Annotated in this window: 41 protein-coding genes, 1 tRNA gene and 4 pseudogenes; 23 read left to right on the top strand and 23 right to left on the bottom strand. The window is 67.1% G+C overall.

Annotated features, from left to right (window positions below; genetic code table 11):
* From A5704_RS20165 to A5704_RS20150, 4 genes are all read left to right on the top strand, one after another.
* Positions 1–1245 (top strand): SDR family NAD(P)-dependent oxidoreductase (locus tag A5704_RS20165; RefSeq protein ID WP_156737716.1); only part of this gene is annotated, 1245 nt, incomplete at its 5' end.
* Entirely contained in the window at positions 1236–2699 is a 1464-nt protein-coding gene (locus A5704_RS20160; RefSeq protein WP_231969188.1) for an acyltransferase, read from the top strand. The genes A5704_RS20165 and A5704_RS20160, both read left to right, overlap by 10 nt.
* A 17-nt stretch (positions 2700–2716) precedes the next feature.
* Complete coding sequence (locus tag A5704_RS20155) at positions 2717–3970, top strand: glycosyltransferase (protein WP_067756284.1); 1254 nt, start codon at positions 2717–2719, stop codon at positions 3968–3970.
* A complete protein-coding gene (locus A5704_RS20150; protein WP_067756276.1) occupies positions 3970–4671 on the top strand; it encodes a GAP family protein in 702 nt (233 codons plus the stop codon). Before A5704_RS20155 ends, A5704_RS20150 begins: the two co-directional genes overlap by 1 nt.
* Positions 4672–4685: 14 nt before the next feature.
* Here A5704_RS20150 and A5704_RS20145 read toward each other — a convergent pair whose 3' ends face one another.
* Positions 4686–5732 (bottom strand): rhamnan synthesis F family protein, encoded by a 1047-nt coding sequence (locus tag A5704_RS20145; protein WP_067756273.1) that lies wholly within the window; start codon positions 5730–5732, stop codon positions 4686–4688.
* A 26-nt stretch (positions 5733–5758) separates the two neighbouring features.
* Positions 5759–7507: an AMP-binding protein gene (locus tag A5704_RS20140; protein ID WP_067779097.1), complete on the bottom strand. Its 1749-nt coding sequence runs from the start codon at positions 7505–7507 to the stop codon at positions 5759–5761.
* Positions 7508–7568: 61 nt separating this feature from the next.
* Here A5704_RS20140 and A5704_RS20135 point away from each other — a divergent pair, with 61 nt between their 5' ends.
* Together A5704_RS20135 and A5704_RS20130 are read left to right on the top strand one after the other, a co-directional pair.
* Positions 7569–8393 (top strand): phthiotriol/phenolphthiotriol dimycocerosates methyltransferase, encoded by an 825-nt coding sequence (locus A5704_RS20135; RefSeq protein ID WP_369807430.1) that lies wholly within the window; start codon positions 7569–7571, stop codon positions 8391–8393.
* Between the two features lie 128 nt (positions 8394–8521).
* The gene (locus A5704_RS20130; protein WP_067756263.1) at positions 8522–11695 is read left to right on the top strand and encodes an adenylate/guanylate cyclase domain-containing protein; all 3174 of its coding nucleotides are present in this window, start codon (positions 8522–8524) and stop codon (positions 11693–11695) included.
* Positions 11696–11707: 12 nt separating this feature from the next.
* Here the strand turns inward: A5704_RS20130 and cwsA are convergent, their stop codons facing one another.
* A complete protein-coding gene (gene cwsA / locus A5704_RS20125; RefSeq protein WP_067756260.1) occupies positions 11708–12142 on the bottom strand; it encodes a cell wall synthesis protein CwsA in 435 nt (144 codons plus the stop codon).
* A 164-nt stretch (positions 12143–12306) separates the two neighbouring features.
* On the opposite strand from cwsA, the gene A5704_RS20120 reads away from it, so the two are divergent.
* Positions 12307–12855, top strand: a complete 549-nt coding sequence (locus tag A5704_RS20120) for a peptidylprolyl isomerase (protein WP_067756256.1) — start codon at positions 12307–12309, stop codon at positions 12853–12855.
* 21 nt (positions 12856–12876) lie between these two features.
* On the opposite strand, the gene A5704_RS20115 is transcribed toward A5704_RS20120, so the two are convergent.
* Together A5704_RS20115 and crgA are read right to left on the bottom strand one after the other, a co-directional pair.
* A complete protein-coding gene (locus A5704_RS20115; protein WP_067756360.1) occupies positions 12877–13302 on the bottom strand; it encodes a PH domain-containing protein in 426 nt (141 codons plus the stop codon).
* A gap of 155 nt (positions 13303–13457) precedes the next feature.
* Positions 13458–13739 carry a cell division protein CrgA gene (gene crgA / locus A5704_RS20110; RefSeq protein ID WP_067756253.1) on the bottom strand — a complete coding sequence of 94 codons (282 nt, stop codon included), beginning with the start codon at positions 13737–13739 and terminating at the stop codon, positions 13458–13460.
* A 118-nt stretch (positions 13740–13857) separates the two neighbouring features.
* Here crgA and A5704_RS20105 point away from each other — a divergent pair, with 118 nt between their 5' ends.
* Positions 13858–14601 carry a DUF881 domain-containing protein gene (locus tag A5704_RS20105; RefSeq protein WP_067756250.1) on the top strand — a complete coding sequence of 248 codons (744 nt, stop codon included), beginning with the start codon at positions 13858–13860 and terminating at the stop codon, positions 14599–14601.
* A gap of 26 nt (positions 14602–14627) precedes the next feature.
* Positions 14628–15314 (top strand): aminodeoxychorismate/anthranilate synthase component II, encoded by a 687-nt coding sequence (locus tag A5704_RS20100; RefSeq protein ID WP_067756248.1) that lies wholly within the window; start codon positions 14628–14630, stop codon positions 15312–15314.
* On the opposite strand, the gene pknB is transcribed toward A5704_RS20100, so the two are convergent.
* The 7 genes from pknB to A5704_RS20065 form a co-directional block, all read right to left on the bottom strand.
* Positions 15292–17166: a Stk1 family PASTA domain-containing Ser/Thr kinase gene (gene pknB, locus A5704_RS20095; protein ID WP_067890664.1), complete on the bottom strand. Its 1875-nt coding sequence runs from the start codon at positions 17164–17166 to the stop codon at positions 15292–15294. The genes A5704_RS20100 and pknB overlap by 23 nt on opposite strands.
* A complete protein-coding gene (locus A5704_RS20090) occupies positions 17163–18491 on the bottom strand; it encodes a serine/threonine-protein kinase (protein ID WP_067890662.1) in 1329 nt (442 codons plus the stop codon). The genes pknB and A5704_RS20090 overlap by 4 nt, the downstream gene beginning before the upstream one ends.
* On the bottom strand, positions 18488–19966 hold the full coding sequence (gene pbpA, locus A5704_RS20085; RefSeq protein WP_067779087.1) for a D,D-transpeptidase PbpA: 1479 nt from the start codon (positions 19964–19966) through the stop codon (positions 18488–18490). Before pbpA ends, A5704_RS20090 begins: the two co-directional genes overlap by 4 nt.
* On the bottom strand, positions 19963–21372 hold the full coding sequence (locus A5704_RS20080; protein ID WP_067756239.1) for an FtsW/RodA/SpoVE family cell cycle protein: 1410 nt from the start codon (positions 21370–21372) through the stop codon (positions 19963–19965). The genes pbpA and A5704_RS20080 overlap by 4 nt, the downstream gene beginning before the upstream one ends.
* Positions 21369–22886 (bottom strand): PP2C family serine/threonine-protein phosphatase, encoded by a 1518-nt coding sequence (locus A5704_RS20075; protein ID WP_067779084.1) that lies wholly within the window; start codon positions 22884–22886, stop codon positions 21369–21371. The genes A5704_RS20080 and A5704_RS20075 overlap by 4 nt, the downstream gene beginning before the upstream one ends.
* Positions 22883–23350: an FHA domain-containing protein gene (locus tag A5704_RS20070; protein WP_046183038.1), complete on the bottom strand. Its 468-nt coding sequence runs from the start codon at positions 23348–23350 to the stop codon at positions 22883–22885. The genes A5704_RS20075 and A5704_RS20070 overlap by 4 nt, the downstream gene beginning before the upstream one ends.
* 135 nt (positions 23351–23485) lie before the next feature.
* Positions 23486–25153, bottom strand: a complete 1668-nt coding sequence (locus tag A5704_RS20065; protein WP_067756233.1) for a DUF3662 and FHA domain-containing protein — start codon at positions 25151–25153, stop codon at positions 23486–23488.
* Positions 25154–25395: 242 nt separating this feature from the next.
* Here A5704_RS20065 and A5704_RS20060 point away from each other — a divergent pair.
* The 4 genes from A5704_RS20060 to A5704_RS28485 all read left to right on the top strand — a co-directional run bounded on the left by A5704_RS20060 (position 25396) and on the right by A5704_RS28485 (position 28537).
* Positions 25396–25478, top strand: a tRNA-Leu gene (locus tag A5704_RS20060).
* A gap of 211 nt (positions 25479–25689) precedes the next feature.
* Positions 25690–27573: a hypothetical protein gene (locus A5704_RS20055; protein WP_067890660.1), complete on the top strand. Its 1884-nt coding sequence runs from the start codon at positions 25690–25692 to the stop codon at positions 27571–27573.
* 1 nt (position 27574) lies between these two features.
* Positions 27575–27997: a hypothetical protein gene (locus A5704_RS27885; RefSeq protein ID WP_082954913.1), complete on the top strand. Its 423-nt coding sequence runs from the start codon at positions 27575–27577 to the stop codon at positions 27995–27997.
* Between the two features lie 18 nt (positions 27998–28015).
* A complete protein-coding gene (locus tag A5704_RS28485) occupies positions 28016–28537 on the top strand; it encodes a hypothetical protein (RefSeq protein ID WP_156737715.1) in 522 nt (173 codons plus the stop codon).
* Between the two features lie 49 nt (positions 28538–28586).
* On the opposite strand, the gene A5704_RS20050 is transcribed toward A5704_RS28485, so the two are convergent.
* The 4 genes from A5704_RS20050 to A5704_RS20035 form a co-directional block, all read right to left on the bottom strand.
* Positions 28587–28916 carry a GNAT family N-acetyltransferase gene (locus A5704_RS20050; RefSeq protein WP_067756226.1) on the bottom strand — a complete coding sequence of 110 codons (330 nt, stop codon included), beginning with the start codon at positions 28914–28916 and terminating at the stop codon, positions 28587–28589.
* Positions 28903–29886, bottom strand: coding sequence for a pirin family protein (locus tag A5704_RS20045; protein ID WP_067890657.1), 984 nt, complete (start codon positions 29884–29886; stop codon positions 28903–28905). The genes A5704_RS20050 and A5704_RS20045 overlap by 14 nt, the downstream gene beginning before the upstream one ends.
* Positions 29887–29913: 27 nt before the next feature.
* Positions 29914–31296, bottom strand: coding sequence for an acyl-CoA dehydrogenase family protein (locus A5704_RS20040; RefSeq protein ID WP_067756220.1), 1383 nt, complete (start codon positions 31294–31296; stop codon positions 29914–29916).
* A gap of 90 nt (positions 31297–31386) precedes the next feature.
* Positions 31387–31803 carry a WhiB family transcriptional regulator gene (locus A5704_RS20035; RefSeq protein ID WP_067756218.1) on the bottom strand — a complete coding sequence of 139 codons (417 nt, stop codon included), beginning with the start codon at positions 31801–31803 and terminating at the stop codon, positions 31387–31389.
* Between the two features lie 144 nt (positions 31804–31947).
* On the opposite strand from A5704_RS20035, the gene A5704_RS20030 reads away from it, so the two are divergent.
* The 6 genes from A5704_RS20030 (at position 31948) to A5704_RS20005 (ending at position 36098) form a co-directional block, all read left to right on the top strand.
* Positions 31948–32718, top strand: a complete 771-nt coding sequence (locus A5704_RS20030; RefSeq protein WP_067756216.1) for a helix-turn-helix domain-containing protein — start codon at positions 31948–31950, stop codon at positions 32716–32718.
* The gene (locus A5704_RS20025; protein ID WP_067890655.1) at positions 32715–33530 is read left to right on the top strand and encodes a C40 family peptidase; all 816 of its coding nucleotides are present in this window, start codon (positions 32715–32717) and stop codon (positions 33528–33530) included. The genes A5704_RS20030 and A5704_RS20025 overlap by 4 nt, the downstream gene beginning before the upstream one ends.
* A 16-nt stretch (positions 33531–33546) precedes the next feature.
* Complete coding sequence (locus A5704_RS20020; RefSeq protein WP_067756208.1) at positions 33547–33909, top strand: DUF4226 domain-containing protein; 363 nt, start codon at positions 33547–33549, stop codon at positions 33907–33909.
* Between the two features lie 144 nt (positions 33910–34053).
* Complete coding sequence (locus A5704_RS20015; RefSeq protein WP_067890652.1) at positions 34054–35421, top strand: DUF4226 domain-containing protein; 1368 nt, start codon at positions 34054–34056, stop codon at positions 35419–35421.
* Between the two features lie 51 nt (positions 35422–35472).
* Positions 35473–35790, top strand: coding sequence for an ESX-1 secretion-associated protein (locus A5704_RS20010; protein ID WP_067756202.1), 318 nt, complete (start codon positions 35473–35475; stop codon positions 35788–35790).
* On the top strand, positions 35787–36098 hold the full coding sequence (locus A5704_RS20005; RefSeq protein ID WP_067279683.1) for a DUF2694 family protein: 312 nt from the start codon (positions 35787–35789) through the stop codon (positions 36096–36098). The genes A5704_RS20010 and A5704_RS20005 overlap by 4 nt, the downstream gene beginning before the upstream one ends.
* 14 nt (positions 36099–36112) lie before the next feature.
* Here the strand turns inward: A5704_RS20005 and A5704_RS28880 are convergent, their stop codons facing one another.
* On the bottom strand, positions 36113–36256 hold the full coding sequence (locus A5704_RS28880) for a hypothetical protein (protein WP_167374087.1): 144 nt from the start codon (positions 36254–36256) through the stop codon (positions 36113–36115).
* An 82-nt stretch (positions 36257–36338) separates the two neighbouring features.
* Between A5704_RS28880 and A5704_RS29845 the strand changes: the two are divergent.
* From A5704_RS29845 to A5704_RS19995, 3 genes and pseudogenes are all read left to right on the top strand, one after another.
* Positions 36339–36678, top strand: a pseudogene (locus A5704_RS29845) (hypothetical protein); the annotation flags it as partial.
* Positions 36666–38294 (top strand): DUF5631 domain-containing protein, encoded by a 1629-nt coding sequence (locus A5704_RS20000; RefSeq protein WP_369828479.1) that lies wholly within the window; start codon positions 36666–36668, stop codon positions 38292–38294. The pseudogene A5704_RS29845 and the gene A5704_RS20000, both read left to right, overlap by 13 nt.
* A 70-nt stretch (positions 38295–38364) precedes the next feature.
* Positions 38365–38685 (top strand): DUF2710 family protein, encoded by a 321-nt coding sequence (locus A5704_RS19995; protein WP_369807431.1) that lies wholly within the window; start codon positions 38365–38367, stop codon positions 38683–38685.
* Between the two features lie 62 nt (positions 38686–38747).
* Here the strand turns inward: A5704_RS19995 and A5704_RS19990 are convergent, their stop codons facing one another.
* Both A5704_RS19990 and A5704_RS19985 read right to left on the bottom strand, forming a co-directional pair.
* Positions 38748–39521 (bottom strand): TIGR03084 family metal-binding protein, encoded by a 774-nt coding sequence (locus A5704_RS19990; RefSeq protein ID WP_067890670.1) that lies wholly within the window; start codon positions 39519–39521, stop codon positions 38748–38750.
* A complete protein-coding gene (locus A5704_RS19985) occupies positions 39521–40840 on the bottom strand; it encodes an MFS transporter (protein ID WP_067756199.1) in 1320 nt (439 codons plus the stop codon). Before A5704_RS19985 ends, A5704_RS19990 begins: the two co-directional genes overlap by 1 nt.
* Positions 40841–40980: 140 nt before the next feature.
* Between A5704_RS19985 and A5704_RS19980 the strand changes: the two genes are divergently transcribed.
* Positions 40981–41589 carry a YqgE/AlgH family protein gene (locus A5704_RS19980; protein WP_156670136.1) on the top strand — a complete coding sequence of 203 codons (609 nt, stop codon included), beginning with the start codon at positions 40981–40983 and terminating at the stop codon, positions 41587–41589.
* Positions 41590–41624: 35 nt separating this feature from the next.
* On the opposite strand, the gene A5704_RS19975 is transcribed toward A5704_RS19980, so the two are convergent.
* The 4 genes and pseudogenes from A5704_RS19975 to A5704_RS29840 all read right to left on the bottom strand — a co-directional run.
* Complete coding sequence (locus tag A5704_RS19975; RefSeq protein WP_067756197.1) at positions 41625–41966, bottom strand: hypothetical protein; 342 nt, start codon at positions 41964–41966, stop codon at positions 41625–41627.
* A 65-nt stretch (positions 41967–42031) separates the two neighbouring features.
* Positions 42032–42928 (bottom strand): annotated as a pseudogene (locus A5704_RS29640) (LpqN/LpqT family lipoprotein); the annotation flags it as partial.
* Positions 42903–43316 (bottom strand): annotated as a pseudogene (locus tag A5704_RS19965) (class I tRNA ligase family protein); the annotation flags it as partial. The pseudogenes A5704_RS19965 and A5704_RS29640, both read right to left, overlap by 26 nt.
* Before the next feature lie 309 nt (positions 43317–43625).
* Positions 43626–43698: pseudogene (locus A5704_RS29840) on the bottom strand (hypothetical protein); the annotation flags it as partial.

Genomic DNA, 43698 nt, shown 5'->3' with positions numbered 1-43698 from the left:
GATGCCGCCGCGGCCCTCCGAGCGAAAAGCGAGGCCGAGCACACGGGCAGGGTCCTCCTCGATGTGCCGCAGACCGGTCACACCAACGTCGTCGTACCACCCGGTCAAGCCCGGACCTTCCGGAACGACGGCTCCTACATCATTACCGGTGGCCTGGGCGGCATCGGGCTCTTCCTCGCCGAAAGGATGGCCGCGGCCGGCTGCGGCCGCATCGTACTGAGCTCCCGGTCGCGGCCGGATGCCAAGGCGTTGGAAACGATCGAACTCATCCGGGCGATGGGCACCGACATCGAGGTGGAGTGCGGCGACATCGCCGAGGACGGCACGGCTACGCGTTTGGTGAGGGCGGCGACTGCCACCGGTCTGCCGTTGCGGGGGGTGTTGCACGCCGCCGCGGTGTTCGAGAACGCGATGCTCGCCACCACGAGCGACGAGCTCGTCGACCGCAACTGGGCTCCGAAGGTGTTCGGGGCGTGGAACTTACACCAGGCGACGGCCCACCTCCACCTGGACTGGTTCTGCGTGTTCTCCTCGGCGGTGGGTCTTGTGGGCTCGCCCGGACAAACGGCGTACGCCGCGGCTAACAGCTGGCTGGACGCGTTCGCGCGGTGGCGCCGCGCCCGCGGCCTTCCAGCCACCGCGATCGGCTGGGCATTGTGGGCAGAGGTCGGTCGCGCCGCCGAGGTCAGGTCGGAGACCGGCGAAGAGGTGACTCCCGGGCAGGACGGCGAAGGCACCGCGATTGCGCACTGGCGGGACACGGCCTTCACCGCCGAGGAGGGCGCCTACGCGTTTCAGGCGCTCTTGCGCCACGACCGGCCGTACGCCGGTTATGCGAAGTTGACGGGTACACCGTGGTTCGCCGCATACGCACAGCGCAGCAGGTTCGCCGAGTTATTTCGCTCCAGAAGCCAAAGCCCCAAGGGGGCAGGCGAATTGGTGGCCGAGTTGCACGCGCTACCGCGCGAGGACTGGCCGGCCCGGCTCCGGCGCATGGTTTCCGACGCGGTCAGCCTGATTCTCAGGCGAACCATAGACCCGGATCACCCACTGTCCGAGTATGGCCTCGACTCAATGGGCAACCTGGAGCTACGGACCCGTATCGAGGCGGAAACAGGGGTCCGCGTCACCACCAACGACATCACCACGATCCGCGGTTTGGCCGGGCTGCTGTGTGAGACTCTCTCCGCCACCGCCGATCTCGACGCCGGAGCAAACGTGCCGAAGGGGGCAGGGTGTTCGTAGGTGCAGGGCCGGCGCGCGGGCTGTTCGTGGGAACCGTTCATGACTGGATGCCGGAGGCGGGCAGAATCGTGTCCTGGCAAGCAGCTCCGGCCTCCCTCGAGAAAGCCCGGCACGCGCCGGCAAGCGATGTGCCGCTGAGCGCCATGCAGGAGGCGCACCTGCGCGGCTTTTCGCGATACGCCGCCCGGGGCCTAGACTATGCCCGGCTGGTCATCGGGTGCGGCGACGAACCGGGCCGGTGCGACGTCCGCGCGATGAATTACGTCATCAATGCACACCTGCGCCGGCACAAGACGTATCACAGTTGGTTCGCGTACGAAGACGCGGAACGCATTGTGCGCCACACCATCCAAGATCCCGCCGATATCGAGTTCGTTCCGATCCGGCATGACGCGATGACACCCAACGAGTGGCGCCAGTTCGTGCTGTCCACCCCGGACCCGGTGCAATGGGACTGCTTCAGGTTCGGCATCATCCAGCGCGCGGACCACTTCAGCTTCTTTGCGATCGTCGACCACGTGCACTGCGATCCGACGATCATCTCGGGGCTGTACACGGAAATCTTGATGAACTACCGGGTCCTGATCACCGGCGGCGCGCTCGTCGCCTCCCCCCCGCCCGCCAGCCACGACGACTTCTGCGTGCGCGAGAAGCAACACCTGGCCGGCCTGACGTCCGCTTCCCCCGAGGTGCGGAAATGGATCGAATTCGCCGAACGGAATGGCGGAACGCTCCCGGACTTCCCGCTTCCCCTCGGTGACTTGTCGGTGTCCTCCGGTGGTGACCTCATGGTCGAACGGCTGATGGACCAGGAACAGACCGCGGCTTTCGAATCACTCTGCATCCGGGCGGCCGCGCGCATCAGCGGGGGGTTGTTCGCCTGCGTTGCTCTCGCGCAATACGAGCTAACTGGTGCGACAACGTATTACGGCCTCGCACCCATCGACAAACGCAGAACCCTGGCGGAATTCTCGACCATGGGCTGGTTCACCGGCGTGGTCCCGTTCACCGTCCCCGTCGACCCGACATCGTTTGCAGAGACCGCGCGTGCCGCGCAGGCATCCTTCGACTCGAATCTGGATCTCGCGAATGTGTCGTTCAACGACGTGCTGAAGTTGGCGCCCTGGCTCAGACCGTGGGGGCCGAATTGCACCATGGTCAACTACATGGATGCCGGCCTGCCGCCGTTCTCTGCCACCGTCTCCTCCCACATGAAGAACGCGAATCTCAAAATCTACTGCGATCCAAGGGATCCGGCGCACCTGTACATCTCGGTGATCCGTCTCTTCGATGCGGTATCGATATGGGTGAATTTCCCCAACAACCCGGTGGCCAGGGACTCCGTCATCCGATTTCTGAACGCGTTGCAAGGCGTGTTCAAGCGAGTCTTGGAAGGCCCCGGCTCGAATGCGCCGACCAAAACCACGGACCTCGCCTACGCGGACGACGACTGACGGAGCCGGTAGCAGCGATGAAGGTTGTCTTGGCCGCCCACGGAACTCGCGGTGACGTCGAGCCCTGCGCCGCCGCCGGCCTCGAGCTGATGCGGCGCGGGCACGAAGTGCGTATGGCGGTGCCGCCCAACCTGATCGGCCTCGTGGAGGCCGCCGGGCTGCCTGCGGTCGCCTACGGGCCGGATTCGCAGGAGCAGGTGAACGCGCTCGCGGACTTCCACCACCGCGCCTTCAAGCCGCAGAATCCGCTCAGCTTGGTCCGCTCGGGCAGGGAGCTCTTCATCGAGGGCTGGGCGCAGATGGGCACGACGCTGACTTCGGTGGCGGACGGCGCAGACCTGCTGGTAACCGGCCAGACCTACCACGGGGTCGTCGCCAATGTGGCTGAGTACTACGACATCCCAGTGGCGACACTGCACCACATGCCGATCTGCGTCAATGGCCAGCTGGCCCTTCCGTCGGTACCATCGCCGGCCCCCCTGGTCCGCACCGCGTTGAGGACGGCGTGGTGGCTGTACTGGCGCATCACCAAGGAGGTCGACGACGAGCAACGCCGTCAACTGGGCCTTCCGCGGGCCGCCGCCCCGGCGGCGAAGCGAATGGCGCATCGCGGATCGCTCGAAATCCAGGCCTACGACCGAGCCTGTTTTCCGGGCCTGGCGAAGGAATGGGATGGCCGGCGCCCGTTCGTCGGTGCGCTCACGATGGATCTACCGACCTGTGACGACGGTGAGGCGGCCGCCTGGGCTACCGCTGGAACGCCCCCCGTCTACTTCGGGTTTGGCAGCACACCGGTCCGATCCCCTGCCGACACGATCGCCATGATCGCCGCCGCCTGCACGCAGCTTGGCGAACGGGCCTTGGTCTATTCGGGCGAGGGCGCCCCACACCGTACTTCACAATCCGACCGAATAAAGCTCGTCGGCCCGCTGAATTACGCGGCCACGCTTCCACTCTGCCGCGCCATGGTCCACCACGGTGGCGGGGGCACCACGGCCGCCGGCCTGCGAGCCGGAATCCCGATGCTGATCCTCTGGGATGTGGCCGAGCAGCCGCTGTGGGCCGCGCAGGTCAGCCGGATGCGAGTTGGCCGCGCCCAGCGGTTGGTGAGCACCACCGTGGAGTCACTCGCCCGGCATCTCCGCGAGATCCTCGCGCCGCACTACGCCGGCCGAGCCCGTGAATTCGCCGCCCAGATGACCAAGCCCGCCGAAAGTGTCACCGCGGCAGCGGATCTCTTGGAGAAGGTCGCCGTCGGGGAGCGTGCTTGATGATGTGGGGAACGGTGCTGCCGATCGCAGTTTGGCTGTCGCTGGACCCGACGCGACTGGTCATCGGCGGAATCTTGATGTCACGCCCCCGGCCCCGGCACAACCTCCTCGCCTACTGGTGGGGCGGCCTCACAGCGGGCGTAGCCCCGGGCGTCGGCGCCTTCGTACTCCTGCGGGATTCGCCAGCGACGGTTATGGAAGACGCGAGGTCCACGGTCGTGCGCTTCACGGGCGGGTACTTCCAAATCGCGATCGGCGTGCTTGCCCTGGCGATCGCGACCGGAGTGTGGGCGTACCGCGGCGCCCCACCGTCCCGAGCCCCGCAGCCGCCCCGACCGACCGCGGCCGCCCGGCTGACGGCCCGCGTCCGCCGCGCGTTGCAAGGCGGGAACCCGTGGGTGGCGTTTGGGATTGGACTGGTGACGACCATGCCACTCGCCGATTATCTCGTGGTGCTCACCATCATTGTCTCCTCGAGAGCAGCGATCGGCGCTCAGCTCGGCGCGGTCGTGATCTTCACGATCGTGGTCCTCGTCCTGGTAGAGGTCCCCCTCGTCAGCTATCTTCTCGCGCCGGCGCAGACCCAGCTGGCGATGGTGCAGCTGCAAAGGTGGTTTGCCATTCACCGTCGCCGGCTTCTGATCGCCGCACCCGCTCTCGCCGGGATCATGCTGGTGGCCTCGGGCGTAAGCAGCCTCTGAGCGGTCGATGTCGTTCAGTTCGAACCGCGCGGCCCTCGCCGAGCAGATCCCATGCGCCCGTTCATCCGCCCGGCGCCGGGCCGGGCGTAGCCGCTCATCAGGGACGGCGCTCTCCGGCCGAGCCTGTCCACGTTCGACTGGATGAGCTGGAAGGGATAGTCGGTGTGTCGCTCGATGACGTCGCGCAGGTCCGCCATGGACGCGTGCCACGGCATGTCGTAGCGGGCCAGGTTCGCCTTGAGGAACGGAAACCGGAAGTCCTTGATGAGGCCATCCCAAAAGTGCAGGGTGCCGTTGTTGCGAGCAGAGCGTCTGGTGGCCCACGGGCGGGCCGATGGGCGGCCGTAGGTGAGTTCGATGGCGGCGGCGGAGACGAACGGGTTGAGGCTGAGTCCGGCTCCACGGGCGCGGGCGGATATGCCGATCTCGTATCGCCAGATGACCATCCCCTTGTGGACCACGTACTGGAAGCCATCCCAGAAGTCTTCGAGGAACGTGCGGGTGTGCGAGTCGAGATCCCAGACGAGAAAGAAAGATTGGAGATGCGGAACCAATTGGGTGTTCTCGACAGCGCCGTACATGTCGGCGCCGTGAAACGAACTCCACATGTCTTCCAGGGGAAAGAGCGGACCGAAGACGCTGTCGTTGGCGACCAGAAACCGGTCGAATTGATTGAGCGACCACCCGTGGTGCGTGAGAATGCACCACGCGAGGTGCCACGAGCCGAAATCGTAGGAAAGCGTTCGGCGGGTGTAGATGCCATCACAGAGGGAGCGGATGGAAGCCACCGACTCCGGTGTGAGAGTGGGCGAGCCGGAGACGAAGACGATGGCCGCGCCCTGCTCCCGCAAGGCTTTCAGGTAATAGGCGACGTACGGATCGACGACGCCCTGCGGGTCAAAGTGCGCAAACAGAGCAAGCGTGCGGCGGCCGGGTGGAGGATCCGGCGGAAGCTCCAGGTGGGTTTCGCATAGGAAGCGGAAAGCGTTGCCGCTGCGGCGGTAACGCGCCGCGGCCGAAGCGCGCTCGCTTTCGGTGCGCAGCATCTCCGAGAATTTCATCACGTCCCCGTGGCGTCCGTGAGTGCTCAGTCGGCGTGAACGGCCGGCCCTCGGCGCTGCGCATCCAACCGGGCGAACTGATTCTGTCGATACCGCTCGACACAGGCCGCCCGACGGACCTTGCCGCTGGTGGTGATGGGGATCGAACCGGGCGCTACCACAACGAGATCGGCGATGCTCAACCCGTGGACGGTGGATATCGCGGAAGTGACCTTGCGCCGGACGAGATCGAAAGCCTCCTGGCCGGAATCGTCGCGGCTCTTCAACTCGATGATGGCGACGAGTTTCTCCGTGCCCTCGTCCGGAACGGCGATGGCTGCACAACGCCCCGGCGCGATGCTTTGGATCGTTGCCTCGAGGTCGTCGGGAGAGTGGTTGCGTCCGTACACGATCAATAGATCCTTGATCCGGCCGATGATGAACAGTTCGCCGTCGGCGAAGAAGCCCATGTCACCGGTACGCAGCCACGGTCCCTCCGGCGTGCCGGCCGACGGATCGACAAGCGTTGCGCCGAACGTCGTTTCAGACGCTTGTGGGTTCTGCCAGTAGCCGGAAGCGACGTTGTCGCCTTGCACCCAGATTTCGCCGGTTATTCCGGCCGGACATTCGATTCTCGTCTCCGGATCTACGATGCGCACGAGGGGTGAGCGCGCCGCGCCGTAACTAATCAGTGCTGTACCGCCCCCGCCCGCACACCGCTTCGCGCGGCCGGCGGTCAGTTCTTCGGAGTCGAAATGCGCGACTCGTGGTGATTGACCCGCCTCGCGGGTGGCGATGTACAACGTCGCCTCCGCCATTCCGTATGAGGGCCGCAACACCCGGTCCTGGAGGCCGAAGGTGGCGAATCGCTCGGTGAAGCGCCGCAGCGTCGCGGGCTGGACTCGCTCACTGCCGTTGAGGATGCTGAGCACGTTGCCGAGATCAAGCCCTGCCAGGTCGTCGTCGGAGGCCTTTCTTGCGGCTAGTTCGAAGGCGAAGTTGGGTCCTGCCGAAAGTGCGTGACTGTTGCCGGCCAGCAGTTGAATCCACCGGGCCGGCCGCTGCAGGAACGCCACTGGAGTCGTGAGTACGGTGTGGAATCCCGTGAGCACCGGAAAGATGATTCCGAGATGCAACCCCATGTCGTGGTAGAAGGGCAGCCAGGACACCACGGTGGTGTCCGGTGGCGCAACGCCGCCGTGGTCGCCGAAGAAGGCGGCGTTGATCTGCTCGAAATTGGCCAGGATGTTCCTGTCGGAGACCATCACTCCGACGGGGGTGCGCGTCGACCCGGACGTGTATTGCAGATAGACGGTGTCGATCCCGCTGCCGACCCGGCCGCGCGGCCCGGCCCTCGAGCCCGAAGCCAGCGAATCAACCGCGACGATCGACGGAACGGATCTCCCGGCCCCCGACTCGACGTACCGGGCGGCATCGCCTGCGGCGGACGATACCGTGAGAACGACGGAGGGTGCGGTGTCTTTCAGTACGGCGGCGACGCGTTCGTCGCTGGCCCCACCGAGTGGAACCGCAATCAGCCCTGCCTGTAATGCCGCAAGGAACGCGGCGATGTAGTCGAGCCCGTGCGGCGCCAGGATCACAGCGCGGTCGCCCGGCGATCCGTGAATCCTCAACTCCTGTGCGACGTCAAGCACTCGCCGGTAGAGCTGTGACCATGTCACGCTCTCGGCAATTCCGTTGCGATCGCGCTCGTAATCCATAAACGTGAACGCTGTCCGATTGGGCTGCAGACTGGCGCGTTCGCGCAGCAGTGTCGGAATGGGACACTTAAGCATGGGCGTCAGGTTACCCGGGCCATTAACACTGCGTCGGCTTTGGGCTCGAGACGATGGGCAGTTGCAACGTACGCCTATAGAAAACGTCATCAGCCGGCTGAACGGCACGCCAATCTTGGTGGCGCTGTTGGATTTGCGCTTCAAATACGGGTACCGGTTCCTCAGCCGTCTCCTCACAAGAGATGACGTCCTATTCCTCAATTACGGGTACGAGGAGGATCCGCCGATGGCCCTGCCGCTGGCGGCCTCCGACGAGCCCGACCGGTTCCCCATCCAGCTCTATCACCGCACCGCGACCCAGGTGGATCTCACCGGCAAGGATGTGCTGGAAGTCAGTTGCGGCCACGGCGGTGGGGCCTCGTATCTGATGCGGACGCTGCACCCGGCGTCTTACACGGGCCTGGATCTCAATACGGTCGGCATAGCGTTCTGCCAAAAGAGGCACCGTCTGCCCGGCCTGAACTTCGTGCAGGGTAACGCCGAAAGCCTGCCCTTTCCCGAGGGGTCCTTCGACGCGGTGATCAATGTCGAAGCCGCGATCAATTACCGCGACGTGCGCCGGTTCTTCGCCGAAGTGAAACGCGTGCTGCGGCCGGGAGGGCATTTCCTGTACGCGGATATCCGCTACGCCGACGAGATCGCCTCCTGGGAAGCGGACCTCGCCGGCATCGCGATGCGCCGGATTTCAGCGACAACGATCAACGCGGAAGTCATGCGCGGGCTCGAGCAGAATCGGTTGTTCGACCAGATCACCCGGCGTCTGCCCAGCGTCCCATTCGTACGCGGCATCGCCGAGGACTATGCAGGGGGGCGCGGTTCGCTGATCTACCGGCGTCTGGAGAACGGCGAGGCTTCGTACCGGTTGTTCTGCTTTGCCAAGGACTGATCCGTCCGGGTCTTGAGACTTCGCGTCGGCGTCACCCCGTGTGAAGCCAACACTCCCTCGCGCCGTGCCCGACGGCCTATTCTTTGATCACCACAGCAAACGCAGGGGGCCGGATTGGCGGAGGTCGGATGACGGCCGTAGCGGCGTGCCACGCGTGTGGCACCGAGCTTCTCGAGAATGCGCGGTTCTGTCACGGGTGTGGTTCGCCGGTTGCCCAGCCCGCCGCGCATGCGGAGTACAAGCAGGTGTCGGTGCTGTTCGCCGACGTGGTGCACTCCATGGACATCGCCGCGGCCGTCGGTGCGGAGCGGTTGCGAGAAATCATGGCCGAGCTTGTCGACCGCTGCACCGACGTCGTGCAGCACTACCGGGGCACCCTGGACAACTTCACCGGTGACGGAATCATGGCGGTGTTCGGGGCGCCCGTAGCAATGGAGGACCACGCGGTTCGCGCCTGTCTGGCGGCCTTGGGGGTTCAGGAGGAGATCAAGGGGCTGGCGGGCGAGGTCCGACAGCGCGACGGTGTGGACCTGCAGTTGCGGGTGGGACTGAACTCCGGTCAGGTGATAGCGGGCGAAATCGGGTCCGGTCCGTTCCGCTACACCGCGATCGGCGAGCAAGTCGGGATGGCCCAACGGATGGAGTCTGTGGCACCGCCGGGTGGGGTGATGCTCAGCGAGTCGACCGCCCGGCTCGTCCAACACGCCACCGAGCTAGGCGATCCCGAGGAGGTGCGCTTCAAGGGCAGCGACGGCCCGGTGCTGGCCCGGCGTCTGCTGCGCATGACGGACGGGCACCGCCGAACCGGCCTGCCCCAAGGCGCATTGGTAGGGCGTGACCTCGAAGTGACAACGGCCGCAGGGCTTTTAGACCGATCGATGAGCGGGCGGGGATGTGTGGTCTGCGTTGCCGGGCCGCCGGGTATCGGCAAGACGCGACTCGCTGACGAAGTTGTCGCGATGGCCAGCCGGCGCGGTGTCGAAGTGTCCTCGGTGTACTGCGAGTCGCACACCAGCGATGTCCCCTTCCTGGTCGCGGCAGGACTGTTGCGCGAAGCCGCCCGGATCACCGAGCTCGACGACGAGGCGGCGCGAGCACAGGTGCGCGCGGGCCTCCCCGACGCCTCCGACGAGGACGTGCTGCTGCTCTATGACCTGATGGGCATTCGAGACCCCGAGACGCCGCCTCCCACGATCCATCCCGACGCGCGGCGGCGTCGGCTGACCGCATTGATCAACTCCCTGTCGCTGAACCGCACCCAACCGGTCCTCTACGTCATCGAGGACGCGCACTGGATCGATGAGGTCAGCGACTCGATGCTGGCCGAGTTCCTCACCGTCATCCCCCAGACGCCGTCGATGGTCCTGATCACCTATCGCCCCGACTATCACGGCGCTTTGGCGAGAGTCCCTGGCACCCAAACGATCTCGCTCGCCCCTTTGAGTGATTCGGAAACCGCTGCGCTGCTCGACGAGTTGTTGGGCTCGGATCCGTCGGTCTCCGGAATCAAAGCGCTCGTCGCCGAACGGGCCGGCGGGAACCCGTTTTATGCGCAGGAGATGATTCACGAGCTCGCCGAGCGCGGCGTGCTCGAGGGCGAGCGCGGCGAATTCACCTGCAGCACAGACGTGGCCGACGTCACCGTACCGGCCAGCCTGCAGGCAACCATCGCGGCGCGGATCGATCGGTTGGATCCGGATGCCAAGCAGACGCTGAACGCCGCCGCGGTGATCGGGTCGCGGTTCACCCCCGAGTTACTCGCTGCGGTGGGCAACGCCCCTGCCCTCGACGCACTGCTCAGCGCCGCGCTGATCGATCAGGTCCGGTTCACCCCGGGTGCCGAGTTCGCCTTCCGCCACCCGCTGATACGGGCGGTGGCCTATGAATCACAACTGAAATCCGATCGCGCGGAGATGCACGGGCGGCTCGCCGCCGCTATCGAGGCCCGCGAGCCGGAATCGGCCGACCAGAATGCCGCGCTGATCGCCGAACATCTGGAAGCCGCGGGTGACCTGCGGGGTGCCTACGGCTGGCACATGCGCGCGGCCAAGTGGGCGACGTACCGCGATATCGCCGCGGCGCGTCTGAGTTGGGAGAGCGCCACGACGATCGCCGACGCATTGACTGCCGATGACCCGGACCTGGCGGCCATGTGCATTGCTCCTCGCACCATGTTGTGCGGGATCGCCTGGCGGTTGCACGTCAACAACGTCGGCGACCGGTTCGACGAGTTGCGCAAGTTGTGCAGCGCCGCGGGCGACAAGCCGTCGCTGGCCATCGCGATGGCGGGGCTGGTCGTGGACCACGCCTTCCAGGACAGGGTGGGCGAGGCGTCACGGCTGGCCTCCGAAGCCATCGCCCTGATCGAGTCCATCGGCGATCCGACCCTGACCGTGGGGCTGTCCTTCACGCCGATCCGCGCGAAGATGGCAAGCGGCGAGTGGTCAGAGATGCTGCGTTTGTCCCAGCGGGTGATCGACCTGGCCGACGGCGATCCCGCGAAGGGCAATTTTCTTTTCGGGTCGCCCCTGGCGCTTGCCTACGCGCAGCGGGCGACCGCCCGCTACGCGCTGGGCCTTGCCGGCTGGCGAGACGATCAGCGGCGGGGCCTGGCGGTGGCCCACGGCGCCGACTCGCTGTCCTACGTCACGGTCGTCAGCTACGTGTACACGGCCGCGGTACCGGCCGGCGCGCTGCGGCCGGACGATTCCGTCGTCCGCGAGATCCAGGACGCGCTGGCGATCGCCGAACGGTCCGGCGACAACCTCCAGGTGGGTGTGGCATGGCTGACCTTAGGCCTTGCGCTGCTGCACCGCGATACGGATGCCGACCGGGATCGCGGGCAGCGGCTGTTGTTGGGGGTTCGCGACGTGTTCGTGCGCGGGGGCCACTTCTTGTGCGATCTACCGATGATCGATGTCTACGTGGCGCGTCAGGCGGCGCGCCGCGGGGAGCATGACGAAGCGATACCGCTGATGTCCGCCGCGGTCGACCACCTCGCCCGCGGGGGGCAGCTGCTGTCCTGGGGCATTCTGGCGACGGGGGTACTGGTGGAGACATTGCTGGACCGGGGAAGCGACCGTGACGTCGCCGACGCCGAGGCGGCAATCGAGCGGTTAGCCGCCGCACCGGCCGATGAGGGCCTGGCGATACGTGAAATCTGGCTGTACCGGATGCGCGCCCTCATGGCGCGGGCGCGAGGCGAGTCGGACGCCTACGCGTGTTTCCGAGATCGCTACCGCGACATGGCGAGGACGCTTGGCTTCGTAGGACACGCCGACTGGGCCGAGGCGATGCGGTAGGGCCGACCGCCGTCAGGGGCGCGGCTGCACGTCGACGCTGGGCGGGCGGGACTGCGGCTCTTGGGGCTTGGCGCGAACCGAGCGCCGCACCAGGCTGAACGCGACTGCGCCGCCGGCGAGGACCACAACGGCCGCTCCCGCGAACACCAACGGGCGCCTGGCCCGATGCTGTGCGCGCCGCGCGTCCTGCAGCGCCTGAGGCAGGTTCGAAACGACCTCCTGCGCGGCGGCCAGCTCCTGCGCAAGGGTTTCCTGGGCAGCGGCGAGTTCCTTGGCGAGGCGCCCCTCTTGATATTTGCGACGAATCTGCGCCGCGGTCGACTGCGCTGACTGGGCGCTCAGGCCGACGATCCCCCGGGTGACGTCCACCGGGCCCAGCGTCGAGTAGGTCAGCCCGCGAGCGAGTCGCTCGCGCGGGGTCAGCCGGGATTCCGCCTTCGCGCTCATCTGCCGCCTTTCTGCGCCGCCGGGCAAGCCCGTCGCGGGACCGGCTCGTGGGTACTCGAACAGACTGCCAGCATAGGGATGCCGGCGGAACTGTTCTGCGCGCGCCGCCTTTTCGGTCGTCGCCCGGCTCGGGGTGACACCGGGTGCGGGCATCCCGGCGCGGAGTGGCAGACTCTCATGCCGTGACCAACAGCCCCTTTCAGACCGCTACCGCCACGCTGCACACCAACCGCGGCGACATCAAAGTCGCTCTGTTCGGAAACCACGCACCCAAGACCGTCGCCAACTTCGTTGGCCTGGCCCAGGGCACCAAGGAGTACTCGACCCAGAACGCCTCGGGTGGCTCCTCCGGTCCGTTCTACGATGGCGCGGTCTTTCACCGGGTGATTCAGGGCTTCATGATCCAGGGCGGCGACCCGACCGGAACGGGTCGCGGCGGCCCGGGCTACAAGTTCGCCGACGAGTTCCACCCCGAACTGCAATTCGACAAGCCGTACCTGCTGGCGATGGCGAACGCGGGTCCGGGCACCAACGGCTCCCAGTTCTTCATCACGGTCGGCAAGACCCCGCACCTGAACCGCCGGCACACCATCTTCGGCGAAGTCACCGACCCGGAGTCGCAGCGGGTTGTCGAGGCGATCTCGACGACGTCCACCGACAGTAACGACCGCCCCACCGAGCCGGTCGTCATCGAGTCGATCACGATCTCCTAAGCCCGGCCCTTCCCGGTCCGCTCAACGCGGGTTTCGGCCCGCGTAACCGGCGGCCGTCAGCGCGTCGAGCACCTCGAGCGGGTCCGTCCCGAGGTCCCACCGAGAGAAGAGCACCAGGCTGTCGTCGGCCGTCTCGACCTCGAGCAGCCGCACCTTGCGTGCGTAGCGGCGGAACTCGGTGATCCGGATGATCTTGATGTCGGACGGCCGTAATAACTGCGTCCGGAACCATCCCCGGAGCGCCAAGCCGTCGGCGGTAATTGCCAGCTTGGGCCGCGCGCGCCACGTCGCGCCCGCAAACAAGATCAGACCCACCGCGGCAATCCCCGTCAGAATGCGCCCCGGCGCGTCTGTGACCACGGTCACAGACGCGATAGCCATCAGCAGCCCGGCAAGGCCACAACCAGCAATTCCGGGGACACGCGGCTCCCATTGTGTTTGCTGCATGCGCCGCTCAGGCCCTCCCACCACGGCCTATGGAGTTATCCACAGACGCTATCAACAGTGGGGATAAATCACACGCGTGTGATTGGGTGGCGGCAATGTTGCTGGCGCAGTAACGAGGCAACCCAAAAATGAATTCATTCGGCCGCTGGTCGTGCTCAGTGCCAGCGCATCGTCAGCAACAAACCGGTGATCATGAAAGCGAACGCGATGGCGTAGTTCCACGGCCCCAGTTGTGCCATCCAGTTGAGCGCGGCGGGCGCCTGACTCCCGACGGCCGCCAGCTGGAAGACCATCAGCCAGACCAATCCGATCAGCATGAGACCGACGAACAAGGCGACGAACCACACGCTCGACGGCCCGACCTTCACCTTCACCGGCGTGCGGCTGACCGCGCTGACGGTGAAGTCATTCTTCTTGCGGACCTTGGACTTGGGCATGATTACCTCAACAAGACGGTGAGCGGGACGGGGTGCAACGATAACGACCGCAGCTGCACGCACAGCTTGGCTACGAGACTAACCCACCTGGCACGGCGACCAGGAAATTGGAGAGCAGATGAGCGACGGAGGCCGGTCACCCTGGCGCTTCGGCGTCCCGGTGGTGTGCCTGCTGGCCGGATTGCTCCTGGCTGCCACGCACGGGGTGTCCGGCGGCGCCGAGATCCGCCGCAGCGACGCGCCCCGGTTGGTCGACCTGGTCCGGGAGGCCCAGGCCTCGGTGAATCACCTGAACGCCCAGCGCGACGAGCTGGCCGGCAAGATCGACGCCGCGCACGGCCGGTCCTCGGATCGGGCGTTGGCGGCAATGCTGCGCCGCTCGGCCGAGCTGGCCGCCGAGGCGGGGATGAACCCGGTGCACGGCCCGGGGCTGACCGTCACCCTGGAGGACGCGCCGCGCGACGCCAACGGCCGCTTCCCGCGGGATGCGTCCCCCGACGACCTGGTGGTGCATCAGCAGGACATCGAGGCGGTGCTCAACGCCTTGTGGAGCGCCGGCGCCGAGGCGATCCAGATGCAGGACCAGCGCATCATCGCCACCTCGGTGCCCCGCTGCGTCGGCAACACGCTGCTGCTCAACGGCCGGACCTACAGCCCGCCCTACACGATCACCGCGATCGGCAACGCGGCCACCATGCAGGCCGCCCTGGCCGCCGCTCCCCTGGTCACCCTGTACCGCCAGTACGTGGTCCGATTCGGGCTGGGCTACCGCGAAGAGGTCAAACCGGACGTGCAGATCGTCGGCCACACCGAGCCCGATCGGCTGCATTTCGCGCAGCCCATGGGAACCATCGGCTACTGATTTCGGCCGGACGGTAACCTGGCACGGTGCGGATCCTGGTCGTCGACAACTACGACAGCTTCGTGTTCAACCTGGTGCAGTACCTCGGCCAGCTGGGCGTCGAGGCCGAGGTGTGGCGCAACGACGACGCCAGACTCTCCGACGAGGCCGCCATCGCCCAGCGGTTCGACGGTGTGCTGCTCAGCCCCGGCCCGGGCACCCCGGAACGCGCGGGTGCGTCCATCGGACTGGTGAACGCGTGCGCCGCGGAGCGCACCCCGCTACTCGGAGTCTGCCTCGGCCACCAAGCCATCGGCGTCGCCTTCGGCGCGACCGTGGACCGGGCCCCCGAACTGCTGCACGGCAAGACCAGCAGCGTCTTTCACACCAACGCCGGTGTGCTGCAAGGACTTCCAGATCCCTTCACGGCGACCCGCTACCACTCGCTGACCATACTTCCGGAGTCGCTTCCGCCGGTGCTGGAGGTGACGGCCCGTACCCGCGGCGGCGTCATCATGGGTGTGCGCCACCGGGAGTTGCCGATCCACGGGGTCCAGTTCCATCCCGAGTCGATCCTGACCGAGGGCGGCCACCGCATGCTGGCCAACTGGCTGGCCTACTGCGGATGGGCCCGCAACGACACGCTGGTGCGCCGGCTCGAGAACGAGGTCCGGGCGGCGGTGCAGCCCTATCTCCCGGCCGATCCCGCGGCTACTGGCCGAACTTCAGCGTGATGATCCCGTCCCGGTTGCAGCCGGTGCCGGCCGGCGGGTTCTGATAGACCACCCGGTGCGACTGGGAGCCGCCCGCGTCGACGTCCGGGCCCTTGTCCAGCACGCCGGTCCAGCCCAGCGCCCGTAACCGCGGCTCGGCGTCCGTCCAGAACATGCCGCTCAGGTCGGGCATCACGAACTGGTTGCCCTTGGACACCTGCAGTTCGATCACCGAATCCACCGGAACTGTCTGACCTTTGGGCGGATTGGTGCCGATCACCTCGCCGGCGGGACGGGTGCTGTCCACCTGTGCCTGGGTGACCTTGGTGAAGCCATAGACCGTGAGGTTCTTCTGTGCGACGTCGACGGTCTGACCGGCGACGTCCGGCACCTGCTTGGTCTCGGGGCCGGAGCCGACGATGACGGTGATCACGTTGGTGATCGCGGACGTCTGGTTGGCCGGCGGGTTGGTGCCGATCACCTTGCCCAGCAACTCGGGACTCGACGGAGAATTGGCCTGCTTGAATTTGCTGAATCCCGCGGCTTTGAGCTTGCTGACCGCGTCGGAGTAGCTCAGCGAGGAGACATCGGGCACCTCGCGCTGCTCGGGACCCGTCGAAACGTTGATCGTGATCTCGTCGCCGGCGCCGACCGACGCGTTCGCGCCGGGATCGGTGCTGATGACATGGTCGGGCGGGATCGTAGAGTCGGGCTTCTGCAAGGTACGCGTTTTGAAGCCGCGATTCTGCAGCGCGGCAATCGCGTCGGCGGACACTTGGCCCCGCATGTCGGGGACCTGGACATCGCGGGTGGTGCCGCCGAAGGTGTTGAAGGCGATGACGACGACGATCGTCAGCACCGCCAGCGCGGCGACCGCGACGATCCACCGGCCGACCCCCCCGCCGTCGCCGTCGTCGACGCGTCGAAGGGGTTGCCGGGGCAGCGGATCGGTGCGCGGCCCGGGCTGGTTGGCGCCGGAGGCGATCAGGCCGCTGCGGTCGGCGTCGGTGAGCACCTTGGGCGCCTCGGGCGGTTCGCCGTTGTGCACCCGCACCAGGTCTGCGCGCATCTCGGCCGCGGTCTGGTAGCGGTTGTCCGGGTTCTTGGCCAACGCCTTGAGCACGACCGCGTCGAGGTCGGCAGAGATGCCCTCGTGCCGCTGCGACGGCGGAATCGGGTCCTCGCGCACGTGCTGGTACGCGACCGCGACGGGCGAGTCCCCGGTGAAAGGCGGTTCGCCGGTGAGGATTTCGTAGAGCACACAGCCCAGCGAGTAGACGTCGGACCGGGCATCGACGCTGTCGCCGCGGGCCTGTTCGGGCGAGAGGTACTGCGCCGTCCCGATCACCGCCGCGGTCTGGGTGACGCTGTTGCCGCTGTCCGCGATCGCCCGCGCGATGCCGAAGTCCATCACCTTGACCGCGTTGGTGTTGCTGATCATGATGTTGGCCGGCTTGACGTCGCGGTGGATGATGCCGTTTTGGTGGCTGAAGTTCAGCGCCTGGCACGCGTCGGCAATGATCTCGATCGCCCGGCGAGGGGGTAACGGGCCGTCGGTGTGCACGATGTCGCGCAGGGTGACGCCGTCGACGTACTCCATGACGATGTAGGGCAGCGGACCCGTCGGGGTCTCCGCCTCGCCGGTGTCGTACACCGCGACGATGGACGGGTGGTTGAGCGCGGCGGCGTTCTGGGCCTCGCGACGGAACCGGAGATAGAAGCTGGGATCGCGGGCCAGGTCGGCGCGCAGCACTTTGACCGCTACATCGCGGTGTAACCGGACGTCGCGGGCCAGGTGAACCTCGGACATACCCCCGAAGCCGAGGATTTCGCCCAGTTCATAGCGGTCAGACAGGTGCTGAGGGGTGGTCATCGTGGTATCTCGTGTCGGGCCGGTGACGCGCTGGGCGTCAGTGGTTCAACCCGCCCGTATTCGGCCGGCCCTCGTTGCAGTCCAGAATTACCTATCGTCCCGCGATCCGTCCAATTCAGCCGCAGCACGGGGCCGGACGCGGCACCGCTCGGGGTGTTGGTGGCCGGCGGCGCCGGCGGAGTCCCGGTGTCGGTGACCGTCGGCGGCGGCGGTGCCTGCTGGGTATCGGCGCGGGAATTGATGACGATGAGCACCGCGATGATGATCGCCAGCGCCCCCAGCACTCCGGCGGCCCACAACAACGCGCGCTGGCCCGACGAGAAGGTGCGCCGGGCCGGGGGTGGCCGATGGCCCCCGGTGGCGGGCCGGGATCGGCGCGGCGCCGCGGCCCGGGTGCTGGACACAGCGGCCGCCCTGGTGGTCGGGCTCGACGGAATGGCCGCCGGCGACGCCCGCCCGGGCGGGGGCGACTGGCTGGGGCGCGGCGCCCGGCGGCCGGCCCGCACCGCCGCAACGGCGTCGGCGAACGGCCCGCCGCTGCGGTAGCGCATCGCCGGGTTCTTGACCAGCGTGATCTCGATCAGCTCGCGCACGTTGGGCGGCAGCTCCGCGGGCAGCGGCGGCGGGGGCTCCTTGATGTGCTTCATCGCCACTGTCAGGGCACCGTCACCGGTGAACGGCCGCTTCCCCGAGACGACCTCGTAGCCGACGACTCCCAGCGAGTACACGTCGCTGGCGGGAGTCGCGTCATGACCCAGGGCCTGCTCGGGGGCGATGTACTGGGCGGTTCCCATCACCATCCCCGTCTGCGTGACGGGCGCCGCGTCGACGGCCTTGGCGATACCGAAGTCGGTGATCTTCACCTGGCCCGTCGGCGTGATCAGGATGTTTCCCGGCTTGACGTCGCGGTGCACCAGACCGGCCGCGTGCGCGACCTGCAGCGCACGACCGGTCTGTTCGAGCATGTCCAGCGCGTGCCGCAACGACAGCCGGCCGGTGCGCTTGAGCACCGAGTTCAGCGGCTCGCCGTTGACCAGCTCCATCACCAGGTAGGCGGTGCGGCCCTCCCCGTCCAGCTGGCTCTCGCCATAGTCGTGGACCTGGGCGATGCCGGGGTGGTTGAGCATCGCGGTGGTGCGCGCCTCGGCGCGGAACCGCTCGATGAATTCCGGATCCTGGGAGAACTCCTGCTTGAGCACCTTGACCGCCACGCGCCGGCCGAGCCGACTGTCCACCGCCTCCCACACTTGGCCCATGCCGCCGGTGGCGATCAGGCGCTGCAGGCGGTATCTGCCAGACAGCGTCACACCAACTCGCGGGCTCATGGTCCTCCCTGTAGCGCGGCTTGGATCACAGCCCGTCCGATCGGCGCGGCGAGTGCACCTCCCGTCGCGGACAGGCGGTCGCCGCCATTCTCCACCAACACTGCCACGGCGACTCTCGGCGTCTGCGCGGGCGCGAAGGCGATGTACCACGCGTGCGGCGGCGTATTACGCGGATCGGTGCCATGCTCTGCGGTACCAGTCTTCGATGCGATCTGCACGCCGGGAATGGCCCCTTTCTGCTGTGCGACCTTCTCGGCGCCGACCATCAGCTCTGTTAGCTTAGCGGCGACCTGGGGCGACACCGCGCGGCGCTGCTGATAGGGAACGGTGGTGCTGATGTTGGCCAAATCGGGCCCTTTGAGGCTGTCGATCAGGTAAGGCTGCAGCTGTACCCCGCCGTTCGCGATGGTCGCGGCGATCTCGGCGTTCTCCAGCGGTGTCAGCGCGACATCCTTCTGGCCGATGCTGGACATGCCCAGGGCGGCGGCGTCCGGGATGATTCCGACGGTCGATTCGGCGACCTGCAGCGGGATGACGCTCGGCGTGGAGTCCAGGCCGAACGCGCGCGCCATGCTGCGCAACGCGTCGGCGCCGGTGTGCATGCCGAGTTGCACGAAGGCGGTGTTGCACGACAGGGCGAACGCTTGCTTGAGCGACACCGTGGCCTCGCTGCCGCAGGGCTGGCCGCCATAGTTCTCCAACGTCGCGGTGCTGTCGGGCAGAGCGATTGACGGAGCGGCGGTGAGCTGTTCGGCGTCGGTCGCCCCGGCCTCAAGCGCCGCCGCGGTGGTGACGACTTTGAAAGTGGAACCGGGCGGATAGGTCTCCGAGATGGCGCGGTTGGTCAGCGGGTTGTCGGGGTCGTCGCGCAGCCGCTGCCATGCTTGCGCCTGCACTTGAGGATCGTGCGACGCGAGCAGGTTGGGGTCATACGACGGCGATGACACCATGGCCAGGATCTTGCCGGTGGACGGTTCGAGGGCGACCACGGCGCCCTTGCACGGCGGCCCGCCGCAGCCCTGCTGCATTGCGTCCCACCCCGCTTGCTGGACCCGCGGCCGGATTGTGGTGTCGACGTTGCCGCCCCGGGGGTCGCGGCCGGTGAAGAAATCGGCCAGGCGGCGGCCGAACAGCCGCTCGTCGGATCCGTTCAGCAGCGCATCCTCGGCGCGCTCCAAGCCGGTGCTCGAATAACGCAGGGAGTAGAAGCCGGTGATCGGCGCGTACACCGACGGGTTGGGATACACCCGCAGGAAGCGGAACCGGCTGTCGGTGGCCACCGAGTAGGCCAGCAGTTGGCCGCCGGCGATGATCTGCCCGCGTTGGCGCGAGTACTCGTCCAGCAGCACGCGCTGATTGCGCGGGTCGGCGCGCAGCGAGTCGGCGGCGAACACCTGCGTCATGGTGGCGTTGAGCAGCAACAGAACGATCAACGCCATGACGGTGACCGAGATGCGGCGCAGAGAGGTGTTCATACCTTCTCGATCACCTCGGTCTTGGCCGCCGCGATCGGGGAATCCTTGCGGTCGCGTCCGCGCAGGGGGTGGCGGGCGCTGTTGGAGATGCGAGCCAGGATCGCCAGCAGTATGTAGTTCGCCAGGAGCGACGATCCGCCGTAGGACATCCACGGTGTGGTCAGGCCCGTCAGCGGGATGAGTTGGGTGACGCCGCCGACGACGATGAACAGCTGGATGGCCAGGGTGGAGGCGAGGCCCGCGGCCAGTAACTTGCCGAAGCTGTCTCGCGTCGCGATCGCGGTGCGCATGCCGCGGATGATGACGATGGTGTAGAGCATCAAGATGCTGGCGAGCCCGACGAGCCCGAGCTCTTCACCGAATGCGGCGATGATGAAGTCGGTCGACGCGGCCGGCACGGTGTCCGGCTGACCGTTGCCGAGCCCGGTGCCGAAGATTCCACCCGTGGCGAAGCTGAACAGCGACTGCACGATCTGGTAGCCGTTGCCGTCGGGGTCGGAAAACGGGTCCCACCACATCTGCACGCGGACCCGGACGTGGGCGAAGATGAAGTAGGCGATGACGCTGCCCACTGCGAACAGCACCAGGCCGATCAGCACCCAGCTGATCCGTTGCGTCGCAAGGTAAACCACCACCAGGAACGACGCGTAAAGCAACAACGAGGTGCCGAGGTCCTTCTCGAAGACCATCACACCGATCGAGGCCACCCAGGCGCCCAGCAGCGGCGCGAGGTCTCGCGGGCGCGGCAGGGTTAGACCCATGAAATGCTTTCCTACGCTGGTGAATAGCCCCCGCTTGGCGATCAACACGGCGGAAAAGAAGATCAGCAACAGGATTTTGGAGAATTCGGCGGGCTGAATGGAAAAGCCGGGGAGGCGGATCCAGATCTTTGCGCCGTTCTGTTCGGACAGCGAAGCCGGCAGCAGCGCGGGAATCACCAACAGCACCAGGCCGGTGATGCCGCATATATAGCCGTAGCGAGCCAACTGTCGATGGTCTTTGAGAAACGTGACCACGAGCGCGAACGTGACCACGCCGACCACCGTCCACATCAACTGCTGGGTGGCGCTGGGATGATTGCGGCCGCTTGTCTGGCTGTTGACGAGGTCGAGCCGATGGATCATCACTAGCCCAAGTCCATTGAGCAGAGCCACAATTGGCAACAGCAGCGGATCGGTATATGGGGCGAACCGTCTGATGGCCAGGTGCGCGGAGCCGAACACGAGCAGGAATATCAGCCCGTAGCTGATGACGTTCCAGCGCAAGACACGGTCCTGGTTTGCCTCGACGATCAATAACGCCGCGACGGTGATCGCTGCGGCGAAGCACAGCAGCAGCAGCTCGGCGTTGCGACGGGTGGGCAGCGGAGGCGTGACCGCGACGGGCGGCTGGAGTTGGGTCGTCATGCCACCGTCCGGCAGTCGATGCCCGGTTGAAGTGGAGGCGCTGGAAGCGCGGTGACCGTCTGAGATGTGGTCGTGGGGCCCGCCTGCGACGAGGGCGCGGGGCCGCTTGTGGCACTGGTAGGAGCTGGGGTGCTGGAGCCGGGAGGGGCGGTGGTCGGTGGCGTGGTCGGTGCTGGAGATGTCGCGACACTGGACTCGGGGGTGCCGCTCCCGGGGGCCGGCTGCCCCGGCGGTGACGTGGCGCGCGGGGACGGGCAGGTGGGCAGCAGGTATTCGGCGAGCAGTTGACGCAGCTGTGACTCGGCTTGATCCAGGCTGCCGCCCGGCAGTCCGGTCTGAACCTGGACCTGGCCGGGACGGCGCAAGTCCCGCAACGTCATCAGCTGACAGTTCGAGTGGTCGGATTGGCCGTAGCTGATCAGGGAGAGTTCGTTGCGCGCGGTCAGGCAGCCCACCAGGTACGGCTGCTGCAGGGGCACGCCGAGCAAGGACCCTTGGATTCCGCGGACGATCGAAACTTTGCCGTCGTACTCGGTGACGTAATAGTTGCGCTGAATCACCCACCATCCGATGGCCAGTCCGGAAAGGGCGAACAGCACCGCCAGCGTCACCACGAAGAACATCCGCCGACGGGGCCACCGCGGCCGGCTCGGCGTTTCCGGTTGCGGCGCAACCCGTTTCGCTGCCTCTTCGCGCGGTCTGATCGCCGAGGCGCGGCCCGCGGAGGTGTTGGGCAACGTCATCTGGTCGTCGTCCCCGGAAACAGCTCCAGCCAGGATCGGCTGGGTCTGGCCGTAGTCGTAGTCGACGACGTCGGCCACCACCACGGTCACGTTGTCCGGCCCGCCGCCGCGCAGCGCCAACTCGATGAGGCGGTAGGCGGCTTCGGCGACGTCGGGAATCTGCAGCGCCTCGAGGATGGTCTCGTCGCTTACCGGGTCGCTGAGCCCGTCGGAGCAGAGCAGGTAGCGGTCACCGGCGCGCGCCTCGCGCATGGTCAACGTGGGCTCGACCTCATGACCGGTCAGCGCGCGCATGATCAGCGACCGCTGCGGGTGGCTGTGCGCCTCTTCCCGGGTGATCCGCCCTTCGTCGACCAGGGTTTGGACGAACGTGTCGTCCTTGGTGATCTGCGTCAGTTCGCCGTCACGCAGCAGATAGCCGCGCGAGTCGCCGATGTGCACCAACCCGATTCGGTCGCCCGCGAACAATATTGCGGTGAGCGTGGTGCCCATCCCCTCGAGCTCGGGCTCGGCCTCCACTTGCGCCGCGATGGCCGCGTTGCCCGAGCGCACCGCGGCGTCGAGCTTGGCCAGCAGGTCGCCGCCGGGCTCATCGTCGTCGAGGTGGGCCAGTGCGGCGATCACCAACTGGGAGGCCACCTCGCCGGCGGCGTGACCGCCCATCCCGTCGGCCAGCGCGAGGAGCCGCGCGCCGGCGTATACGGAGTCTTCGTTGTTGGAGCGCACCAGGCCGCGGTCGCTGCGCGCGGCATATCGCAGGACCAGGGTCACGGGCGCAACTCGATCGCCGTTTTGCCGATCCGAATCGGCGTCCCTATCGGAACTCGTACCGCAGTCGTCACCTTTGCCCTGTCAAGGTAAGTGCCGTTGGTCGATCCTAGATCCTCGACGTACCATTCCGAACCGCGCTGCGATAGGCGGGCGTGCCGCGTCGAGGCGTAATCGTCGGTCAGCACGAGCGTCGAGTCGTCAGCTCTTCCGATCAACACCGGCTGCCCGCTGAGTGTGATGCGCGCCCCCGCCAACGCGCCCTCGGTGACCACCAGGTAGCGCGCCGCGTGCCTGCGTTGCCGCGAGGGCAGCAGGGTGCTGCGCAGCGCCAAGCCGCGGCGCACCATGACGGCCCCGGTGGGCGCGTAGATATCGGTCCGCAGAATTCGCAACACGGACCAGATGAATACCCATAACAACATTAGAAATCCGGCGCGCGTCAGCTGCAGTACGAGTCCCTGCATCTGGCGTCCTTTCCGTCCTGGCCCCGAAATCCAGCGTCCCCCTGGCGCCCGTGACCCCGAGCACATCGGCAACGTCACGATACTTGGACGGCGGTCGACGCGGGGCGAAGCACGGCAGCGTTGAGCCCAGCGGGTTTAGTGGATCCGGACGATGATCTCCGAATGACCCAGGCGGATCACGTCGCCGTCCGCCAACTGCCATTCCTGAACCGGCGCGTTGTTGACGGTGGTGCCGTTGGTGGAGTTCAAGTCCGACAGGAGCGCCACCTGCCCGTCCCAGCGGATCTCGAGGTGACGCCGGGAGACGCCGGTGTCGGGCAACCGGAACTGCGCGTCTTGTCCACGGCCCACGATGTTGGAACCCTCACGCAGCTGGTAGGTGCGGCCGCTGCCGTCGTCGAGCTGCAGGGTGACCGTCGTTCCGGCCGCGCCGTAACCGCCGGCGCCGTAAGCGCCGTAACCGCCGGCCTGCTGGCCGTAGTCCGCCGGCTGCCCGTAGTCGGCGGGCTGGCCGTACTCGCTCGGCTGGGCGTACTCGGCTTGCTGGCCGTACTCGTAGTCGCGGTGGGCGGTCTCGGGGTATCCGCCGGCCTGACCGGGGTATCCCCCGGCCGGCACGTTCTCGGCATACTGCGTGTAGTCGCCGGCCCCGTACTCCTGCCGGCCGTAGCCGCCGCCCTGTTGGTAGCCCTGCTCGTAGCCGCCGCCTTGCTCATAGCCGGCGCCTTGCTCATAGCCGGCGCCCTGCTCCGGATAGGCCTGCCGCTGCTCGGGCGGAGCGTAGCCCTCGTCTTGGCGGGCCGGCCCGCGGCCGTAATCGCCGTAGCCGCCATAACCCTGCTGGCCTCCCCCGGGCGGCGGGGCGTAGCCGCCGCCCTGACGGTAGCCCTGGTCGTAGCCTTGGCCGCCGTATCCCGTGGGCGCGGGAGGACGCTGCTCATACTGCGGTGGGGGCCCGCCCTGAGCTTGGTCGGGATAGCCGCCGCCGGGGCCTTGGTAGCCGCGCTGGTCGGGGTAGCCCCCTTGATCTTGGTAGCCGCGCTGGTCGGGATAGCCGCCGCCGGGGCCTTGGTAGCCGCGCTGATCGGGGTAGCCGCCCTGACCTTGGTAGCCGCCCTGCTCCGGATAGCCGCCCTGCTCGGGGTGGCGTGGCGGCGGGTAGCCCTGCTGCGGCGGGTAGCCGCCCTGCTCGGGCGGGTACCCCGCGCGCGGGTCAGGGCCGCCCTGCGGCTGGTCACCGGCGCGCGCGTCGTCCTGCGGGCGCGCGTAGCGCTCGTCGTAGTACTCGTCGCCAGGCCGCCCCGGCCCCGGAGGGCGGTAGCTCGAATCGTCAGTCATTGGTGCTACTCCTCGTTCTGCGCCGAACGCACTATTTGATTGTGGCGGGACGGGATCGTGGACCGTCGGGCGGGGCTGCACATCGGGATTGACAGCACCGCGGGCGCGGTACTGCCCGGTACGCAAATCCGACGACCGCTCGAACCGGACGACCACATCACCATACGTTTCCCACCCCTGTTCATGGATGTAGTCGACCAAGTACCTACCGAAAGCACCCGACGTGAGATCAGGGTCGGCGCCCACCTTCTCGAAGTCGTGCCTACCGAGGGTAATGATGTATTCGTTGGGGGCCAAAAGCCGATTGCCGTGGAGTTTCTGGACGCCGTCGCGGGCTTCGCGGCGCAGGAGCGCCTCGACTTCCTGCGGAACGATCGATCCGCCGAAGACGCGGGCGAACGCGTTGTCGACGGTGGCCTCGAGCTTGCGCTCGATCCGCGCGGCCAACCCTCGTTGGCTACTCATGCTCCGCCGTTCGCATGCACTTGCCGCAGCATGCCGCTGGCGCGCGGCAAACGATTCGGCGCGTGTCCCTCACCCCAGCATGTTATCGGGACAGCGCGACGGCGCGGCACCGTCGAAACTCTGAGAACTTGGTCGGCCCTGCTCAGACGCGTTGTCTCCCAGCGCCCCACGGCGTCCGGGCCCGACCAGGCGGGTTGGGGGACGCGGCCATTAGAGTGGTATGGTCCATCGGTTGTTTTTCCGGGCGAGTGGCGGAATGGCAGACGCGCTGGCTTCAGGTGCCAGTGTCCTTCGGGACGTGGGGGTTCAAGTCCCCCTTCGCCCACATTTGAGCGGTTCTCCGAACCGATGCGCTGAGGTCACGGACTCGAGGAGTTCGTGGCCTTCGTGTTTTCCGCCATGTTGTGCCGAGCCCTGCGCGCTTGGCCGCGGCAGTGAATTGACGTCTGCTATCGCGTTAGTAGCGTAATTGCCAGCTCAGGAGGGGTGGCAATGGTCGTCGCGGCGTGTGGCGCTGCGCAGCTACGGGTGATGCGATGCAGCTGCGCTACATAAGCATTGCGGCGCTGATCGCCGAGGCCGGCGGTGATCCGTGGGCAATCAACCGAAGCTTGCAAGCCGGCAGGCCCGGGGAGATCTCCTCGCTCGCCGAGGCCTTCCACCGAGCGGGCCGATGCACCGACGAGGCCCAGCACGCCTTCGAGCAAGCGCGCAACCGCTTCGACGCCGCATGGAATCGCCAGGGCGGCGGCGGCAATCCGATCACCGACTCCGCCGATGTGCAACGGGTGACGCAGTCGCTTGGTGCCCAGTCGCTTCAGCTGCCCAAGATCGGCGTCGACCTGGAAAGTATCGCGGCCTCCTTAGCCGAGGCGCAGAAGGCCGCGGCGGGACAGATCGCGACCCTCGAGAACCAGTTGCAAACACTCGACGACTTGATCGGGCAGGCCGTCGCAATGGAACGATCCGGCAACCTGAGCGCGGAGGACCGGCACACCCTCGATGCCCTCATCCGCAATTGCGAGAGGGATGCCATCGATGACACCAAAGCCGCACTGGCACAGCTCAATTCGATACGGAATGGCTACTCCGATGGCTTGCGGAACTCACTGACCAACCTACGAATCGAGGGCTACGATCCGGCTCGCCTTCACGATCTCGACGCCGACGGCTCACCGAAGCCAACCGAGGCCCAGCTGCAGGCGCTGGCCGACCTGCGCCGGATCACCGACCAGGCGGTGGTGGATCAAATGGGCAAGGTGCGTGCCGCGCAGGATGCCCTGAACAAGGCGATGGCCGACCTCTATACCCACGGCCCGGGGTCGCCCGAGGGCGAGGCCGCGAGCGGGAGGCTGCCCAAGCTCAAGGAGGACCTCGCTCACGCGCTCGACGACCTGGGCAAGATCCCCGACTACAGGGACGTCGACCCCGCGTCGATCACGATCGCTCCCGACGGTCATTTCATGTTCACCCACACCGTGGATGGACAGCCGGTGCAGGTCTACGGGCAACTCAAGGACGGCACGGGTGAGTTCTTCGATCAGGCCATGGGCACGTCCTACGCCTTCAGCGGTGGCAAGTTGACCGGCATGCGCACGCTGGATCCCGGGAAGGTGGTAGCCACCCCTGAGCCGTTGTGGAGCGCGATCACCACCGCGGTCGGCGGCGGCGCTGTGCTGAAGGCGGGCGGTCAGGTGGCCTGGCAGGGGCTGAAGACGCTTTTCACTCGCGAAGCGATTGAGGGCGTGACCGGCGAAAATGTTTTTCCTCGCGCATTGGTCGGTGCGGAGGAGCGCGCGGCAAGTGCCGAAGAGGACCTGAGCCCGCATGGCTCGCCAACTTCCGGCGTGAGCGGGGAACCGGTGCCGGGCACCCACCCCGGTCCCGCGCCCGTGGTGGAGCATACGCCGCACCCGGGGGGTGGTGGCGGAGGTGAGCTTCCGCCCGATGCCGGACCTCCGGCGGGACCGCATGTGCCGGTAGCACCGGACGGTGCCCCACCGGTCGTGATCGACCCAGCCCACCCGGAGTTCACCCTCCACAACCCCCTCGACTACATGACGCCGGAGTTGCGGGCGCTGTCTGAGCAACACCTGACCGGGAGCGGTGAAACCGTGCTCGGCCCGTTCAAGCCCTCGACAGGGGGACCTTCCTACATCGAGGTGGCGGAACAACGCGGAGCCAGCTACTTCGATATCGGGGATGCATGGGATGCAGCCACCGACGTCCAGCGGCTGGCCGCGAATCAACATGTACTCGACGTCGCAATCGCAAATGGCGATAAGATCACGTTGTCGGTCCCGTTCTATCGCGTTGGCCCCGATACTTTCACGGCTGCAGAAGTACGCTATCTCGAGGCACATGGATATCAGCGGGCGGGCGAAAATGTACTTCTACCGCCGATTGAAGGAGGCCGGTAAAGTGAAAACACTGCTGCAGTTCTATCTGCAATACCTGAGCTTCCTCTACTTGGACCCGCGTTATCACATCACCGATTCAACGACATCCGGAAATCCAACCATCAATGCATCATTGACCATGACCGGGCCACTGCTCATTTGGCATATCTCTAATGATCGAGGTCAAATTGGCTTTACCTTCGCACCGACCAAGCTAGCCGCACAACCCGACAACTGGTTCCGCGCATCGCTTATTCGACAGTACCTGGATGGCTACGATGAGACAAACACTGTATCTCCGGAGGCGATGGTGGGGTGGATTCGGGATAACGCGGAGCGAATAGAGGACCTTTTTGACGATGCGAGGGCCGCTCAATCCTGTGAAGCACTTCTCAACCTCGCAAAATCGCTTGCAAACAAGTATTTCGGCGCCGCCGGAGAGTAGGCGAAGGACATCGGAAAGTTGAAGATGTTCCAATATGCGCGTAACTCGCCGAAACGTGGCCCGGCGGATTTTTCTCGCCTGACGGAACGATGGTACCGGTTCGCCAAATGGCTAGGAGGCGATCCGGTATCGGTTTCGACCAATTGTGCAGACTGCGCGATCTTATTCGCTACCGCCGATTCTTCCCTACACCTCCGTCAGAGTGGCCGCTGGTGGATAGTCGATACCGTCGACGACCGTGGGCATAGGCGTAATGACACTGCAAGGTTCTCAACCTTCGACCTGGCTGAAAAGTACCTGATATGGGACTGGATGAGCATCGCCTACACACCTATCGGCAAGCCGAGTCTTTGGCCGCGGCTGTATTCACGAGGTTTCAACCCGCATGTGAAATCGATCGCTCTAACCAACGGTAGAGTCGAATTGCGCTCCGAGGACGGCCGTGCGCTTCTGACGGAGCCGGACGCAAAGATTTTCAGTCATCTCATGCTGGAATCCCTGGCCGAAATCGAGCGGATCATCACCACAGGAGTGGAGTAGTCCGATACGGCACCAATCCATGGCGTTCTTGGCCCATGGTTCATCTGCCCTAAGAATTCACCCACCGCAAAATATCCGGCGTCACGGCGTCGGTGATGTCGTCGTACTCGGGGTGCTTCTTGAGCACGGTGCCGATCATCGAGCACACGGGAACTATGCGCTTGCCCTCGCCGCGCGCCTCGTTGAGCGCCTCTTCGACGAGGATGGTTGCCAGGCCGCGTCCGCCATACGCCGGGTCGATTTCGGTGTGGTAGAAGACGCGCTGGTCGCCGCGGTCGGCGAAGTCGGCGAGGCCGACCTGCTTGCCTTCCACGGCAATGGTGTATCGCCCCTCCTCGAGGCTGACGGTCGTCTCTGCCCCGGTCTTATCGGTGGCCATTTGTGTCTTCCTTTCGTTGCGGTATCGGTCGAGGCCGCAGCCGAGTGGTCGGCAGCGGCGGGGCGGGCAGTCGGGTGAGCGAACCCCGGTAGCCGTTGACGGCGCCAAAGCGTTCGTCGCCGGCCTCCCACAGTTGGCGGTAAGCCACGATCTCGTCGTGGCTTCGTCCCACGAAGTTCCACCACATCACCAGTTCTTCGGCGAACGGTGTCCCGCCGAGCAGTAATACCCGCGCGGGCCGCTCCCCCTCGTTGCCAAGCCGCAACGACGAGCGGCCGGGTCTGAGGTAGGCCAGTTCGGCGACAGTCAGAGCGGCTTCCTCCACTTGGACCGCACCCGAATCGCAGAGCACGCCATGCTCGAAAGCCGGATCGACGTCGAGGTCCAGGTGAGTTCCGGCGTCGAGATCGAGCTGGGCTCCCAGCAAGGGAGTGAAGGTGGGCACCGGGCTTCGGCTGCCTGCGAGGTCCCCGAGGAACACGCGAGCCGTCCCGCCCCGGAGCGGTACGGGTTTGGGGGCATAGTGATCGAAGCCCCGGTCGGTGTCGCGATCGCAATCGGGCAGCGCCACCCAGAGCTGGACACCGTGCAAGGCCGCCGCCGACGAAACCGATACCTCCGAGTGGCAGATACCGGCACCGGCGGTCATGAGATTCAACTCGCCGGGACGTACAGCCGCGTACACGCCGGCGCTGTCGTTGTGCTCCACTTCCCCACTGAACAACCAGCTGACGGTTTGTAGTCCGGTGTGCGGATGCGGGGGGACGTCCATGCGCGCGGACGCCGGGCCGTAATGGTCGATGAAGCACCAGGCGCCGATCAGCGAGCGCTGCCGTTGTGGCAGCGAGCGTCGTACGCGCATCGCCCGGGGTCCGCCCAACGGCACCTCGCGGGGGCGCAGCACCTCGGTGCCCGCGCTCGGTGCTGCAGCGCAGGCAACTTCGATCGGCGCCGGCTCGAGGTTGCTCATCGTCCACACCGACCGTACCCATACTCGCTACTTACGTGGGGGTCGGAGCACCTTCATCGCCAGCCGCATGACGGGCTCGGGCACCCGGTCCTGCATCGACAACGCGGTGTCGGCGGCGCGGGAGCGCAGCGGAGTGCCTCGACCGAAGACGCGGTTCAAAGGTCCGCCGGACGGTTCGAGCACCACGTGCAGCGGCGGAGTGCCGACGCTGGCTCCCAGCGCATTGGCGATGACCATACGCTGGATCTCACTGGTGCCCTCAAAGATGGTGTATAGCTTGGCATCCCGATACCACTTCTCCACCGGGTGATCGGTGATGTAGCCCCAGCCGCCCATGGTCTGAATGGCGCGTTCGGTGGCCTTGACAGCCACCTCGCTGGCGGCCATTTTCGACATCGACCCCTCCCCGCGTTCGAAGGGCACGTTGTTGGCGGCCATCCACGACGCTCGCCAGGTCAGCAACCGCGCCGCGTCGATCTGGGTGGCCAGCTCCGCCAGCGGGAAGGCGATGCCCTGGTTGTCGATGATCGGCGCGCCGAATGCCTCCCGCTCGGTGGCGTATGCCGTCGCGTACTCCAGCGCAGCGCGCGCGATGCCGATAGCCTGCGCGGCGACCATCGGGCGGGTCTGTTCGAAGGTGCCCAGTGTGGCGGAGCCCGACCGCTTGCCGCCCGCCACGACCTCGCGAGCCTTGGCGAGCTTGTGCTCCAGCTTCTCTTCTCCGCCAAGCAGATTGGCGCCGGGGACGCGGACGCCCTCGAACAGCAACTCGGCGGTGTGGGACGCGCGACAGCCCAGCTTGTCCAATTTACGAACGAGCTTGAGCCCGGGCGTTCCACCGGGCACGACGAACAGCGCCTGCCCGCGATGACCGAGTTCCTCGTCGACGACTGCGTTGACCACGTGCACGTCGGCGATTCCGCCGTTGCCGATCCACATCTTGTGGCCATCGATGATCCAGTCGTCACCGTCGCGGCGAGCGTGGGTACGTAGATTCCGCACGTCGCTGCCGCCCTCGGGCTCCGAGATGGCCAGCGCCGCCAACTTGAGATCGCCTGGGGTTCCGAAGCATTCGGGTGCCCACTCCAACATCTGTTCCGGTGACGCTGCCTGGCCGATCGCCGACAAGGCCAACGCCGGCATCACGATTGCCAGCCCGATCCCGGCGCAACCCCAGAACAGCTCCTCCATGAACATCGGCAACGACAGGCCGGTCGGGTCGCCGATCAGATCGCGGTAAAACAGCGGGCTGTAGAAGCCGCGCTGGGCCGCCTCCTCCAAGACCGGCCACGGGAACTCTTGCCGTTGGTCGTAGTGGAGCGCCACGGGCCGGATCACGTCTTCGGCGAACTCGTGGGCCCGCCGGGCCAGGTCGTGCTGTGCTGCGGTCGGGGTCAGGTCGAACGTCATGGATCCCGCCTTCGGGTCGACAGACTCGGTCGTGCCGAAGCTCTACCCCGTTGGCTACGCCAGCAAACGGCCCCTGAGGACGACGGAGCGTCAGGCCGCCGAGCGAGGCCCCACCTTTGCGAGGGGCAGGTGCAGCACCACCGCGGTCACCGCAACCGCCTCGTGCTCATGATTGGCGAGCAGAGCCGCATTCTCCGGCAGCTGGCGGGAGTTGATCTCTCCGGACGCGATGCGCCGCAGGACGTCGTGGGCCTGGGCCAACTGGTCGCGCTTGCGGTACTGGCCGCCGGGAAGTTTGACGCCGGCCCAGACTCCGTACTCCTCGCGGTGCGCGATGGCGTGTTGGGCGCACCGTCGCTGCTGCGCCAACGGGCAGCGGCGCAGGCACTGGAGACGCGCCTCGACGGCCGACCGCTCATACGCGCGGGCCTTCGCCGCGCCGTCGCCACCGTCGTCGTCGGGGTAGCCGAACCACAGTTCCGGGTTGGCAGCGCACGGGTGTCCCATGTCGGTCTCCTTGGTCGAACGTGAAACGTAGGCAAAAGCGTATACACAGACGGGTGCGGTGCGCAAGAGAAACGTGACGGAAACGTATATACGTAGCGATACGGGACCGGCTGTGTAATATCCGGCCTATGGCCGGAGCGTGCGGTGAGCCGTGAATCGGCCGGCGCGGCCATCCGCGCTTTGCGAGAGTCGCGCGACTGGTCCCTAGCCGACCTTGCCGCCGCGACCGGAGTCAGCATCATGGGGCTGAGCTTCCTGGAGCGCGGTGCCCGCAAGCCACACAAAAGCACAGTTCAGAAGGTTGAGAACGGGCTGGGCTTGCCGCCGGGCACCTATTCTCGCCTGCTCGTGGCGGCCGATCCGGATGCGGAACTGGCGCGCCTGATGGCCGCGCAGCCGCCTGCCGCCGTCCCCGCCAGGCGCAGCGGGCCCGTGGTCGTGGACCGTCACAGCGACACCGAAGTGCTGGAAGGGTATGCCGAAGCTCAGCTCGAAGCGCTCAAATCGGTCATCGATCGGTTGCCGGCGACAACATCAAACGAATATGAGACGTATATTCTGTCTGTGATCGCTCAGTGCGTGAAGGCAGAGATGCTGGCCGCCGGTTCCTGGCGGGTCGCGGTGAACGCCGGCGCGGACTCCACGGGCCGGCTGATGGACCACCTCCAAGCCCTCGAGGCGACGCGGACCGCCCTGCTGAAACGGATGCCGACCAGCTTGAGTGCCCGGTTTGACCGGGCGTGCGCGCAGTCGGCCTTGCCCGAGGCCATCGTCGCCACGCTGATCGGTGTCGGCCTCGACGAGATGTGGGACATCCGCAACCGGGGGGTTATCCCGCCCGGAGCGCTCCCCCGCGTGCGCGCGTTCGTCGACGCCGTCGAATCGGGAAACCAACAGGGCGAGGGGCCGCAGTGAATCAAAGCGAAATCGCGCTTTTGAGCCGCGCCCACGACCTGTTCGCCGGCGGCACACGGCAGCCGCCGCTCGACGCGGGCGCCGCGCACTACCGCAAGGTGCTGCTCGGGGCTGCCGGGGCGAACGACGGATTGGCTCGCGGCTACCGGTTCGCCGCGGAACACAGCCGGCAACGGCTCGGCGCCGCCGCGGCCACGGACGCCGCGATGGCGGGTGTCATCGCCGGCGCCGACCGGGACCGGGCCCAGGCCCGCGAGCTGACCCGAAACGTCGTCGATGAAGCCCGCGCCGAACCCGCCGTCATTTCGGCGACCCCGATGGCCCAGCGCGAAGCGATGCGCCGCCGCGCGGCACGACTACGGGCGCAGCACGCCCATGTCGTGTCGGCCCGGCTGCGGGCTCGTCGGCGCCTCGCCGAATTACGTGCGCTGCGCTACCAACTATGGCGCCGGCGCGCCGCGGGATTGGGCTTGACCGCGCGGGCGGCGACCGCGGTGCGCGCTGCCCTGTCGCGTCTGGGTTGCCCGTACGTGTGGGGTGCGACGGGGCCCGACCAGTTCGATTGTTCGGGTCTAGTCCAATGGAGCTACGCACAGGCGGGAATTCACTTGGACCGCACCACTTATCAGCAGATCAACGACGGGATGCCGGTGCCCCGCTCACAGGTCCGGCCCGGTGATCTCGTCTTCCCGCACGCCGGACACGTCCAGCTGGCCATCGGAAACGATCTGGTAATCGAGGCGCCCTACGCGGGTGCCTCGGTGCGGATCAGCCCGCTGGGCCCCCACGTCGCTATTCGCCGACCGCTATGACGAACAGGGTGAGCCGATGACGGAACAAAGCGGACCTTCGGTCGCCGCGATACAGGCGCGCCAGTCGGCGCTCGCCGGCCAGCACGGCACGGTAGCCGACGCCGACCGCGTGCTGGGAGAAGTGCTCTCTAGTGCGCACGCCGCGATGCGCGAAGGCGCCCGTCGACTGGATGCCATCGCCGAGCAGCTCGACCACGCCACCGCGCACCAGGCGAGCCTCGCCGTCGACACCCCGATGGGCGCGCGCGAGTTTCAGCGCTTTTTGCTGGCCAAACACCGCGAGATCACCTCCGTCGTCGAGGACGCGCGCGAACTCAGTCGAGCGAAAAAGGCTGTGCTGGAAGCGCTTCGGGACCAGTACAGCGCCGGCGGCGGCTAGCAGGCACGGTCGCAGTGTCGTCCACAACCGCACGGCACGGTGAATTGTCGACGTCCGAACGCCTGGGTACGGTCGTCGGGCATGGAGAGGTCGCAACGCATCCCGCACGCATTTCGCGTGACTGCAACCGTGGTCGCGTAGCTGATGTCGGCGCATGAGGAGCTTCTCGCGGCGGTGAAAGATGTCCGAGACCGCACCGGTGACCCGAACGCGTGGCAGGCGGGCCTGTCGCCCGGTGAGCTGGCCGCCGTGATCACCCCGACGACACGTCCCGAACAACTCCAGGCGATCGCGGGGAAGATCCGCCAACAACTCGCGGCTCCGCCGGATCGAGAGAGGGGTGAGGCGGCCGAAGCCATCGCGCACGCCGAAGCAGCCCTCGCCCACCAGAATTCGGCCAGCTCTCAGCTGGACATGCAAGTGATCACGGCTATCCTGAACGCCCATCTCAATGCCGTCGATGGCAGCGAGGCGCTGACGAGGTTGCAGCAAGACACGGAAGCCGCGGTCCGAATGCGATCGGACCTCGACACCCCGGCAGGCGCACGCGACTTCCAGCGCTTCCTGATCGGCAAGCTCCGCGACATTCGCTCGGTGGTCCTCAACGCTCGCCTCGACGACACGTCGAAGTCGGCACTGATGGCCGCATGGACGTCGCTGTACGACGCATCCAAGAGTCCCGACGAGCGTGCGTCGGACCGCGCGGTTGGCACCGATGCGGAAACCGCAGCGTCGACAGGGGACTCGGACTGGGATCCGCTGCTGGACTCGTTGCTGGCCGACGACCCGGGTCTGGCGACCGATGACCTATCGGGCACGGGTACCCCGGAGGCCGGGACCGCCCCGACGGCGCCCATCGCTCCCGTGCCGCCGCCGATGCCCAGCGTCGCTCCAGGCCTGCCGAGCTTCGGCGCGACACCGACCGGACTGCCACTTCCCGCGCTGGGCGGTGAGGAGAGAACGGACCCGATGCTGCGAGGCCTCGACGACGAAGGCCCGGTGGACCCCTCCGAGCGGCCGGATCCGAAGACCGAGTCCGCATCAGACGAACCGGGCGACCAGCACGACGACGGTGGTCGGGAGGCGGCCGCGGCCGAGAATGAACCGGCGGCGGCCGGTCCCACCACGGTGACCCTGCCCGACGGCGAGTCGGTGACGGCCGCGAGCCCCCAATTGGCAGCGGCGATCAAAGCCGCGGTCGGCGGAGCGGCGATACCAGATGCGTTCCAACAGCAGGGAATAACGATTCCGCCCCCGGGCTCCGCGGTCACCAACCCGATCGAGCCGACGCGGGTGAGCCCGGCGGATATCGGGATCTTCATCGACCGGCATGCTCTTGCCCTCGGTCCAGGTAAGGCCCTTCTCGACGGCCAAATTCAAGACATCGCCACCGTGACCGGGCCAAGCTTTCTAGGCTGGGAGCATCCGCCGGCGCCGGTCGCAGCCGTGACCCCGCCGACGAGACCCGATACACCCACACCCACGCGGCCGGCGACTTCGTCGACCACCTGACAATAGTGATCTCGCCGGTTTTCGCCGGCGGCCGGGAACAGGAGACAGCGGATGGCAGATTCGATCCATGTGGTACCCGCGCACTTGCGTCAAGCCGCCGCGCGCCACCAGGAAACCTCCGATTACCTGCGGACGGTGCCTTCGTCGCACGAGGCGATCCAGGAAAGCCTGGATTCGCTCGGGCCGATCTTCGGTGAACTTCGCGACGCCGGACGGGAACTGCTCGAGCTCAGGCGCCAGTGCTACGAGCAACAGGCCGCGGACCACGCCGACCTGGCGGACAAACTGACGGCCTCGGCGGCGATCTGGGAACAGCACGAGCAGGATGCGGCTCGCAACCTCGGCGGCATCGCTGACCGCGGTCGATGACGGACGCGAATCCCGCTTTTGACACCGTTCATCCGAGTGGGCACATCCTCGTCCGCTCTTGTCGCGGCGGCTATATGCACAGCGTTGCGCTGAGCGAAGAGGCGATGGAGACCGACGCCGAGACGCTGGCACGAGGCATTCTGCTGACCGCCGACGTCTCTTGCCTCAAGGCATTGCTGGAAATCCGCGACGAGATCGTGGCCGCCGGACACACGCCCTCGGCCGAGGTTCCGACCCCGCGAGACCTCGACGCGGCGATCGAGAAGCTACTGGCACACAAACTGCGTCGCCGCAACAGGGCCATCTAGCCGGTTCGCAGGGCTTACAACAGCCACGTCTTGGCCGCCTCGGGATCTGGAGCGATATCGGTGGGCGGCTCTACAGGGTTGGGGCCGAACAACTCTCGCGCGCGGGCAAGCAAGGCACGCACTTCATCGAGTTGCTGCTGCAGCGCAGATTCAGCCATGTCCCCACGCTACCCAGGCCCTCACACCTGCACAATTCACTCACCGAATAAGCCATCCATCAAATACCGGTACCCTTAACCGGTGGCGATCTTCGGTCGGATGACGGCGCGCCAGCGCCTCCGGAGAGCTACCCGGGAATCACTGGCGATGCCGGCTTTCAGCTCTCCCATCGATTGCACCCCGTGGGTGATCGGTGGACTTTGGCCTGCCGAACTGTCGACGGTGACGGCCGAAAACGCCACGCTCGCAGAGTATCTCAAAGCCGACCTGCAGCGGATCGCCGAAAGCGCGAACGAGCAGCTGAAGATGATCAAGCGCGCGGGGTTGGCCGACCTGTCCCGTCAGGCGGAAGAAGCCCGCGTGGTCGATGAAGCGCGCGGCCGCGCCGTGCGGCGAGTCGAGTCGACGATGCGCCAGCTGCACGCGGTGAAGAGCGGAGTGAGCGCCGGATATCCCCGCAGGCAGCTCGCCGAACCGCCGCCACCGGACATGACGCAGACCCGAATCCTTCCCGCGGTCAGCGGCGCCAGACCTTCCGAAGCGCCCACCAGGACGACGAGTAGGCCGCGCTGGCGGGTCGACAAGCCGGCTCCCATGGTGCCGGACCCCGGTGCGGTCGAGCCGGGGCCGCAGCCGGAAACCACTGCACAAGAGGTCGCGGCGGAGGTTGCCACCGCCCCGAAAACGCCGGATATGGACGAAACGCAGGTCATTCCGAGCGTGACTGACGTGGAGCACATCGTCGAAGCGCCGGCCGATCGCGCAGAGCCCGGCCGGGAGCCCGTCGCCGACGGTCGTCGCCAGGTGGCGGTGCAGGAGCCGACGCCGGAGCGGGATGAACCGGATTCGGCGGCGGACACCGACGCCGCGGTGACCGCGATCGAGGAGACGCAGATCATTCCCGCGATCACCGAAGTCGAGCAGGTCGCTGACCAGCCGCTCGAGAGCGTGCCTGCGGCGGACTGGGAGCGCCCACCCTTGCTCGATGAGCCGGTTCGCCCCCATTTCGAGAAGGACGAATCAGCGTTCGATGAGGACGAATCAGCGTTCGCCTCGACGGAGGAGACGCAGGTCATTCCCGCGTTGACCGAGGTCGGTCCGGTCGTCGAGCCGCCGGTTGCGACCCCGGCGGCCGAGTGGGAGCCGGTTTCCAACGGCCGCCACCATGTCGACGAGGAGGCGGCGCCGGGCCCGGAGGCGCTGCCGGCTGAGGAGGCGGAGCCCGCCGACGCCGCACCGGCGGCTTCGATGGAGGAGACCCAGGTTATCCCGGCGATCACCGAGTCCCACCCTGTCGTCGACGAGCCGACGGACAGCGGTCGCCATCACGCTATCGTCGACGAACCCGTCGCTGCGCGGGATGAACCGGAGCCCACCCACCTACCTCGCGAAAAAAGTGTCACTACAACGGGTTTCGATGCAGAGCGGCTGAATCGACTGCTTGAGTTCGTGGTCCGCCAAGAGCCGCGGCTGAATTGGGCGGTGGGCGACCTTCCGGACGGCGCGACCGTTCTGGTAACCGATCTGGCCCACGGCTGGATACCGGCGGGCATCAACCTTCCGGCCGGCGTGCGGCTGTTGGGGCCCGAGCGTCGCACCGGCAGGGTCGCCGCGTTGATCGGCGACGCTGCGCGCGTCGTGACCTACGCTCCCGGTGATTCGCTGCGCCGCTCGGCGGACTTCGCGACGACGAAGTCGTCGGTCGAGCCGCGGGAGCTGCCCGCGATCGAGGACCTGGGCAGAGTGCTGAGCGAGACCACCCGCCGGTTCGACGGACTCCCCCGCATTGTGCAGAGGCTCGCGGATGCTGCTGCGGCCGAAGCCGTCATCATCGACCAGGAGGTCGACGTGCTGCGGGTACACCTCGATACGGCGCGCTATCAGCTCCTGGTCCAGTATCCGGCCGTGAACCCGGCACTCCTGCTGAAGTGTTTGCTGATGGCCGCAACCGAAGGCCTCGCGAGTGGAGACCCGGTTTCGGCGAACTACCACCTCTCCTGGTATCGGAAACTCGTCGCCCCGATACCGGGCGCGTAGCTCCGACGCGACGCGCTTTCGTGGCCTGCGAGTTTGAATTGACGCTGGTTGGAGGGGTCGACATACTGTGATCGTGTCGGATTCGGGCGGTCGCGCGAATCTCAGCGATAAGGATCTCGTCGAATCAGTTCTCCGCGAATTGAGCGCCGCGGCCGACAAGTGGGAAGCCCTCGTGGCCCAGGCTGAGGCGGTCACCTACAGCGTCGATCTCGGTGATATCTATGCGGTGGCCAACTCTGATGGCCGGCTGCTCAAGCTGACTCTGCACCCGGGCGTGATGACGGGCTATGCGCACGGTGAGCTGGCGGACCGGCTGAACCTTGCTATCTCGGCGCTGCGCGAAGAGGCCGAGGCCGAGAACCGGGCGAGTTACGGCGGCCCGCTGCACTAGCCGCGCTCATCGACCGGCGCTTGGCTGGGATGGGCGCCGGCTCTCTTCGCGCGTAGCCGCGCTCATCGACCGGCGCCGGACGGGCCCGCGAAGGCTTGCGCGATCTCCAGCCAACGTTGGGCGTCGGGCCCGTCGGCAGTGATGTCGAGGGCGCTGAGCGGGCGCCGCTGGGTGACCAAGAAGCAGAAGTCTTCCGCCGAACCGGTGACCCGCTGCGTCGCGTCAGGCGGCCCCCAGGTCCAGGTGTCCCCACCGGGTCCGCGCAGTTCGACCAGGAAGGGCTCGGCCGGGGCGGGCAGATTGTTGACGGAGAAGGCGTAGTCGCGGGTGCGCACCCCCAGGTGAGCAATCGACCGCAACCGATCGGTCGCGGCCCGCTTGATCCCCAGCGCATCGGCAACGTCCAGTCCGTGAGCCCACGTCTCCATCAGCCGAGCGGTAGCCATCGAGGCCGCGCTCATCGGCGGCCCGAACCAGGGAAGTTTGCGTCCGGCGGGAACCGTCAGGAGCTCCTCATGCAGCCGGCCCCGGGTGGCCCGCCAGTCGGCGAGCAGTTCGGCCGGCGGTAGAGCTGCCAATTCCTCGGCGCCCGCGTCGACGAAGCCCGTCGGGTCGGCGGCCGCGGCCCGGAGCGCGTCGGCGAACCCCGCCTCGTCGGTGACCGAGGTCAGCGCGACCCGGTCGGTCCACAACAGGTGGCCGACCTGGTGGGCGATCGACCATCCCGGCGCGGGCGTCGGGTCGGCCCAGCGGTCGGCCGGCAGCGGCGCGACCAGGGCATCGAGGTCGTGGCTCTCGGCGCGAAGGTCGGCCACGATCGATTCGGGACCCGCCATCATTGCCTCCGCTCGTCGGTCGCCCCCGCCGGGGAACGATTATTCGCCTGGTCGCCGCGCCGGCCCAGGAAACTGTGCATGGCCAGCCCGGCCAGGTAGAGCCCCGAGCCGAACAAGGCGAATGCGGGCGCATGCCCGTCGGCGGGAATCAGCGCCGCGGCCACCGTGATGGAGGCGATGAACGCGACCCAGAACAGCGCGTCCTGCACCGCGAAGACGTGTCCACGCAGGGCGTCATCGACGTCCATCTGCATCGCAGAGTCGGCGCACAGTTTGACCACCTGCCCGGTCACACCGAGAAAGAACCCGCACACCGCCATCACCGGCAGCAGTAATCCCGCTCCCGCCACCTCGATGCCCGCCGACGCCGCAAGCGCACCGTTCACCGTCGCGTAGCGGCCCCAGCGCCGGACCGCCGGCGGAGTGAGCACGTTGGCCAGGAACGCCCCGAGGCCGGCGGCACCGAAAAACACCAGCGCGGTGCCCAATCCCCCGGCCTGCGGGTCTCTCATGTGGTGGACCAGCAGCAAGACCAGCAACGAATTGATGCCGATCACCATGCGGTGGGCGGCCAATCCGGACAGGGTGGCGGCCACCGTGGGCCGCTGCGCCACCGTGCGCGCGCCGTGCAACCAGCCAGTGATCACTGCGTAGAAAACCGGTCCGTGGATTGCCCTCTTGGTGTCGTCCGGGCCCAGCACGCGGGCGCCGAATCGCAAGGTCAGGAGCAAGGCGGTCGCGACGGGGACGCCGGTGAGAAAGATGATCGCCGAGGCGCCTTTGTCCCCGGCGCCGAACACGAACCGGGGCACGAGCATGAAGTTCGCGCCGATGAAGGCGGCGATCGCCCCCGACGCGTTGGCCACGGCGTTCATCGTCACCACCTGTTCGCGCGGCACGACGTGCGGCAGGGAAGCCGACAGCCCGGAGCCGACGAATCGGGCCAAGCCGTTGGCAAACAACGCGCCCAACAGCAGCGGCAGGTCGCCTGCTCTGACCGCCAGGATCGTGCCGATCGCGGCGATGAGGACGAGGCGGCCGGCGTTGGCGCCGACGATCACCAGCCGCCGGTCCCAACGGTCCATCAGCGCGCCGGCGAACGGACCCAACAACGAGTAGGGCAGGAACAGCACCGTGAACGCCCGCGCGATCGCCATGGGATCGGCGGCTCGGTCGGGATTGAACAACAACGCGCCGGCCAGACCCGCCTGAAACAGCCCATCGCCGAATTGACTCGCCATGCGCACTTGCAGCAACCGCCAGAAGTCCGGCAAACCGCGCACCGACCGCCAGATTTCGGCGGGTGCGCTTGAGTGCATCCGGGATTGGATCACAAAACCGACTTCCACGATTAGGGTCTAGCAAGCTCGTCACGGCCCGAGCTGACTTACCAACAGTACAAATATTTGCGTCCCGCGCTTGATTCCCCCGGGCGGCAAGTGCTGGATGCGATGATGGTGTGGTGCCGCCGCCCGAGGATCCAGAGGACTATGTCGCGCCGGCCGCGCAGCGGGTGCGGGCGGGGACCTTGTTGCTTGCCAACACCGATCTTTTCGAGCCGACGTTCCGGCGCAGCGTCATCTACATCGTCGAGCACAACGACGGCGGCACCCTGGGAGTAGTGCTCAACCGCGCCAGCGAAACGGCGGTGTACAACGTGCTGCCGCAGTGGACCAAATTGGCCGCCAAGCCGAAAACGATGTTCATCGGCGGCCCGGTGAAGCGCGACGCGGCCCTCTGCCTGGCGACGCTGCGGGTCGGTGCCGACCCCCAGGGTGTGGCCGGCCTGCGGCACGTGGCCGGCCGGGTGGTGATGGTCGATCTCGACGCCGACCCCGACACGATTGCGCCCGTGGTGGAGGGGGTGCGAATCTTCGCCGGCTACTCCGGCTGGACCATCGGTCAGCTGGAAGGCGAGATTGAACGCGACGACTGGATTGTCTTGTCGGCGTTGCCATCTGACGTTCTCGTTGGGGCGAGGTCCGATCTGTGGGGGCAGGTGCTGCGTCGCCAGCCGCTGCCGCTGTCATTGCTGGCGACCCATCCGATCGACCTCAGCCGCAACTAACGCCACTCCCCCACGCCCGGGGGGTCCGCGCTAGCTCAGTGGCAGGACTGCGTGCAGCCGGAGCAGGTACCGGTGCACGTCGGCGCCGCCGCTTCCTGCTGGAGCGCGAAGCGCGCGCTTTGCCACGACCCGGCGGCCAGCGTTCCGAAGGCGCCGGCTACGCAGACGATCACCACCACCAGCGCGGTGTGCGGCGGGGCCGCCAGCGCCACCACCCCGCCGGCGGCCAGCATGATCGCCGCCGCCAGTTGCGCGGGGGCCACCGATCGCAACGCCAACGCGGTGGGATCGACATGTTGGCCGCGCGCGAGCGACCACGTTCCGAACCCGGCCGAAGCCACCGCCGCGCATAAGCACAGCACCCCCGCAATCAGCATGGCCTCACAATACGAGCCCGGCCGCCGGTTCGCTCAGCGGGCTCCAGCGGTGCCGCGGGACCGCCCTAGTGCTGCAGAAACGAGAAGTTCGGCAGTGGGGGCAGGCCGGGGACCAGCGTCAACAGGTTCGGCATGGGCTGGCGGCTGGGCACGGGTCCCTGTACCGGCAGGCCCGTCGGAGCCGTCGCCGATGTCTGCCGCAGCGGAGCCGCGGCGGGCGCCTGCCCGAGCGGCGGGGTCGCCGGAACCTGCGCCACCGGAGCGGTCGCCGGAACCTGCGCCACCGGAGCGGTAGCCGGTACCTGCGCGACCGGGGGCACCTGCGCGGCCGGGACCGGGGCCGGGGCCAGCCCGACCGGCGAGGCTGCCGGGGTCTGGACCGGCGCGGGAACGGGAGCGCCGGGAACGGTCACCCGGAAGCCGTTGACGATGGCGTCGGTGGCGGGCGCGTCGGCGACGGCCACCGCACGGTCGGTGGTCACGGCGAGCGACACCAGGTACTTGTCGTTCCCGGAGGTGGCGATGACATGGCGCCGGGAGGTGTTCAGCAGCATGTCGCCGTCGCGGTACGTGCCTTCGACGATCGACGACGGGAAGCCGCCGAAATCGGCCATCGAGGCGTTGGTCGGTTGCCAGGCCAGGAGTTTCTGGCTGTCGACGTAGCCGTGGCTGATCGCCTCGCGGGGGTCGAAGTTGCCGACCAGCTTGTACACCACCACCTGTGCATTCGAGGTGTAGATGCTGCTGCCTTGCCGGTCGGCGATCACCGCGAACGCGTCGGGCACGTTGGGGTCGGGCACCTGGGTCCAGCGGGCCGGCACCGGCAGGGTGATGTCGAGCGCCTTGAGCCCCTCGGGCTTCTGCGCCTCGAGCTTGACTCCCTTCGACTGGAGGTAGTCACGGATCGTTCCGGAGGCGGCCGGGGTGACGGGGGGCGGTGCGGGTGCGCGGATGGGTGCCGGTTTGCACGGCGTATTGCTCGGCGGGCAGCCCGAAGGAGTCGAACCCCAACGCGTGCAGAACGTTGCGCCCGGTCATCCGGAAGTAACGGGCGTAGACGTCGGTGGCGATGTAGCCCAGCGGGTGGCCGACGTGCAGCCCCTCCCCGGAGGGATAGGGAAACATGTCCTGCACGAACAACTTGTCGGCGGGAACGGGGGTGCCGTCCGCCGGGGCCAACGATCCGACCGGGTTGGGCACGTTGAACGTGCCGAGCTTGGCCCAGTTCTCCTGCCACGTGCTTTCGATACGGCCCGCCAGCGCCGCGGTGTAGCGATGCGTCGGCGCGTCGGAGTCCGGCTGAACGGCGCCGGGGTTGCTCTCGGCCGCAGTGGTCGGGGAGTCGGTCACCTGAACAGGGTATAAGGGAACCCCGGCCCGCCCGCCGGGCCACAGGATGGTCTCGGTTCCGTTGCGCACCGATCAGAGGTTCATCCCAGGTCGATTTCGAGCCTATTCACGGCCTTTGACCTGTAGTTACAGTCGGCCTCTGACAAGCCTGCTGGCAGTGCGCCATTGGAAGGACCGAGGCAGATGATCGAGATCGTCCCCGCCCGCCGTGCGCTCCTCGGGGGTATGGTCGCCGGACTGATCGCCACGGCGGTCGTCACGGGCGCCAACGCGTCAGCTGACCCGGTGCTTCCTGCCCCGTCGCCCGTTCCCGGAGGTGGCGATGACATGGCGCCGGGAGGTGTTCAGCAGCATGTCGCCGTCGCGGTACGTGCCTTCGACG

The sequence above is a fragment of the Mycobacterium sp. E735 genome, from assembly GCF_001666955.1.
Lineage (GTDB): Bacteria > Actinomycetota > Actinomycetes > Mycobacteriales > Mycobacteriaceae > Mycobacterium.
Note: the sequence above shows the minus strand (reverse complement) of the source record. Positions and strands in the feature narration are given on the sequence as shown.

Excerpts from the sequence above, each read along its gene's own strand:
- A5704_RS20065 (WP_067756233.1), bottom strand. The coding sequence starts at position 25,153 with ATGAGTAGCCAACGAGGGTTGGCCGCGCGGATCGAGCGCAAGCTCGAG.
- A5704_RS20130 (WP_067756263.1), top strand. The coding sequence starts at position 8,522 with ATGACGGCCGTAGCGGCGTGCCACGCGTGTGGCACCGAGCTTCTCGAG.
- pknB (WP_067890664.1), bottom strand. The coding sequence starts at position 17,166 with ATGACCACCCCTCAGCACCTGTCTGACCGCTATGAACTGGGCGAAATC.
- A5704_RS20015 (WP_067890652.1), top strand. The coding sequence starts at position 34,054 with ATGTCGGCGCATGAGGAGCTTCTCGCGGCGGTGAAAGATGTCCGAGAC.
- A5704_RS20020 (WP_067756208.1), top strand. The coding sequence starts at position 33,547 with ATGACGGAACAAAGCGGACCTTCGGTCGCCGCGATACAGGCGCGCCAG.
- A5704_RS20010 (WP_067756202.1), top strand. The coding sequence starts at position 35,473 with ATGGCAGATTCGATCCATGTGGTACCCGCGCACTTGCGTCAAGCCGCC.
- A5704_RS20155 (WP_067756284.1), top strand. The coding sequence starts at position 2,717 with ATGAAGGTTGTCTTGGCCGCCCACGGAACTCGCGGTGACGTCGAGCCC.
- crgA (WP_067756253.1), bottom strand. The coding sequence starts at position 13,739 with ATGCCCAAGTCCAAGGTCCGCAAGAAGAATGACTTCACCGTCAGCGCG.
- A5704_RS20045 (WP_067890657.1), bottom strand. The coding sequence starts at position 29,886 with ATGAGCAACCTCGAGCCGGCGCCGATCGAAGTTGCCTGCGCTGCAGCA.
- A5704_RS20005 (WP_067279683.1), top strand. The coding sequence starts at position 35,787 with ATGACGGACGCGAATCCCGCTTTTGACACCGTTCATCCGAGTGGGCAC.
- A5704_RS20070 (WP_046183038.1), bottom strand. The coding sequence starts at position 23,350 with ATGCAGGGACTCGTACTGCAGCTGACGCGCGCCGGATTTCTAATGTTG.
- A5704_RS19990 (WP_067890670.1), bottom strand. The coding sequence starts at position 39,521 with ATGGCGGGTCCCGAATCGATCGTGGCCGACCTTCGCGCCGAGAGCCAC.
- A5704_RS20055 (WP_067890660.1), top strand. The coding sequence starts at position 25,690 with ATGCAGCTGCGCTACATAAGCATTGCGGCGCTGATCGCCGAGGCCGGC.
- A5704_RS20105 (WP_067756250.1), top strand. The coding sequence starts at position 13,858 with ATGAGCGACGGAGGCCGGTCACCCTGGCGCTTCGGCGTCCCGGTGGTG.
- A5704_RS20145 (WP_067756273.1), bottom strand. The coding sequence starts at position 5,732 with ATGAAATTCTCGGAGATGCTGCGCACCGAAAGCGAGCGCGCTTCGGCC.
- A5704_RS28880 (WP_167374087.1), bottom strand. The coding sequence starts at position 36,256 with ATGGCTGAATCTGCGCTGCAGCAGCAACTCGATGAAGTGCGTGCCTTG.
- cwsA (WP_067756260.1), bottom strand. The coding sequence starts at position 12,142 with ATGAGCGCGAAGGCGGAATCCCGGCTGACCCCGCGCGAGCGACTCGCT.
- A5704_RS20050 (WP_067756226.1), bottom strand. The coding sequence starts at position 28,916 with ATGGCCACCGATAAGACCGGGGCAGAGACGACCGTCAGCCTCGAGGAG.
- A5704_RS20080 (WP_067756239.1), bottom strand. The coding sequence starts at position 21,372 with ATGACGACCCAACTCCAGCCGCCCGTCGCGGTCACGCCTCCGCTGCCC.
- A5704_RS19985 (WP_067756199.1), bottom strand. The coding sequence starts at position 40,840 with ATGCACTCAAGCGCACCCGCCGAAATCTGGCGGTCGGTGCGCGGTTTG.
- A5704_RS20140 (WP_067779097.1), bottom strand. The coding sequence starts at position 7,507 with ATGCTTAAGTGTCCCATTCCGACACTGCTGCGCGAACGCGCCAGTCTG.
- A5704_RS20150 (WP_067756276.1), top strand. The coding sequence starts at position 3,970 with ATGATGTGGGGAACGGTGCTGCCGATCGCAGTTTGGCTGTCGCTGGAC.
- A5704_RS20115 (WP_067756360.1), bottom strand. The coding sequence starts at position 13,302 with ATGCAGCAAACACAATGGGAGCCGCGTGTCCCCGGAATTGCTGGTTGT.
- A5704_RS20040 (WP_067756220.1), bottom strand. The coding sequence starts at position 31,296 with ATGACGTTCGACCTGACCCCGACCGCAGCACAGCACGACCTGGCCCGG.
- A5704_RS20000 (WP_369828479.1), top strand. The coding sequence starts at position 36,666 with ATGCGCCAGCTGCACGCGGTGAAGAGCGGAGTGAGCGCCGGATATCCC.
- A5704_RS19975 (WP_067756197.1), bottom strand. The coding sequence starts at position 41,966 with ATGCTGATTGCGGGGGTGCTGTGCTTATGCGCGGCGGTGGCTTCGGCC.
- pbpA (WP_067779087.1), bottom strand. The coding sequence starts at position 19,966 with ATGAACACCTCTCTGCGCCGCATCTCGGTCACCGTCATGGCGTTGATC.
- A5704_RS20035 (WP_067756218.1), bottom strand. The coding sequence starts at position 31,803 with ATGGGACACCCGTGCGCTGCCAACCCGGAACTGTGGTTCGGCTACCCC.
- A5704_RS20090 (WP_067890662.1), bottom strand. The coding sequence starts at position 18,491 with ATGAGCCCGCGAGTTGGTGTGACGCTGTCTGGCAGATACCGCCTGCAG.